47 protein-coding genes (2 of these 47 only partly in view) are annotated in these 57093 nt (G+C 67.1%); 31 read left to right on the plus strand and 16 right to left on the minus strand.

Features of this window, described 5'->3' with window-relative positions:
* The 8 genes from zapE to AC3QL3_RS00565 all read left to right on the plus strand — a co-directional run.
* A protein-coding gene (zapE, locus tag AC3QL3_RS00530) for a cell division protein ZapE (RefSeq protein ID WP_492896259.1) crosses the window boundary here: on the plus strand, window positions 1-980 show its 3' portion. The gene continues 121 nt to the left of window position 1, outside the view; only the last 980 of its 1101 coding nucleotides appear in the window; its start codon lies beyond the left edge, outside the window; the stop codon is at window positions 978-980.
* A 335-nt stretch (window positions 981-1315) separates the two neighbouring features.
* The gene (locus AC3QL3_RS00535) at window positions 1316-2746 is read left to right on the plus strand and encodes an efflux transporter outer membrane subunit (RefSeq protein WP_492896260.1); all 1431 of its coding nucleotides are present in this window, start codon (window positions 1316-1318) and stop codon (window positions 2744-2746) included.
* 131 nt (window positions 2747-2877) lie between these two features.
* Window positions 2878-4104 carry an efflux RND transporter periplasmic adaptor subunit gene (locus AC3QL3_RS00540; RefSeq protein WP_492896261.1) on the plus strand — a complete coding sequence of 409 codons (1227 nt, stop codon included), beginning with the start codon at window positions 2878-2880 and terminating at the stop codon, window positions 4102-4104.
* 154 nt (window positions 4105-4258) lie between these two features.
* Window positions 4259-7318, plus strand: coding sequence for an efflux RND transporter permease subunit (locus AC3QL3_RS00545; RefSeq protein WP_492896262.1), 3060 nt, complete (start codon window positions 4259-4261; stop codon window positions 7316-7318).
* 107 nt (window positions 7319-7425) lie between these two features.
* Window positions 7426-8955: a glycosyltransferase family 39 protein gene (locus tag AC3QL3_RS00550; RefSeq protein WP_492896263.1), complete on the plus strand. Its 1530-nt coding sequence runs from the start codon at window positions 7426-7428 to the stop codon at window positions 8953-8955.
* A gap of 36 nt (window positions 8956-8991) precedes the next feature.
* Window positions 8992-9819 (plus strand): NADPH-dependent 7-cyano-7-deazaguanine reductase QueF, encoded by an 828-nt coding sequence (queF, locus tag AC3QL3_RS00555; protein ID WP_492896264.1) that lies wholly within the window; start codon window positions 8992-8994, stop codon window positions 9817-9819.
* A gap of 138 nt (window positions 9820-9957) precedes the next feature.
* Window positions 9958-10278 carry a LysM peptidoglycan-binding domain-containing protein gene (locus AC3QL3_RS00560; protein WP_492896265.1) on the plus strand — a complete coding sequence of 107 codons (321 nt, stop codon included), beginning with the start codon at window positions 9958-9960 and terminating at the stop codon, window positions 10276-10278.
* A gap of 17 nt (window positions 10279-10295) precedes the next feature.
* A complete protein-coding gene (locus AC3QL3_RS00565) occupies window positions 10296-10790 on the plus strand; it encodes a hypothetical protein (RefSeq protein ID WP_492896266.1) in 495 nt (164 codons plus the stop codon).
* A 99-nt stretch (window positions 10791-10889) separates the two neighbouring features.
* Here the strand turns inward: AC3QL3_RS00565 and AC3QL3_RS00570 are convergent, their stop codons facing one another.
* The gene (locus tag AC3QL3_RS00570) at window positions 10890-11834 is read right to left on the minus strand and encodes a DegV family protein (protein WP_492896268.1); all 945 of its coding nucleotides are present in this window, start codon (window positions 11832-11834) and stop codon (window positions 10890-10892) included.
* 186 nt (window positions 11835-12020) lie between these two features.
* On the opposite strand from AC3QL3_RS00570, the gene icd reads away from it, so the two are divergent.
* The 4 genes from icd (at window position 12021) to aceK (ending at window position 19332) form a co-directional block, all read left to right on the plus strand.
* Window positions 12021-13280 (plus strand): NADP-dependent isocitrate dehydrogenase, encoded by a 1260-nt coding sequence (gene icd / locus AC3QL3_RS00575; RefSeq protein WP_492896269.1) that lies wholly within the window; start codon window positions 12021-12023, stop codon window positions 13278-13280.
* Between the two features lie 251 nt (window positions 13281-13531).
* The gene (locus AC3QL3_RS00580) at window positions 13532-15160 is read left to right on the plus strand and encodes a hypothetical protein (protein WP_492896270.1); all 1629 of its coding nucleotides are present in this window, start codon (window positions 13532-13534) and stop codon (window positions 15158-15160) included.
* An 8-nt stretch (window positions 15161-15168) separates the two neighbouring features.
* A complete protein-coding gene (locus tag AC3QL3_RS00585; RefSeq protein WP_492896271.1) occupies window positions 15169-17469 on the plus strand; it encodes a hypothetical protein in 2301 nt (766 codons plus the stop codon).
* A 120-nt stretch (window positions 17470-17589) separates the two neighbouring features.
* Complete coding sequence (gene aceK, locus AC3QL3_RS00590) at window positions 17590-19332, plus strand: bifunctional isocitrate dehydrogenase kinase/phosphatase (RefSeq protein ID WP_492896272.1); 1743 nt, start codon at window positions 17590-17592, stop codon at window positions 19330-19332.
* A 52-nt stretch (window positions 19333-19384) separates the two neighbouring features.
* On the opposite strand, the gene AC3QL3_RS00595 is transcribed toward aceK, so the two are convergent.
* A complete protein-coding gene (locus tag AC3QL3_RS00595) occupies window positions 19385-19552 on the minus strand; it encodes a DUF1328 domain-containing protein (protein WP_492896273.1) in 168 nt (55 codons plus the stop codon).
* 195 nt (window positions 19553-19747) lie between these two features.
* Here AC3QL3_RS00595 and AC3QL3_RS00600 point away from each other — a divergent pair, with 195 nt between their 5' ends.
* From AC3QL3_RS00600 to AC3QL3_RS00610, 3 genes are read left to right on the plus strand one after another with little or no spacing between them, the layout of a single operon-like run.
* Entirely contained in the window at window positions 19748-20683 is a 936-nt protein-coding gene (locus AC3QL3_RS00600; protein WP_492896274.1) for a class I SAM-dependent methyltransferase, read from the plus strand.
* Window positions 20684-20707: 24 nt separating this feature from the next.
* The gene (locus tag AC3QL3_RS00605) at window positions 20708-21250 is read left to right on the plus strand and encodes a pseudouridine synthase (protein ID WP_492896275.1); all 543 of its coding nucleotides are present in this window, start codon (window positions 20708-20710) and stop codon (window positions 21248-21250) included.
* A gap of 4 nt (window positions 21251-21254) precedes the next feature.
* A complete protein-coding gene (locus AC3QL3_RS00610; protein ID WP_492896276.1) occupies window positions 21255-21998 on the plus strand; it encodes a class I SAM-dependent methyltransferase in 744 nt (247 codons plus the stop codon).
* An 18-nt stretch (window positions 21999-22016) separates the two neighbouring features.
* Here the strand turns inward: AC3QL3_RS00610 and AC3QL3_RS00615 are convergent, their stop codons facing one another.
* On the minus strand, window positions 22017-22724 hold the full coding sequence (locus AC3QL3_RS00615) for an ArsR/SmtB family transcription factor (RefSeq protein ID WP_492896277.1): 708 nt from the start codon (window positions 22722-22724) through the stop codon (window positions 22017-22019).
* Window positions 22725-22806: 82 nt separating this feature from the next.
* Here AC3QL3_RS00615 and AC3QL3_RS00620 point away from each other — a divergent pair, with 82 nt between their 5' ends.
* Both AC3QL3_RS00620 and AC3QL3_RS00625 read left to right on the plus strand, forming a co-directional pair.
* Window positions 22807-23439 (plus strand): flavin reductase family protein, encoded by a 633-nt coding sequence (locus AC3QL3_RS00620; protein WP_492896278.1) that lies wholly within the window; start codon window positions 22807-22809, stop codon window positions 23437-23439.
* A 35-nt stretch (window positions 23440-23474) separates the two neighbouring features.
* On the plus strand, window positions 23475-24377 hold the full coding sequence (locus AC3QL3_RS00625; protein WP_492898822.1) for a DMT family transporter: 903 nt from the start codon (window positions 23475-23477) through the stop codon (window positions 24375-24377).
* A 118-nt stretch (window positions 24378-24495) separates the two neighbouring features.
* Here the strand turns inward: AC3QL3_RS00625 and AC3QL3_RS00630 are convergent, their stop codons facing one another.
* The 6 genes from AC3QL3_RS00630 to AC3QL3_RS00655 all read right to left on the minus strand — a co-directional run bounded on the left by AC3QL3_RS00630 (window position 24496) and on the right by AC3QL3_RS00655 (window position 33242).
* Window positions 24496-25560, minus strand: coding sequence for a peptidoglycan -binding protein (locus tag AC3QL3_RS00630; protein ID WP_492896279.1), 1065 nt, complete (start codon window positions 25558-25560; stop codon window positions 24496-24498).
* On the minus strand, window positions 25557-26663 hold the full coding sequence (locus AC3QL3_RS00635; RefSeq protein WP_492896280.1) for a flagellar motor protein MotA: 1107 nt from the start codon (window positions 26661-26663) through the stop codon (window positions 25557-25559). The genes AC3QL3_RS00630 and AC3QL3_RS00635 overlap by 4 nt, the downstream gene beginning before the upstream one ends.
* A 178-nt stretch (window positions 26664-26841) precedes the next feature.
* The gene (locus AC3QL3_RS00640) at window positions 26842-28014 is read right to left on the minus strand and encodes a dipeptidase (protein ID WP_492896281.1); all 1173 of its coding nucleotides are present in this window, start codon (window positions 28012-28014) and stop codon (window positions 26842-26844) included.
* A 134-nt stretch (window positions 28015-28148) separates the two neighbouring features.
* The gene (gene hrpB / locus AC3QL3_RS00645; protein WP_492896282.1) at window positions 28149-30698 is read right to left on the minus strand and encodes an ATP-dependent helicase HrpB; all 2550 of its coding nucleotides are present in this window, start codon (window positions 30696-30698) and stop codon (window positions 28149-28151) included.
* Window positions 30699-30777: 79 nt separating this feature from the next.
* Window positions 30778-31911: a hypothetical protein gene (locus AC3QL3_RS00650; RefSeq protein WP_492896283.1), complete on the minus strand. Its 1134-nt coding sequence runs from the start codon at window positions 31909-31911 to the stop codon at window positions 30778-30780.
* 140 nt (window positions 31912-32051) lie between these two features.
* Window positions 32052-33242, minus strand: a complete 1191-nt coding sequence (locus AC3QL3_RS00655; RefSeq protein ID WP_492896284.1) for a hypothetical protein — start codon at window positions 33240-33242, stop codon at window positions 32052-32054.
* Window positions 33243-33347: 105 nt separating this feature from the next.
* Here AC3QL3_RS00655 and AC3QL3_RS00660 point away from each other — a divergent pair, with 105 nt between their 5' ends.
* On the plus strand, window positions 33348-34136 hold the full coding sequence (locus AC3QL3_RS00660; protein ID WP_492896285.1) for a TatD family hydrolase: 789 nt from the start codon (window positions 33348-33350) through the stop codon (window positions 34134-34136).
* Here the strand turns inward: AC3QL3_RS00660 and AC3QL3_RS00665 are convergent.
* The 3 genes from AC3QL3_RS00665 to AC3QL3_RS00675 form a co-directional block, all read right to left on the minus strand.
* On the minus strand, window positions 34133-36304 hold the full coding sequence (locus AC3QL3_RS00665; protein ID WP_492896286.1) for a hypothetical protein: 2172 nt from the start codon (window positions 36302-36304) through the stop codon (window positions 34133-34135). The two genes, AC3QL3_RS00660 and AC3QL3_RS00665, sit on opposite strands and share 4 nt — an antisense overlap.
* 186 nt (window positions 36305-36490) lie before the next feature.
* On the minus strand, window positions 36491-37267 hold the full coding sequence (locus AC3QL3_RS00670) for an ABC transporter permease (protein ID WP_492896287.1): 777 nt from the start codon (window positions 37265-37267) through the stop codon (window positions 36491-36493).
* On the minus strand, window positions 37264-38211 hold the full coding sequence (locus AC3QL3_RS00675) for an ABC transporter ATP-binding protein (protein WP_492896288.1): 948 nt from the start codon (window positions 38209-38211) through the stop codon (window positions 37264-37266). The genes AC3QL3_RS00670 and AC3QL3_RS00675 overlap by 4 nt, the downstream gene beginning before the upstream one ends.
* 230 nt (window positions 38212-38441) lie before the next feature.
* Here AC3QL3_RS00675 and AC3QL3_RS00680 point away from each other — a divergent pair, with 230 nt between their 5' ends.
* From AC3QL3_RS00680 to ilvN, 10 genes are all read left to right on the plus strand, one after another.
* Complete coding sequence (locus AC3QL3_RS00680) at window positions 38442-39185, plus strand: FAD-binding oxidoreductase (RefSeq protein WP_492896289.1); 744 nt, start codon at window positions 38442-38444, stop codon at window positions 39183-39185.
* A 517-nt stretch (window positions 39186-39702) separates the two neighbouring features.
* Window positions 39703-41289 (plus strand): 2-isopropylmalate synthase, encoded by a 1587-nt coding sequence (locus AC3QL3_RS00685; RefSeq protein WP_492896290.1) that lies wholly within the window; start codon window positions 39703-39705, stop codon window positions 41287-41289.
* A gap of 20 nt (window positions 41290-41309) precedes the next feature.
* Complete coding sequence (locus tag AC3QL3_RS00690; RefSeq protein ID WP_492896291.1) at window positions 41310-42254, plus strand: branched-chain amino acid transaminase; 945 nt, start codon at window positions 41310-41312, stop codon at window positions 42252-42254.
* A gap of 75 nt (window positions 42255-42329) precedes the next feature.
* Complete coding sequence (gene leuC, locus AC3QL3_RS00695) at window positions 42330-43745, plus strand: 3-isopropylmalate dehydratase large subunit (protein ID WP_492896292.1); 1416 nt, start codon at window positions 42330-42332, stop codon at window positions 43743-43745.
* Between the two features lie 73 nt (window positions 43746-43818).
* A complete protein-coding gene (gene leuD, locus AC3QL3_RS00700; protein WP_492896293.1) occupies window positions 43819-44400 on the plus strand; it encodes a 3-isopropylmalate dehydratase small subunit in 582 nt (193 codons plus the stop codon).
* A 61-nt stretch (window positions 44401-44461) separates the two neighbouring features.
* Window positions 44462-45529, plus strand: a complete 1068-nt coding sequence (gene leuB / locus AC3QL3_RS00705) for a 3-isopropylmalate dehydrogenase (protein WP_492896294.1) — start codon at window positions 44462-44464, stop codon at window positions 45527-45529.
* A gap of 35 nt (window positions 45530-45564) precedes the next feature.
* Entirely contained in the window at window positions 45565-47214 is a 1650-nt protein-coding gene (ilvD, locus tag AC3QL3_RS00710) for a dihydroxy-acid dehydratase (RefSeq protein WP_492898824.1), read from the plus strand.
* 73 nt (window positions 47215-47287) lie between these two features.
* On the plus strand, window positions 47288-48262 hold the full coding sequence (gene ilvC, locus AC3QL3_RS00715; RefSeq protein ID WP_492896295.1) for a ketol-acid reductoisomerase: 975 nt from the start codon (window positions 47288-47290) through the stop codon (window positions 48260-48262).
* Between the two features lie 50 nt (window positions 48263-48312).
* The gene (ilvB, locus tag AC3QL3_RS00720; protein WP_492896297.1) at window positions 48313-50178 is read left to right on the plus strand and encodes a biosynthetic-type acetolactate synthase large subunit; all 1866 of its coding nucleotides are present in this window, start codon (window positions 48313-48315) and stop codon (window positions 50176-50178) included.
* Between the two features lie 139 nt (window positions 50179-50317).
* Window positions 50318-50845 (plus strand): acetolactate synthase small subunit, encoded by a 528-nt coding sequence (gene ilvN / locus AC3QL3_RS00725; protein WP_492896299.1) that lies wholly within the window; start codon window positions 50318-50320, stop codon window positions 50843-50845.
* On the opposite strand, the gene AC3QL3_RS00730 is transcribed toward ilvN, so the two are convergent.
* From AC3QL3_RS00730 to AC3QL3_RS00745, 4 genes are read right to left on the minus strand one after another with little or no spacing between them, the layout of a single operon-like run.
* The gene (locus AC3QL3_RS00730) at window positions 50835-51842 is read right to left on the minus strand and encodes a Csu type fimbrial protein (protein ID WP_492896300.1); all 1008 of its coding nucleotides are present in this window, start codon (window positions 51840-51842) and stop codon (window positions 50835-50837) included. The genes ilvN and AC3QL3_RS00730 overlap by 11 nt on opposite strands.
* Entirely contained in the window at window positions 51839-54208 is a 2370-nt protein-coding gene (locus AC3QL3_RS00735; RefSeq protein WP_492896302.1) for a fimbria/pilus outer membrane usher protein, read from the minus strand. Before AC3QL3_RS00735 ends, AC3QL3_RS00730 begins: the two co-directional genes overlap by 4 nt.
* A complete protein-coding gene (locus tag AC3QL3_RS00740) occupies window positions 54162-54899 on the minus strand; it encodes a fimbrial biogenesis chaperone (RefSeq protein WP_492896304.1) in 738 nt (245 codons plus the stop codon). The genes AC3QL3_RS00735 and AC3QL3_RS00740 overlap by 47 nt, the downstream gene beginning before the upstream one ends.
* Window positions 54900-54908: 9 nt before the next feature.
* Window positions 54909-55418: a Csu type fimbrial protein gene (locus AC3QL3_RS00745; protein ID WP_492896305.1), complete on the minus strand. Its 510-nt coding sequence runs from the start codon at window positions 55416-55418 to the stop codon at window positions 54909-54911.
* Between the two features lie 258 nt (window positions 55419-55676).
* On the opposite strand from AC3QL3_RS00745, the gene AC3QL3_RS00750 reads away from it, so the two are divergent.
* The 3 genes in view from AC3QL3_RS00750 to AC3QL3_RS00760 are tightly spaced (each overlapping or abutting the next) and all read left to right on the plus strand, a layout consistent with a single transcriptional unit that may run on beyond the window.
* Window positions 55677-56075 (plus strand): hypothetical protein, encoded by a 399-nt coding sequence (locus tag AC3QL3_RS00750; RefSeq protein ID WP_492896306.1) that lies wholly within the window; start codon window positions 55677-55679, stop codon window positions 56073-56075.
* The gene (locus tag AC3QL3_RS00755) at window positions 56072-56266 is read left to right on the plus strand and encodes a helix-turn-helix transcriptional regulator (RefSeq protein ID WP_492896308.1); all 195 of its coding nucleotides are present in this window, start codon (window positions 56072-56074) and stop codon (window positions 56264-56266) included. Before AC3QL3_RS00750 ends, AC3QL3_RS00755 begins: the two co-directional genes overlap by 4 nt.
* Window positions 56266-57093: the 5' portion of an alpha/beta hydrolase gene (locus tag AC3QL3_RS00760; RefSeq protein ID WP_492896310.1), read on the plus strand. It continues 738 nt past the right edge of the window; only the first 828 of its 1566 coding nucleotides appear in the window; its start codon is at window positions 56266-56268; its stop codon lies beyond the right edge, outside the window. Before AC3QL3_RS00755 ends, AC3QL3_RS00760 begins: the two co-directional genes overlap by 1 nt.

Raw genomic sequence — 57093 nt, forward strand, 5'->3', positions numbered from 1 at the left:
ACGGCGAGCTCGCTGCGGCACGCACATCTTCGTGGTGGCAACGCTGGCGCGGGAACGCGGCGGCGCCACGCGGCCTCTACCTGTGGGGGCGCGTCGGTCGCGGCAAGACGTTTCTGTGCGATCTCTTTTACGACGCGCTGGCGACGCCGGCGAAGCGCCGCGTGCATTTCCATCGCTTCATGCAGGACGTGCACGCCGAGCTGCGCGCTCTGGACGGACGCAGCGATCCGCTGGTCGAAGTTGCGGCGCGGCTCGCCGCCGAAGTGCGTGTGTTGGTGCTCGACGAGTTCTTCGTCGGCGACATCGGCGACGCGATGATTCTCGGCAATCTGTTGCGCGCGCTGTTCGAGCGCGGCGTCGCGCTGGTCACGACCTCGAACACGCCGCCGTCCGATCTGTACAAGGACGGCCTGCAGCGCGAACGCTTCCTGCCGGCGATTGCGTTGATCGAACAGCATTGCGAGATCGTCGAGCTGACTTCGCCGCACGATTGGCGCTTGCGCGCGTTGAAACAGGCGCCGGTGTACTACACGCCGCCTGGCGCCACGGCCGAACGCGCGCTGCTGGCCGCATTCAACCGCGTCGCGCACGGTGTCGCGCGCGAGGGGTTCACGCTGGTGTTGAACGAACGGCCGGTGCCGGTGCGACGCGAAGCGGACGGCGCGATCTGGTTCGAGTTCGCGGCTTTGTGCGAGGGTCCGCGCGCGGTCGCCGACTACATCGAGATCGCCAAGGCGTATCACACGATCGTGGTTTCCCACGTTCCGCAGTTCACGCCGCAGACCGAAGACGCGGCGCGGCGCTTCATCGAACTGGTCGACGAGGTGTACGACCGCGGCGTCAATCTGGTGCTGTCGGCAGCGGCGCCGATCATCGAGCTGTACGACGGCGAGCGGCTGCGTGCCGAATTCTCGCGCACCGAATCGCGCCTGATCGAGATGCAGAGCGAGGACTATCTCGCGCGCGAGCATCGCGCCTGAACGGGGGTCGCGGCGGGGCTGCCCTTGCAATCGGGTCGTCGCGTCCCCAGTAGGTTGCAAACGGGGGCAATCTGAATAGCGGACAACGTTGCGTCGAGTCAGCGCCGGTCGGTGACTTTCGTCATTGTCTTTCGCGCCGGCGACGGCCTAGGGTTGCGGTTCGTCTAAGCGTCGACGCCATGACGTACGGCACATCTTGATCGGGGCACACTTGCCTCAGTATTATTGAACTCTTGAGTTCAGTTTTTAGGTGTGCCATGACCGCTAGAACGCCTCGCGCACAAAACCGCGCCGTCTCTCACCCCGTCCTGATCGTGCGCTCGCTCGCGCTGGCGATGACCGTAGCCCTCGCCGCCTGTGCGGTCGGCCCCGATTTCCGCGCGCCGGCCGTTCCCGAAGGCAAGGGCTATCGCGCCGATGCGCTGCCGCAATCGACCGTGGCGACCGACGCGCCCACCGGCGATGCCCAACGCTTCCTCGAAGGCGCCGACGTGCCGGAGCGCTGGTGGTCCGCGTTCGCCAACGACGAGCTGGATCGCCGCGTCGACCGCGCGCTCGCGCACAGCCCGACCATCGCTTCGGCACAGGCCGCCTTGCGCCAGGCGCAGGAGAACGCCAACGCCGCACGCGGCTCGTTCTTCCCCAGCGTCGATGCAAAGGTGAACGTGACGCGCGGCAATCAGAACTCGACCGACGGCAGCGCGTTCACCCTGCACAACGTCGGCGTCGACGTCAGCTACACCTTGGATCTCTTCGGCGCAGTGCGCCGCGACGTCGAAGCGCGTAGCGCGCAGACCGACTATCAGGAATTCCAGCTGCAGGGCACCTACCTGAGCTTGGCTGGCAACGTCGCCACCGCGAGTTTCCGCGAGGCGTCGCTGCGCGGTCAGATCCAGGCGACCGAAGAAGTCATCAAGCTCTACGACGAGCAGCTCAAGGTGGTCGAGCGCCAGCATGAGATCGGCGCGAAGTCGCTCGGCGACGTGCTCGCGATCAAAACGCAGGCGGCGACCTCGCGGGCGCTGCTGCCGGGCTTGCGCCAACAGCTGGCGCAGACGCAGAACCAGCTCGCGGTCTATCTCGGCCAGTTCCCTTCGGAAGCGGAATTCGCTGCGCTCGAACTCGATGCGCTGAACCTGCCGCGCGAAGTGCCGGTCAGCCTGCCGTCCGAGCTGGCGCGCCAGCGGCCGGACGTGCGTGCGGCCGAAGCGCAGCTGCATCGCGCCACCGCCGAACTCGGTGTCGCCACCGCGAACCTGTATCCGCAGCTGACCCTGACCGGCAGTCTCGGCTCGCAGGCGCGCGATGCCGACAATCTTTTCTCCAGCGGCAGCAAAGCATGGGGAATCGGCGCGAACTTGCTGCAACCGCTGTTCCACGGCGGCAGCTTGCGCGCGCAGAAGCGCGCGGCCGAAGCCGGACTCGACCAGGTCGCGGCGGATTATCAGCAGACCCTGCTCGGCGCGTTCCAGAACGTTTCCGACTCGTTGCGCGCGCTGGAGCTGGATGCGGAAAACCTCAAGGCGCAGGCCGAAGCGGAGAGCTCCGCTTCGCGCAGCCTCGAACTCGTGCGCGGCCAGTACAAGGAAGGCGCGGCGAGCTATCTGCAGCTGCTCGACGCGACGCGCCAGTACCAGCAGACGCGCATCGGCCTGATCCAGGCGCGTGCCGCGCGCCTGGCCGACACCGCGGCGCTGTACACGGCCTTGGGTGGCAGCTGGACCGAAAGCAAGGCGCGCGTCGCCGCCAACGATCCGCCGAAATAGTTCATCGAGCGGCACGGGCAAACCGCTCGTGCCGACGGGGAGCTCGCCACCGCCGTTCGAACGGGGCGCGAGGTCCGCTTTTTTGACTCTCGCGGGCGGGTATGTCCGCAAAAGAAAAAGGCCGAATCCAAATGGTTACTGCGGAAAAAAAGAAATGGAGCACCACCAAGAAGATGATCGTCATGATCCTTCTGGTGTTGCTGCTGATTGCGGCGATCGCCGGCATCAAGGTGATGCTGGTGATGAAGATGATCGCCGGCATGAAACCGCCGCCGCCGGCGGTGGTCACTACCACCAAGGCCGCCTTCCAGGAATGGCAGCCGCAGTTGCGTGCCGTCGGTAGCGTGCGCGCCGCGCGCGGCGCCGATCTGGCGCTCGACCTGTCGGGCTTGGTGACGAAGGTGAATCTGCGCTCGGGCGCGGAAGTCAAAGAAGGCGACTTGCTGCTGCAATTGCGCGACAGCGAAGACGTGGCGCAGCTGCATCAGCTCGAAGCCGCCGCGGCCTTGGCCCAAGTCACCTTCGGCCGCGCCAAGCAACAGCTCGCTTCGCAAGCGATCAGCAAGGCCGACTACGACCAGGCCTCGGCCGATCTCAAGGCCAAGCAGGCCGCGGTCGCGGAGCAGCAGGTCAACGTGCAGCGCAAGCAGTTGCGCGCGCCGTTCTCCGGCCGCGCCGGCATCATCACGATCACCCCGGGCACCTTCCTCAATCCCGGTACGACCATCGTGACCTTGCAGCAGATCGATCCGGTCTTCGTCGACTTCCATCTGCCGCAAAAGAATCTCGCCGAAGTGAAGCTCGGCCAGAAGGTCATGCTCAAGCTCGACGCGTTCCCGGACAAGACGTTCGAAGGCGAGCTGTCGGCGATCAACCCGAAAGTGGACAGCGACACGCGCAACGTGATGATCGAGGCAAAGGTCGCCAATCCCGACCAGCTGCTGACGCCGGGCATGTTCGCCGACGTCTCGATCGAAGTCGGCAGCAAGACGCGCTATCTGACCTTGCCGCAGACCGCGATCGTCTACAACCCGTATGGCGCGACGGTCTACATCGTCAAGAAGAAGGCCGATGCGGACAAGGCGCAGGCCGAGCAAGCGAAGAAGGACGGCGGCAAGCAGGCCGAAGCGGCGGCGCCGGCCGGTCCGCCGATTGCGCCCGATGCCTTGGTCGTGACGCAGGCTTTCGTCACCACCGACGGCACGCGCGGCGACCAGGTGTCGGTGGCGAAGGGTTTGGAGGAAGGTGCCGAAGTCGTCACCAGCGGCCAGATCAAGCTGAAGAACGGTGCGCCGATCACGGTCGACAACAGCGTGCAGCCGGCGGACAGCGCGGACCCGAAACCTCAAGAGCATTGAGCACGAGCATGGAGCACGAACGCAAAGCGATGGTTCGGCTCGCCATTCCCGCGCGCATTCTGCGCGGAATGCAGCGTCTTCGTTCTGCGCTGCCCAATGAGACAAGCCGCCTCACTCCCGCTTCGGCGGGCCTGAGGCGCAAGCGGAATACGACATGAACTTTACCGACGTCTTCATCAAAAAACCCGTGCTCGCGATCGTCGTCAGCGCGCTGATTCTCGTGCTCGGCGTCAAGGCGGTGTTCGATCTGGTCGTGCGCCAGTATCCGAAGACCGAGAACGCCACGGTCACGGTGACTACCGCGTACTACGGCGCGGACGCGCAGACCATCGCCGGCTTCATCACCCAGCCGCTCGAACAAGCGATCGCACAGGCGCAGGGCATCGACTACCTGACCTCGACCTCGGTCAGCGGCGTGTCGACGATCACCGCGACCCTGCGCCTCAACTACGACGCGAACCGCGCGCTGACCCAGATCCAGACCCAAGTCACCTCGGTGCGCAACCAGCTGCCGCCACAGGCGCAGCAGCCGGTGCTCAACGTCGCGGTCGGCGAATCGATCGACGCGATGTATCTCGGCTTCCGCAGCGACGTGCTGCCGCCCAACAGCATCACCGACTTCCTCGCGCGCGAGGTCAAGCCCAAGCTCGACTCGATCGAAGGCGTGCAGAACGCCGAGATGTTCGGCACGCGCCAATTCGCGCTGCGCGCCTGGCTCGATCCGAAGCGGCTGGCCGCGCACAACGTCACCGCCAGCGACGTCTACAACGCGCTGTCGGCGAACAACTATCTGGCCGCGGTCGGCACGACCAAGGGCCAGATGGTCAGCGTCGAGCTGACCGCCGGCACCGATCTGCACACGGTCGAGGAGTTCAAGCAGCTCGCGGTCAAGCAGAAGGACGGCGCGATCGTGCGGCTCGAGGACGTCGCCAACGTCGTGCTCGGCGCCGAAGACTACGACGCGAACGTCGCCTTCAGCGGCAAGCAGGCGCTGTTCATCGGCATCAAGGTCGCGCCCGAAGCGAACGTGCTGGACGTGGCCAAGCGCGTGCACGAGACGATGCCCAACATCGTCGCCCAGCTTCCGGCCGGGCTGCACGGCGAAGTCGTGTACGACTCGACCGTGTTCATCCGCTCGTCGATCAGCGAGGTGGTGCATACGCTGGTCGAAGCGCTGGTCATCGTCACGCTGGTGATCTTCCTGTTCTTGGGATCGTTCCGCGCGGTGATCATTCCGGTGATCGCGATGCCGCTGTCCTTGGTCGGCACGTTCTTCATCATGCTCGCGCTCGGCTACTCGATGAATCTTCTGACCTTGCTCGCGCTGGTGCTGGCGATCGGTCTGGTCGTCGACGATGCGATCATCGTGGTCGAGAACGTCGACCGCCACATGAAAGAGGAAGGCAAGTCGCCGTTCCAGGCTTCGCTCTTGGCGGCACGCGAACTCGGCGGGCCGATCTTGGCGATGACCGTCGTGCTGGTCGCGGTGTACGTGCCGATCGGTTTTCAGAAGGGTCTCACCGGCGCCTTGTTCAGCGAGTTCGCCTTCACGCTTGCCGGCGCCGTGACGGTGTCGGCGGTGGTCGCGCTGACCTTGTCGCCGATGATGTGCGCGAAGTTTTTCCGCGCCGAAGAAGAGAGCAACCGCTTCGTGCAGGCGATCGATCGCGTGTTCGAGCGCGTGCGCCACGGCTACGAACGTCTCCTGCGCGGTGCGCTCACGTCTTGGAGCGTGATCGTGGTGATGGGCGTGCTGTTGTTCGGCGCGACCATGCTGCTCGGCGTGACCGCGCAGTCCGAGCTGGCGCCCGAGGAAGATCAGGGCTTCCTGTTCTATTCGCTCAACGGCGCACCGAACGCGACCTCGCAGCAGATGCTGCAGTACGCGCAGCAGATGTACGGCATCGGCAGCAAGCTGCCCGAGACCGACATGATGTTCCAGATCACCCAGCCGGGCTCGGGTTTCGGCGGCATCGCCTTCAAGCCGTGGGAAGAGCGCTCGAAGAACGCGCACACGCTGCAGCAGGAACTGCAGGAGATCTGGGCGAAGATCGCCGGCGGTCAGGTGTTCGTGTTCGCACTGCCGGCGCTGCCGGGTGCGCAGGGCGCGCCGATCCAGGTCGTGATCAAGACCACCGAGCCGTTCCAGAACCTCAATGAAGTCGTGCAGTCAGTGCTGAAGAAAGCGCAGGACTCGGGCAAGTTCTGGTTCGTCGACGCCGACCTTAAAATCGACAAACCGCAGTCGACGGTGACGATGGATCGCGACCTGATCACCACGCTCGGCTTGACCCAGCAAGACGTCGGCAGCGCGCTCGGCGCGGCGCTCGGCGGCGGCTACGTCAACTACTTCTCGATCGCCGGACGTTCCTACAAGGTGATCCCGCAGGTGGCGCAGGCGGATCGCCTCAATCCCGACCAGGTGCTCGACTACTACGTGCGCGCGCCGGGCGGTTCGGTGATTCCGGCCTCGACCGTGGCCGACGTGAAGCACGAAGTCGTGCCGCGTTCGATCAACCACTTCCAGCAGCTCAACTCGGCCACGATCCAGGGCGCCAGCAGCATGTCGCAGGGCGAGGTACTGCAATTCCTGCGCGATGCGGTGGCCGAAGCGGCGCCGAGCGGGTACTCGGTCGACTATGCCGGCCCTTCGCGCCAGTTCGTGCAGGAATCGGGCGGCTTCGGCGCGACGCTGGTGTTCGCGATCATCATCGTCTTCCTGGCGCTGGCGGCGCAGTTCAACAGCTTGCGCGATCCGATCGTGATTCTCGTATCGGTGCCGATGGCGCTGTTCGGCGCGTTGATTTTCGTCAATCTGATTTCGAGTTTGAACATCTACACCCAGGTCGGCTTGGTGACCTTGATGGGCCTGGTGTCCAAGCACGGCATCCTGATCGTCGAATTCGCCAACGAATCGCAACGCGCCGGTATGGGCAAGCTCGAAGCGATCCAGCATGCGGCCGGCGTGCGTCTGCGCCCGATCCTGATGACCACCGCGGCGATGGTGCTCGGCGTGCTGCCGCTGGTGATCGCGTCCGGCGCGGGCGCTGCGGGCCGCTTCGCGATGGGCCTAGTGATCTCCACCGGCCTGTCGATCGGCACGCTGTTCACGCTGTTCGTGGTGCCGGCCTTCTACATGCTGCTGGCGGAAGACCATCACGCCGAGAAGGCCAAGGATGTGGCGGCCGGGCTCGACGAGCCTGCGCTGACCTGAGCGTTTCGACGACGGCGCGCGGCCATGGCGAATGCCGTGACCGCGCGCCGTTTTCTTTTGGGCGGGCCAAGGTCTGCTTAAGCTTGCCTCGCTAGACTGCGGCCGCCATGCCGCCCCGATCTCTTTCCCTTCAGCTGAGTACCTCGCGTCGCCGCTGGCTGCTCGTCGTCTGCGTGATCGTGTACGCGTGCGTGCTGCAGGGGATGCGTCCTTTGTATTCGCCGGACGAGGGCCGCTACACGAACGTCGCGCTCGGCATGCTCGACGACGGCGACTGGCTGCGGCCGATGCTGCATCCGGAGGTCGAGCACTGGTCCAAGCCGCCGCTGACCTATTGGAGCATCGCGGCCAGTTTCGCCGTCTTCGGTCGCAGCGAGTTCGCCGCGCGTCTGCCCGGTGCGCTCGCGTTCGCCGCGGCGATCCTCTTGATGCTGCGGCTCGGTCGGCGCTTCGTGCCGGCGCAGCCGTGGTTGCCTGCGCTGGTGTACGCGACGTTCGTGTTTCCGTCGCTGGCGGCGAACCTGGTCACGACCGATTCGCTGCTCGCGTTGTGGGAAATCTTGCAGATCGTCGCGTTCATCGAGCTGTGGCAGGCGCCGACGCCGCGTCACGCGCAGCGCGCGCGTTGGCTGCTCGGCCTCGCCGCCGGTCTCGCCTTCATGACCAAGGGTCCGCCCGGGCTGCTCGCACTGGCGGCTTGTTTGGCGTTCGCGTTCTGGAGCGAGCGCGGGCGCGGCTTGTATCGCGCCTTCGGCTGGGACGCCTTGCTCGTCTTCCTCGTCGTCGGCGGAACCTGGTACGCGGTGATCGCTTGGTCCGAGCCCGGCGTGCTGCGCTATTTCTTGGTCGAAGAGGTGGTCAACCGCGTCGCCAGCGACAAGATGCACCGCAACGCGGAATGGTACGGCGCGTTCAAGGTCTACCTGCCGACCTTGTTGCTGGGCAGCTTGCCGTGGCTGCCGCTGCTCGTCGTCGGCGCCTGGAAACACCGCGCGGGAGCGCTCGCGCATCTGCGCAGGGACGAAGATCTGCGGTTTCTGGCCTGCTGGCTGCTGCTGCCGCTCGCGGTGTTCGTGCTCGCGCGTTCGCGCCTGCCCTTGTATGCGCTGCCGCTGTTCGCGCCGTTGGCGGTGCTGGTCGCACGGGCGCTGGTGCCGCTGGATCTGCGTCCTCGCAATCGTTTGGTCGTCGCGGTCGGCGCCTGGTGCGTCGCTCTGGTGCTCGCGCGCGCGCTGCCGCTGCAACTCGACATCGATGAGGACGATCGGCGCCTCGCCGTCGAGATCGCGGCGCAGATCGCCGCCGCGCCCGATGAGATCGCTTTCGTCGACACCGCGCCGCGCTTCGGCCTGCGCTTCTATCTCGGCAGCACGATCGAGCGCCTCGACTTGCCCGGCGAGGCGCCGACGGCGCAGGCGGAGGAGCTCGCGCTCGAGCTCGGCGAGCCGGAAGGCTGCCGCTTGCTGGCCGTGCGCGAAGACCGCCGCGAAGCGCTCGAGAGCGCGCTGACCGCACGCGGGATCGAATGGTGGCGGCTGCGCGACGCGCGCGGCTATGCGCTGCTCGCCGAGATCGAAAGCGATTGCAGCTGGCACACGCACGCCGCCACCGACAAAGCGCAAAATACGGGGTCGTGAGCGCGCCGGCGCCGATCAGTCAAGAGCATCCACGCAGTGAACACTCCCCATTCGAGTCCGCTCGGTCAGTCGGTCGGCTACGCCAGCCGCTACGACGCGAGCCTGTTGTTTCCGATTCCGCGCGCGCAAGGTCGCGCCGAGCTTGGTCTCGACGGCGCCTTGCCGTTTCACGGCGTGGACATCTGGAATGCGTACGAACTCTCCTGGCTCGACGCCCGCGGCAAGCCGCAGGTCGGCTTGGCCGAGTTTCGCGTCCCGGCCGACTCGCCGGCGATCATCGAATCGAAGTCGTTCAAGCTGTATCTGAACAGCTTCAACCAGGAACGCTTAGGCGATGCGGACGCGTTACGCGTGGCGCTCGTGCGCGATCTGTCGGCCGCTGCCGGCGCCGCGGTCGAGGTGGCGATCGCAAAGCCTGAGCGTTTCGCGGAAGTGCGCCTGGCCGAGCTCGAGGGCGAATCGGTCGACACGCTCGACGTCGCGATCGACGACTACGGCCCGCCGAATGCCGAACACCTGCGCGTGCTTGCCGAGGGCGGCGAGGTCGAGGAAAGCCTGACCTCTGATCTGCTGAAGTCCAATTGTCCGGTGACCGGCCAGCCCGATTGGGCCAGCGTGCAGATCCGCTATGCCGGCCCGCGCATCGATCGCGCCGGTTTGCTGCGTTATCTCGTCTCGTTCCGCGAACATGCGGGCTTTCACGAGCAATGCGTCGAACGCATCTACGTCGACTTGATGCGCCGCTTTGCGCCAACCCGCTTGCAGGTCTACGCGCGCTACACGCGGCGTGGCGGGCTCGACATCAATCCCTGGCGCGCCAGCCATCCCGCTTCGCCGCCCAATCCGCGTGGGGCTAGGCAGTAAGACCTGCCCGGCATTCTTCACGCACCTGTCACATGGCCGGCGTTGCGATTTGTAATTCTTTCCTACGGCCTGTACTCACCCCCCGTTAAGCGGAATGGGGTGTAATGTTCAGGTTCGTAACGGAGAGGAGACCGGACGATGGGCAGCGACCCGAACAAACCGAACTTTTCGAATGTGCAGAGCGGCGCGCAAACCACGGCGCCGGTACCGCCGAAAGCGGATTTCAGCAACGTGCAGTCCAGCGCCAGTTCGACCGCGCCGGTGGTGGAGCCGGCGGCTCCCGCGACCTATACCGTGGTCAAGGGCGACAGCCTGTCGAAGATCGCGAAGAAGGTACTCGGCAACGCGAATCGCTGGCGCGAGATCTTCGACGCCAACCGCGACCAGCTCGACAATCCCGACCTGATCCAGCCGGGCCAGGTCCTGAAACTTCCTGCTGATTCCGCCTCCAAGGCCTGAAACGGAGAATCCAGACGATGAAGATCCAACGCCAACAAGTCACCCTGATCGCTGCGCTGGCCGGTGCGCTGGCGCTCTCCGCCTGCGGCAAGAAGGAAGAGCCGGCGCCGCCTGCGCCGCCGCCGGCCGCGACCACGGCTCCGCCGCCGGTTCCGACCACGCCGCCTCCGCCGGCACCGGCGCCGGTCGCGGTCGCCTCGGTCGATCTCGGCACCGCCATCGGCGACGACAAGAAGGTCTCCGCGCCGACGACGACGTTTGCCGCTTCCGACAAGAAGATCTACGCCGCGGTGTCGACCACCGGCAGCGCGCCGACTGCGGCCTTGGTGGCCAAGTGGACCTATCAGGACGGTCAGCTGGTCAGCGAAACCACCCAGACGATCGCTCCGAACGGCCCCAGCGTGACCGCGTTCGAAATCAGCAAGCCCGACGGTTGGCCGGCCGGCAACTACAAGGTCGAGATCACGCTCGACGGCAAGCCGGCGGCGTCGAAGGACTTCAGCGTCAAGTAAACGCAGGAAGCTCTCCGCCCGTGTGAGCGGTCTACGCCGTCGACACGGGCGCACGGAAAACGGCGCGGAGCGATCCGCGCCGTTTTTCGTGGGCGGCTCTCAGAACGAGGCCTGATATTCCTCGGCGGCGAAACCGATCGTCACCGCGCCCGTACCGACGTTGATCATCCCGGTCAGGCTCATCGGGCTTTCGTACAGCTCGACCGCGTGTTCCGCGCACGTCGCCTGCAATTCCGCGTAGCCGGGCAAGCCGGCGAGTTCGGCCGGATCGCCGCCGTAGCTGACGCACAGCACCGGCGTCAGCAGGCCCGCGCGCACGCGCTCGCCGGCGTGCTTGAACAGAACCTCGGCGCCGTGCTCGAAGCCGCGCAGCTTGGCCACGGCGCCGGTTTCGCCGCGATAGCCGCGCAAGAGCGGTTTGATGTCGAGCGCGGTGCCGAGTGCGACGCTGAACCAGCCGACGCTGTGATCGCCCTTCTTTTGTGCGCGCGCACGCAGGTAGTAGAGGTCGCGCGGCAGCATGTAGCCGTAGGTATTGCGTGCGATGTGCTCCAGCCGCTCGCGAATCTGGCCGGGGTTGTGCCCGGCCGCGCGCAGGCGCACCGCTTCGGCCGCGGTCACGCCCTGCGCCGCGAACAGATTCTCGGTGTCGATCACGCGCAGCAGGAAGGGTCCTGGCACGCCGGCCTCGTGGCGGATCGGACGGTATTCCTTCAGCACCGCGAAACTCGCGCGGCTGGCATTGGCGTGAATCGGACTGCGCGTGGCGGTGATGGTCAGGCAGAACACGCAGTCGTAGTCGAGTACGAGACGGCTGAGGAAGAGGTCGCGGATCTGTTCGACCGAACACGGCTCGGTTTCCGCCGCATGCCCGCGCGCGCCGAGATTTTCGTCGAGAAAGCGCTGCCGTACCTGCGGATCGCGGTCGTCGATCAGGCTGACGCCGTCCAAATGCACGCCGATCGGCAGCACGGTGATCGCGTGCTGTCGCAAAAATTCGGCTGGAAGATCACAGGCCGAATCGACCACGATGCCGATGCGCATGACACCCCCTAGCGCCCGCCGCTGTAGGCAAACCTACCATCGACGAGTGCGCAACGGTTCTTGCGGCGCAGCGCAGATCGGCGTCGCGCCGCTTCATAGATCGGCGCGAACGCGCGACAATGGGCGACTGCATTTCCCGCGCAGCCGCCCATGGCCGCGCTCCCCTGGTCTTTGCCGGAGAATTCCATGACCGATCCATCGTCAACGCCACCCGCCGGCGGCGCCAAGATCACCATTGCAGGCGGCGTGCTGAACGTGCCGCCGAACCCGATCGTGCCGTTCATCGAAGGCGACGGCACCGGTCCCGACATCTGGCGCGCTTCGGTGCGCGTGCTCGACGCCGCGGTGGCCAAGTCCTACGGCGGTCAGCGCAAGATCCACTGGCTGGAAGTGCTGGCCGGCGAGAAGGCGTTCAATCAGGTCGGTAACTGGCTGCCGGACTCGACCGTGACGGCGTGTCGCGACTACCTCGTGTCGATCAAAGGCCCGCTGACGACGCCGGTCGGCGGCGGCATCCGCTCGCTGAACGTCGCCTTGCGGCAGATGCTCGACCTCTACACCTGCCTGCGCCCGGTGCGCTGGTTCAAGGGCGTGCCCTCGCCGGTGAAGGACCCTTCCAAGGTCGACATGACGATCTTCCGCGAGAACACCGAGGACATCTACGCCGGCATCGAATTCCAGGAAGGCAGCGAGGACGCGATCAAGTTCGCCGCCTTGCTGAAGGAGCACTTCCCGGACCGCTACAAGAAGGTTCGCTTCCCGGCCACCTCCGGCTTCGGCATCAAGCCGGTGTCGAAGGAAGGCACCGAGCGCCTGGTGCGCGCCGCGATGCAGTACGCGGTCGACAACGACCGCAGCTCGGTGACCTTGGTGCACAAGGGCAACATCATGAAGTTCACCGAAGGCGCGTTCCGCGACTGGGGCTACGCCCTGGCGCAGCGCGAGTTCGGCGCGGTCGAGCTCGACGGCGGTCCGTGGTGCACGTTCAAGAACCCCAAGACCGGCAAGACCATCACGGTCAAGGACGCGATCGCCGATGCGTTCCTGCAGCAGATCCTGCTGCGCCCGGCCGAGTACGACGTGGTGGCGACGCTGAACCTCAACGGCGACTACCTCAGCGACGCGCTCGCCGCTCAGGTCGGCGGCATCGGCATCGCGCCGGGCGGCAACATCAACTACGTGACCGGCCACGCCGTGTTCGAGGCGACCCACGGCACCGCGCCGAAGTACGCGGGTCTGGACAAGGTCAATCCGGGTTCGGTGATCCTGTCGGGCGAGATGATGCTGCGTTACATGGGATGGACCGAGGCCGCCGACGCGATCATCGCGGCGATGGACAAGGCGATCGGCGCCAAGCACGTGACGTACGACTTCGCGCGCCTGATGGAAGGTGCCACCGAAGTGAAATGTTCGGAGTTCGGCGATCGTCTGATCGCTGCGATGTGATCGCTCGCCGCCCCCGGACGTCGCTTCGGGGGCGGCTTCACGTGTCCGATCGATGACCTCGCCGTACGCGGCGAGCCGGTTTCGTCGCGCCCGCCGCCTCGTCGGCCGGCCTTTTCGGTCGCCGTTTCCAATCCGTTACCGCGCCGTTTACGGCCCGTGCCGACTTGGCGCGTGCCGGTGCCGACACTAGGCCCGGTGTCGCGCGCGCCCGCTCGCGTGCGCTTCTACTTTTCGAACCGTAGGGATTTGCAATGAAAAAGACGCTCCTCGCCGCCGCCGTGGCGGTTCTCCTGGGCCAAGGCCCGATCGCTTCCGCCCAGACCGCTCCCTGGCGTGTCGTCATCGGCGACAACAGCACCGTCACGGTTCCGGGACTGCCGGCCGGCAGCCGCAGCGTGACCGACGAGATCCTGGGCGATGTCGGCAAGGGCTACATCGGCGTGCGCGTGACCAGCCCCGACGCGGCGCAAGGGTATTGGACGCTGCGCCAGGGCACCTGGACGCAGTACACCAAATACGGCGTGACCGGCGCGCAAGGCCCAGGCCGCACCGGCGCCGACGCCACCAACGTGTTCTCCTCGATCAACACGGGCGGCTCGGGTGCCGGCGCCGACGGCCAGCGCGTCTTCATCGCGCGCGCCGGCGTACCCAACGACAACACCACCGCGACCTGGGGCGTGTGGCGCTGGGACACCACCAAGAACGTCGAAATCGCGCGCAGCAGCATCGACAGCGGCGCTCTGAGCCCGAACATCGGCGAGGGCTGGGTCTACCAGAACCAGTCCGACACGTTTTCGAGCGCGCGCGCGTTGAACGGCGGCCAGGTCCTGATCAACGCCTACACGCTCTCGCCCACCGGCGGCTCGAACCTGTACATGGCCAAGGCCGTGCCGGGACAGAACGCGACGCCGTGCGCGATGCTGCGGAACTCCACCAACCGCAACCTGGCGCCCGGCCTCGCCGACGGCGACTACTTCGACACGACTTGGGGCATGGGCGACCTGACCGTGACCACGGACAATCGCGTCTACGGCGCGCTTTCCGCCAGCAGCGGCTCGGGTATCTGGGAGCTGTGCTCCGGCGCGGCCCCGCGCGCGATCGTGCGCAACAACGAGGCCGGCGCGCGCGGACCCGACATCGGCATCGCGACCGCGGTGTTCACCGGCTTCGACCCGGCCTATCCGGGCAATCCCGGTTCGATCTACTTCTTCGCCAGCTTCCGTCCGACGTCGTCGGACAGCTCGCGCACCGGTCTGTTCTGGCACGACGGCACCAGCGCCAAGCCGATGGCGATGAACGACGATGCCGGTCAATACGGGCCGAATTGGCGCGGTTCGACTTGGAATTCGTTCAACACGAGCTCGCTGACCTCGGCCGGCGACTACGCGGCGTTCCAGGCCTCGGTCCGAACCACCGACAGCACGGTTTCGGGCTTGTGGCGCGCCAAGGCGGGCGGTTCGCCGGAACTGGTCGCCTTGACCGGCGGACTGTTGGAGACCGGCCCGGAACCAGGGCGTTCCTGGGACGTCTTCTACGGCAACGCCGTGCTCGCCAACGGCGACATCGTGGCCGAAGCGCGTACTCAGCCGCAATCGGAATACGCCGTGTGGCTGCTGAAGAAGGACGGCACCAAGCTACGCCTGCTCAAGAAGGACCAGGCCGTTTCGGTGCCGACCGCTAGCGGCATCGCGCAAGCGACGGTCAACAGCTATTCGATCGACAACGGCGCAGCGCCCTACAGCCGCGGCGGCGACTACTGGATCGGTTCCGACGGCTCGCTTCTGGTGCACGCCAGCTTGGCGACCTATGGCGAGACCATGATCACCACCGCATTGCCCAATCCGATCGACAAGATCTTCGCCAACGGCTTCGACGGCTGAGCCGATACATGACCTTGAAGATCCCGGCCAGCGGATGCTGGCGGCGATTCGGCTTCGCCGCGCTGGTTCTGCTGGGAGTGGGCTCGACCGCTCCCAGCCGTGCGCAAAATCCAGCGCCCTTGCCCGCACCCAAGCTGCACCTCGCGCTCGGCGGCGACGTGAGTGCGATGGTCCAGTTGGCGGACGGCAGTGTCGTGTTCGGTGGGTTTTTCGACTCGGTCAACGGCGTGCCGCGCGGCAACATCGCCAAGCTCGCTGCGGACGGTTCGCTCGCGGATTGGAGCCCCGAGGTATACGGCACGATCGGCTCGCTCGCAGCCGATGCCGCCGGCAACGTGTACGTAGGCGGCTTCTTCTATACGGTCAATGGCCAGCCGCGCGAGAATCTGGCCAAGATCCGGCCCGACGGCTCGCTCGACGCGGAGTGGGAGCCGAAGCCGGATGGGTCTGTGGACGCCCTCGCGGTGGACGCGCTGGGCAACGTCTACGCCGGTGGGCTCTTCGAGAGCATCGGCGGACAGCCGCGCACCCGTCTGGCCAAGCTGTCGGGCGAGGGGAGCGGCGCGGCCGATCCGGGTTGGAACAAGATGCTCTCCGGTTCGTCGTCCACGCGCGTCCAAGCGCTCGCGGTCGACGGGGATGCGCTCTATGTCGGCGGGCAGTTCTCGCACATCGACGCACATCCGCGCGCGAATGTCGCCAAGTTTTCGCTCGCGTCCGGTGAGATCGATTCGCAATGGACTCCGTCGGCCGATGATGCGGTCGAAGCGCTGGCGCTGGACCGGGCCGGTAATCTTTACGTCGGCGGAGGGTTCTATACGATCGGCGGGCAGGCTCGCCGCGGTCTGGCCAAACTCGCCAGCAGCGGTGCCGGGGCGATCGATCCGGACTGGAAGCCGCTGCCGAACAACACCATTCTGGCGCTCGCCAGCGGTGCCGACGGCAGTGTCTACGCGGGCGGAGAGTTCAATGCGATCGGCGGGCAGCCATACACCGGCCTGGCCAAACTGTCGGGCAGTGGCGCCGGCGTAATCGACCTGACGTGGAATGCCTCGACCGAAGGCCGAGTCAAGGCATTGCTCGCCGGTTCGGCCGGCAAGATTTATGTCGGCGGACAGTTCGGCGCAATTGCAGGCCAATCCCGGCTCGGCTTCGCCGCCGTCTCCACCGAGAACAGCAGTACGGTCGCAGGCGCGGTCGATGTGGAAACGCCGGCGCGCGTCGAGGCGCTGGTGCGCCTGCCGGACGGCGGCATGCTCGTCAGCGGTTGGTTCGAGAAGGCCGACGGCTTGGGGCGCGAGCGCCTGCTGCGACTTCGCGCCGACGGTACGCTCGATGCGGAATGGCAGATGCCCGCCGTGGGCGAGATCAAAGCCTTGGCCGTCGACGCCGCCGGCGACGTCTACGTGGGAGGCGACTTCGAATCGCTCGGAGGGTTGGCGCGCGGCGGGCTCGCCAAGATTTCGCGCGAGTTGGGGTATCAGATCGATCCGCACTGGGACCCACACACCGACTGGGGCGTATCGGCCCTGGCGACTGACGCGAATGGCCACGTGTACGCTGCCGGCACCTTCCGGACGATCGGTGGCGTGGCTCGCGACGGCATAGCGAAGCTGTCGGCCAGCGGTACCGGCGAGGTCGATCTGGACTGGAATCCGGGTTCGGCCGGTGGCGGCGTGGACGCGTTGGTCTGCGACGAGGCAGGCAACGTCTATATCGGCGGCAGCTTCACCAGCACCGGCGGTCAAGCGCGCCTCCGCATCGCGAAGCTTTCCGGCACGGGGTCGGGCACTGCGGATCCGACGTGGAATCCCGCAGCAAGTGGACGCGTACTGGCGTTGAAGATCGACCAGAAAGGTTATCTCTACGCGGCGGGAACCTTCTCGCAAATCGGCGGCCAAGCGCGCTCCAACATCGCCAAGCTGGCGCCTGACGATGTCGGTGCGGCCGACCCGGATTGGAATCCCGCCGCCAATGATCGGGTTCATGCGCTCGAGGTCGATACGGCCGGCAACGTCTACGCGGCGGGCGATTTCCGCATGGTCGGCGGCCAGACGCGCACGGGTTTGGCCAAGCTGTCGGGCGGCGGCACCGGCTCGGCCGATGCGACTTGGAATCCGGCCAGCGAGTACGGAATCGCTGCGCTGGCGATCGGTGCGGCAAACGACCTGTACGTAGGCGGAGAATTCAAGACGATCGGCGGACAGCCGCGCGAAGGCCTCGCCGCGCTGCCCACGGTCTATTCCGATTTCATCTTCGTCGACGGATTCGATCCGCTTTCGAAAGCTGCGCAGGTGCCGCTGCGCTGACTTCGCAGCTCCGAAGAAAAAGTACACATCCCGATTACTCAGGTCCTCTCGCTCTGCCCCGAGCGACAAGGCCGCCGCGAGGCGGCCTTGATTTTTTGGGGATCGGCTAGACTCGGAGCGATGGTGTCGACCCCGCCGCGTTCCGCCGATTCCAGCGCCGCCATGCCGGCGCGCGCCGCCGCGCTGATTCTCGATGCGTTTCTCGACTACAACGAACGCTTCGCCGACATCACGCGGCGTTCCAAGCGGCATTTCGAGCAGCGCGATTGGCGTGCCGCGCAGACCGACGCGGTCGCGCGCATCGATCTGTACGACGTCTGCGTCGCCGAAACACTGGACCGGCTCGAACTCCTGCTCGATGACCGTGTGCGCTCGCGCGCGCTGTGGGCATCGATGCGGCGCGACTACGAAGCGCAGGTGCAGGCGCTGATCGATCGCGAGCTGACCAAGACTTTCTTCAATACGCTCTCGCGCCGCTTCTTCCACACGCTCGGTGTCGATGCGGAGATCGAATTCGTCGCGCTCGATATCGAGCCGACCGTCGGCATCGCCGAGCCGGTGGCGCTCAACCGCTACGAGCTCGAGCACGATCTGATCGCCGCCTGCGTGCGCATCCTCGGCGACTATTCGTTCGCGACCGGCTACGTCGACCCCGCGCGTGCCGCCGCCACCATCGCGCAGGAGATCGCCGAGCGCACGGTCGAGGACGGCGTGCCGCTGCGGGCGATCGAACTCTTGCGGCCGGTGTTCTATCGCGAACGCCGTGCCTACCTGGTCGGCCGCATCGACGACGGCGACGGCGGCACGCCGCTGGTGATCGCACTGACCAGCACACCGAGTGGCGTGCACGCTGACGCTGTGCTGACCAATCTCAACCAGATCTCGCTCTTGTTCGGCTACGCGCGCAGCGCGTTTCACGCCGACCTGCCGACGATCGGCGACACCGTCGTGTTCCTCGAAGCGCTGATGCCGCACAAACCGGTCGGCGAGATCTACAGCGTGCTCGGCCGACTCAAGCAGGGCAAGACCGAACGCTATCGGCATCTGTTCCGCCATCTCTCCGCGCACCCCGACGAGCGCCTCGTGCGCGCCGACGGTGAGCGCGGCATGGTCATGGCGGTGTTTACGCCGCGCGACTATCCGGTGGTGATCAAGCTGATCCGCGACCGCTTCGCCTATCCGAAGGACATCGCGCGGCGCCAAGTCGAAGAGAAATATCGCCTAGTGTTCGGCTACGACCGCGTCGGCCGCTTGGTCGACGCGCAGGAATTCCGCAACCTGCGTTTTCCGCGCCGCCAATTCGATACGGACATGCTGGCCGAGTTACTCGAAGGATGCGCCGAAACGGTCGAGCTCGACGGCGAGGAAGTGGTGGTGCGGCATTGCTACATCGAACGCCGCCTGCGGCCGCTCAACTTGTATGCGCGCGAAGCGTCGCCCGAAGCGGCCGAACGCGCGGTGCTCGACTACGGCCAGGCGATCAAGGACCTCGCGCGCAGCAATATCTTCCCGGGCGATTTGCTGCTGAAGAACTTCGGCGTCTCGCGCATCGGCCGCGCGATCTTCTACGACTACGACGAACTCTGCCTGGTCGAACAATGCCGCTTCCGCCGCCTGCCGCAGGCGCGCGAGGGCGACGAAACGCGCCCGTTCGAAGACTGGCTCAGCGTGCGCGACAACGACGTCTTCCCCGAACAGTTTCCACGCTTTCTCGGCTTGCCCGAAGCACTGCGCAACGCGCTGCTGCGCGCACATCCGGAAATCTTCGACGCGACCTGGTGGCAGGCGCTGCAGCAGCGGTTTCGCGCCGGAGAACACGTCGACGTCGCACCGTATCCGCCGTCCGCACGTCTGCCCGATTGAACTTGTCTGATAGAACGCGGCCGGGGCGCTCACGCCCCGGCCGCGCAGGCACCTAGGCGCGCGGGCCGCGTCGGCCCATGACCAGCGAGGCGACGAACAACACCAGGAAGATCAGGAACAGGATCTTCGCGATGCCGGCGGCCGCGCCGGCGATGCCGCCGAAACCGAGCACGCCGGCGATCAGCGCAATGACCAGAAACACGATGGCGTAGTGCAGCATGAAACCTCCTTGCTTTACGCGTGGCGGGACAATCACTCCCGTGCGAAAGGACGATGAATGGTCGTCCTCGCAGGAACCATGCACGCCGCAGGATGAATCGCTGGTGAGCTGCTCCGGCATGAACGCATAGGGCCCTGTGCTACCCTGCTCGGCCCGGCGCGCCACGCGCCGAACTGCATTCTGAGGGGTCACCGCATGAACAAGCTCGTCTGTCTGCTGCCGCTGGTAGCGGCGCTCGCCGCCTGCGGCGCCGACCAATCGGCGGCACCGACCGCCGCCGCGCCGAAGACCGCTCCGGCCGATCAGCCGGCGCAGCCGGCCGCACCACGCAGCGCCAGCGATCTGTCCGCCGTCACCCTCGATCAGGTGCTCGCGGGCGACTGGCGCGCGCCGGAAAACAAGGCCCGCGACCCGTATCGTCATCCGAAGCAGACGCTGGAATTTTTCGGAGTGAAGTCGAGCGACGCGCTGATCGAGATCACGCCCGGCGGCGGTGGCTGGTACACCGAAGTACTGGCGCCGCTGCTCAAGGGCGCGGGCACGTACTCCGCCGCGATCGCGCAGGATTCCGCTTCCGACTACACGCGCAAGAACAACGAGAAGTATCGCGCCAAGCTGCAGGAGAAGCCGGCGCAATACGATGCGGTGAAGCTGGTCGAGTTCGATCCGAAAGCCCCTTCGTTCGGCGCGCCGGCATCGGCCGATGTCGTGCTGACCTTCCGCAACGTACACAACTGGACCGAGGACGGCACCGCCGCGCCGATGTTCAAGGGCTTCTTCGAGGTGCTCAAGCCCGGCGGCACGCTCGGCGTGGTCGACCATCGCGCCGCAGCCGGCGCCGATTTCGAGAAGATCAAGGAATCGGGTTACCTGCCGCAGGACTACGTCATCAAGCTCGCCACCGACGCCGGCTTCAAGCTGGTCGAGCAAAGCGAGATCAACGCCAATCCGAAGGACACCAAGGACTACGAGAAGGGCGTCTGGACCCTGCCGCCGACCTTGGCGCTGAAGGACAAGGATCGCGAGAAGTACCTCGCCATCGGCGAATCGGATCGCATGACCTTGAAGTTCGTCAAGCCGAAGGGCGATCAGATCTTCGATGGCGGCGACAAGGGCGCGGCCAAGCAGTAAGCCAAGGGCGATGCGTCGCCGTGCATGCTGATCCTGCTGAACAAGCCCTACGGCGTGCTGTGCCAGTTCACCGACCGCAGCACGCCGCCGCGCCGCACGCTATCGGAGTTCGTCCGCGATAGGGACGTCTATGCGGCTGGACGGCTGGATTACGACAGCGAGGGCTTGTTGGTGCTGACCGACGACGGCACGCTCGCACATCGGCTCACCGACCCGCGCCACAAGCTGGCCAAGACCTATCTGGTGCAGGTCGAAGGCACGCCGAGCGCAGCGGCGCTGGCGGCGCTGCGCAATGGTGTCGATCTCAACGACGGCCGCACGCGGCCGGCCGAAGCCGAGGCCTTGTCCGTGCCGCCGTTGGATCTATGGCCGCGTGATCCGCCGATCCGCTTGCGCAAAACCGTACCCGATGCCTGGCTCCGCCTCACCATTCGCGAAGGCCGCAACCGTCAGGTGCGTCGCATGACCGCCGCGGTCGGCTTGCCGACGCTGCGCCTGATTCGCGAGCGCCTCGGCGATTACGAACTCGGCGAACTGCTTCCCGGCCAATCGCGACGACTCGCGTAGACCCATGACCTTCAAAGATCTCTTCTCCGCTCACGCCGACATCTACCATGCCGCGCGTCCGACTTATCCGGATGCCTTGTTCGACTGGCTCGCCGCACAAGCGCCGGCACGCGATTTGGTCTGGGACGCAGGCTGCGGCAACGGCCAGGCCAGCGTCGCGCTGGCGCAGCGCTTCGCGCGTGTCTACGCCAGCGACCCGAGCGAAAAGCAGATCGGCAACGCCGAAGCACGCGCGAACATCGACTACCGCGTCGAGCCGGCTGAGCGCTGTGGGCTCGATGGCGCCAGCGCCGATCTCGTCACCGTCGCGCAAGCACTGCATTGGTTCGAGCTGCCGCGCTTCTACGCCGAAGTGCATCGCGTCGCCAAGCCGGGCGGTCTGTTCGCAGCCTGGACCTATGCCGATTGCCGCATCGACGCGACCATCGACGCGATCAAGCGGCGGCTCTACGTCGATCTGACCGGTCCGTATTGGGCACCCGAGCGCGTGCACGTCGAGAACGGCTATCGCGACCTGCCGTTTCCGTTCGAAGAACTCGCAGCGCCGGCCTTCGCGATGCGCTCGCAGTGGGATGCCGCGCAGTTCCTCATCTATCTGCGCTCGTGGTCCGGCACGCAGGGTTACATCCGGGCGCACGGCGTCGATCCGGTCGCGTTGGTCGAAGCCGAGTTGCTCGACGCCTGGGGCGATGCGGCACGCGTGCGCGAGGTGCATTGGGATTTCCATCTGCGCTGCGGACGCGTTTGAGAGCCGACTCCGCCGCGCTCAAGCACCGTGCGCGCGGCCCTCGATGCCGAGCACGCGCAGTCCGGCGCGCCCGGCTGCGCTGAGAGCGAGCGTGCGCGAACCTTCGACGCGGCGCAGCCAGCGCCGGTCGAACAGGCGCTGAGTCAATTCGCGGCCGAGCGCGCCGGCCAAATGGAAGCGCCGTTCGGTCCAATCGAGGCAGCTGCGTCCGCGCAGCCGTCCCAGATCTTCGTCGGCATCGAGCAGGCCGGCCTCGCGCAGTCGTTCCGATCCTTGCGGCGCCAGCTGCAGCGAATCGGCCGTGAGCAGCAAGTCGTGACGAGCACGTAGAGTGTCGAATAAGGCGACGCCGAGCTGGCCGGCGAGATGCCCATAGCAGGTGCGCGCATACGCCAACGCCGGTTGCGCCTGCGCGACGCGTGCGGCCTGCCGCGGCGCCGAGCGCAGCACGACCAAGGTTTCGAGCAGATGCGCGACTTCGTCATCGGCCAGACGGTAGTAGCGGTGACGTCCCTGCACCAGCACCGCCAGCAGACCGCCGGCACCGAGCTTGCGCAGATGTTCGCTCGCGGTCGAGGCGGACACGCCGGCCAGCGCGGCGAGTTCGGTCGCCGGTCGCGCACTGCCGTCCATCAGCGCGAGCAGGATCGCCACGCGCGCCGGATCGGCGAGCAGGCTGCCGATCTCGGCGAGTTGGAAGCGAGTGACGGGACTGGCGAGGGACACGCGGTGAGAGTAGCGCGAGCGCGGCGCGCTCGCTTCGTCGCGAGGCGAAGCGAGCGGCGCCGTGCGACCGCACACTTGCCGGATGAAATCGGTCCCCGACTCTATTCCTATCCAACCGAGCATTCTGTACTTCGGCACACCGGTGCTGCTGATCACCAGCCGCAATCCGGACGGCAGCGCCAACATCACGCCGATGTCCTCGGCCTGGGCCTTGGCCGATCGCGTCGTGCTCGGCCTCTCCGGCGGCGGCCAGGGGCTGGCGAATCTGGAACGCGAGCGCGAAGCGGTGCTGAACGTCGCCGCGCCGGCGCTGTGGTCGTCGATCGAGGCGATCGCGCGCACGACCGGCTGCGCACGCGTGCCGGCGTGGAAACACGAGGCCGGCTATCGCCACCAGCCCGACAAATTCGCCGCCGCCGGTCTGACTGCGTGCACGTCGACCGCGGTGCGGCCGCCGCGGATCGCCGAGTGTCCGCTGCAGTTGGAAGCACGTCTGGTCGAGGTGCGCCGGCGCGACTTGCCCGCCTGGCGCGAGGACGCCGGCTACTTCGCCATCGCCGAGGTCGAGATCGTCGCGGTGCATGCGCACGCCGACATCGTGGTGCCCGACAGCCAGCACGTCGACCCGATGCGTTTCGACCCTTTGCTTTATGTATTCCGGCACTATGTCGCAGCGGGCGCTCGACTCGGCCGGACTTTCAAGGCCGAAGTTTGAACGCGACCGTCCCCGACCTGCCGAGCGAAGATCCGATGGCCGATTCGACCCCTGGCGCCGCCGCGGCGCAGTCCGCCGACTGGCGCACGCCGCTCGAACTGACCTTGCTCGGCGCGATCTGGGGCGGCTCGTTCCTCTTCATGCGTGTCGCCGCGAAGGACTTCGGCGCCTTCGCCCTGGTCGAAGTGCGCATCGTGCTCGGCGCCTTGGTACTGATGCCGTTTCTGTGGCGCGCGCGCCGTCTGCTGACCTTCGCGCATTGGCGTCGTTTCGCCGTGATCGGGGCCTTGAACTCGGCGATCCCGTTCTCGCTGTTCGCCTGGGGCGCAGCGCGCGCGCCGGCCGGCATCGGCGCGATCGCCAACAGCACGACCGTTTTGTTCACCGCGCTGGTCGCGTTCTTCGTCTACGGCGACCGCATCGGCACGCGCCGCGCGATCGCCTTGGTCACGGGCTTCATCGGCGTGGTCGTCTTGGCGAGCGGCAAGATCGAAGGCGAGAGCATCGGCGCGGCCGCGTTGGCCGGCACATTGGCCTCGGTCTGTTACGGCTTCGCGGTCAACTTCACCAAGCACTGGCTGGCCGGCATCCCGCCATCCGCGGCGGTCGCCGGTACGCTGAGCTGCTCGGCGGTGATGCTGGCGCCGCTGGCGTTCTACGCTTGGCCGGTGACCTCGCCGCCACTGAAGTCCTGGCTCGCTGCCGGCACGCTCGGCGTGCTCTGCACCGGCATCGCCTACGCGCTGTTCTTCCAGCTGATCCAACGCATCAGCGCTTCGCGCGCCTCGACCAATACGTACTTGGTGCCGCTGTTCGGCGTCGGCTGGGCTTGGTTGCTGCTCGGCGAGCAACCGACGTTGACCATGCTGGTCGCGGGCGCGCTGATTCTCGGCAGTGTGGTGGTCAGTCAGCGTGAGGCGGCGCCGCCGCGTTCGTAAGCGCGCGTTCGAAGTGCTCTATCGGATTACGCAGGTTGTCGCGAATCCATTCATTCAAGCCGAAGCCGCTTCGCGCTCCACTGAATTGAAGCACTGACGAGTTTCCTGCATCGGTCTGTCACCGATTGGTCAACTGAATCTCGATACGCCGATTCTTCGCATACGCCTCCGGCGTATCGGCGCCGTCGAGCGGCTGGAACGAACCGAAGCCGTTGGCCGAGACGCGGTGCGCCGGAATGCCCTGTACGACCAGATACTTCACGATCGCCACCGCGCGCGCGCTCGACAGTTCCCAGTTCGACGGGAAGCGCGGCGTGTTGATCGGGCGCTTGTCGGTATGGCCGTCGATGCGCAGCACCCAGTCGATGCCGGACGGAATCTCGGCCGCCACTTCTTTGACCGTCTCGGCCAGCATTGCCAGCCGCTGCTGTGCCGCCTCGCCCAAGTCGGCCGAGCCGGAGTCGAACAGGATGTCGGTCGGCAGCACGAAGCGGTCGCCGACGACGCGCACGTCGCTGCGATCGCCGAGCGCCTGGCGCAGCTTGCCGAAGAATTCCGAGCGGTAGCGTTCGAGTTCGCCGACGCGGTTGGCGAGCGCGATGTTGAGCTGCTTGCCGAGGTCGGCGATCTTGGCGTCCTTCGTCTTCACGTCCTTGTTCGCGATGTCGAGCGCGGCCTGGATCTTGCCGAGCTGCTCGTTCAAGGCAGCGAGCTGGCGATTGAGCAGTTCCACCTGCGCGCTCGCGGCCGAGGTCAGGTCGGTCTGCTTGACCAGGTCCTGCTTGGACGAGTCGAGCTGGGCCGCCATGCTCGCAACCTGCGCTTCGAGCTGCTGCTTGAGTGCGGTCAGAGCGGCGATGTCGGCGTTGAGCTTGGCCGCTTCGCTGGTGGCCGCGTCGCGTTCGCCGCTGAGCGTGCCGAGCGAAGCGGCCAGTTCCTTCGCGCGCGCGTCGAGCGCGAGCTTCTGTTCTTCCGACAGCGACAGTGTCTTGGCCAGCTCGGCGACCTTCGCGTTGAGCGCATCGAGCGCGCGGTTCTTGCCCGCCAGCGTGTCGCTGAGCACGAACTGCCCGATCGCGAAGATCAAGAGCACGAAGATCATCACCATGACCAGCGAGGTCAGCGCATCGACGAAACCGGGCCAGATGTCGAACGCGCGGCGCCGGCGCAAAAGACCACTCATCGACGCGGCTCGCGCTCGGCGACCATGCGCTCGTTGGTGGCCGCTGCCGGCGCGCGCGTGCGCTGGCCGTCGAGCGCAGCGGCGATCGTGCGCGAGAGCAGGCGCAGCTCGCTGCGCAGCTCGTCGGACAAGCTCGCCGGTGCTTGGTTCTGCGCGGCGAGCTGGCGCAGCACGCTCTTCAGTTCGTCCTGCGTCTCGGCGGCAGCGTGGCGTTCGCGTACGTCGCGGCCGAGCAGGTCGGCGAGGCGGCCGAGTTGGGCGCCGAGTTCGCCCAGCTGCTGGTTGGTGCCGTGGCGCTCGCGCTCCGATTCGACGACCGCGCGTTGCATGCGATCGAGGCCGTCGGCGGTCTGCTCGAGCAGCGCCTGCACGTAAGCCGGCACCGAAGCGTCGGCTTCGAAGCTCGAACCCGACGACAGCCGCGTCATGCCCGACAGCCATTCCTCCAGTTCGTTGTAGAAGCGGTTCTGCGCGTGCCCGGCTTGCAGGTCGAGGAAACCGATCACCAACGAGCTGGCCAGGCCGAACAGCGACGTCGAGAAACTGGTCGACATGCCGCCGAGCGGTTCCTTCAGATTTTCTTTCAGCGCGCCGAACATCGTCACCGCGTCGTTGCCGACGTTGAGCGTGCCGATGATGTCGGACACCGAGCGGATCGTGACGAGCAGACCCCAGAACGTACCGAGCAGGCCGAGGAAGATCGAAAGGCCGATCAGATAGCGCGACAGGTCGCGCGACTCCTCCAGCCGCAGCTGCACGCTGTCGAGGATGGTACGCATCGACTGCGCCGACAGCGCCGCGCGGCTGCGCTCGCGGCCGTCGAGCATGCGCGCCATCGGCGCCAGCAAACGCGGCTTGCCCGGTGCGCGCTGATCGGGATTGGTGCGGCGGAACGCTTCGATCCAGGCGACTTCGCGCGAGAGCACGAAGATCTGACGCAGATTGACGATGACGCCGGCGGCGAGCACGGCCAGGATCACGCCGTTGAAGAACGGGTTGGCGGCGAAGATCGCGCCGAGCCGAGTCGCCAACAGCGCGGCGAGCACGGCGACCGCGCACAGAAAAGCGAGCATCCAGGGCAGGACGCGGGTGGGTGAGCTCATGGCGATTCGCTTCCGGCTTTGGACATCGTGTTTGCGACAGGAGCTGTCGCGATTGGTTCCGATGCGGCGGCGGCATTGTCCGGCCGCGTCGCGCGAGCGGGCAACCGTGCGCGGGCGTTTCGCGCACGCGCGGTCGGCAGCGGTTAAGCGTAGCGGCGCGCCGCCGCGTCCCGGCGGTTCAGACGCAGACTTCGGCGAATACGCGTGCGAAGTTCGCGCCGAGGATCTTCTCGATGCGTGCGTCGGAATGGCCGCGCCGCGACAACGCGAGCGCGAGCAGGTCGAAGCGATCGGGGCGGTTGAGGTCGGGTAGCAGGTTCATCACGTCGGCGCTCTCGCCGGGCGCGGCGATGCCGAGCTTGACGCGCTGCTCGACGAACTCGCGAAACATCTTGCGGTACGCCGGCGTGAGTTCGACCGTGGAAATGTAGCCGTCGCTGCCGAGACACACATGATCTTCGCCGCAAACCTCGACCGCGTGTTCGAGGTGGCGGATCAGGTCTTCCATCATCGGCTGGCCTTCGCGGCGCAGGAACGGCATCAGATAGATGCCGACCACGCCGCCGCGTTCGGCCAGCCGGCGCAATTCCTCGTCGGTCTTGTTGCGCGGACGATCGACCAGCGCGGCGCAGCCGGTGTGCGAGATCACCACCGGATGCTTGGACGCGGCGATCGCGTCGAGCGCGGTGCGGCGGCCGCTGTGGGAGAGGTCGATCAGCGCGTGGCCGGCGTCCAGGCGTTCGATCAAGTTGCGGCCGAGTTTGCTGAGGCCGGCGTCGGCCGACTCCAAGCAGCCGTCGCCGATCAGGTTGCGGCGGTTGTAGGTGAGCTGGAATACGCGCACGCCGAGGCCGTGAAAGGTGTCGAAGCGATCGAGATCCTCGCCGAACGGGGTCGAGTCCTGGAAGCCGTAGATCAGGCCGAGGCGGCCGCTGCGCTTGGCTTCGACCAGATCGGTGCCGCGCCGGATCAGGCACAAAGCGTCGCCGTGCGCGTCCAGCTCGCGTGTCCAGTAGGCGATGTTGCGGATCGTCCCTTCGTAGTCCTTGGCGTAGCTGCCGACGCCGCTGACGGTGACGTGACAAGCGGTGAGGCCGGAGGCGCGCGCGTCGGCGAGCACACGCGCCGTCAACGGCGGCAGATCGGCTTCGGAGGCAGGGTCAGCCGGCCCGGAGCTGAGCGCATCGATCACGGTGGCGCGGCGATAGCCCTGCCATTGCGGACCGGCAGCGGTCTCGGCGGCCAGCGCGGGCACCAACACGGCGGCGCCGGCCGTCGCGGCGCAGCAGCCGAGGAAGTGTCGGCGCGATGCGCTTTCGAGCGGCGTTCGTAGCGGTGGATTCGTACTCATGACGTTACCTCGTTGCGCGCGCGGATGCCGAGTGCCGTTCGATCGCGGCCGGGCGAAGCATCTTGCCATCGGAAGGTTTGCGGAGGTTGCGCATACCGGCAAGTTCGTTGCCGCATCGTAGGAAGAGCGAAGATTCAGCGTCGCGGCTTGGCGCGATGCGTCGGCGTCGCCGTCCACGGATCGTCGGGCCAGGGGTGTTTCGGATAGCGCCCTTTCAATTCCTTTCTGACTTCCGGATAGGTGCGTTCCCAGAAACTGCGCAGATCCTGAGTGACTTGTACCGGCTTGCCGCCCGGCGACAGCAGATGCAGGGTCAGCGGCACGCGGCCGCCGGCGATGCGCGGTGTATCGGCGAGGCCGAACAACTCCTGCAGCTTCACGCTGAGCACGGGCGATGCGTCGGCGGCGTAGGCGATGCGGCGTTCGAGTCCGCTCGGTACCGCGATCGCGACCGGCGCCTGCGCGTCGAGCGCGCGCCGTTGTTCGTAGTCGAGCTGGGCGGCCAGCGCTTCGGAGAGTTCCGCCGCCTGCAAGGCGTCGAGCCGGCGTTTGCCGGCCAGGTAGGGCGCGAGCCAGCGTTCCAAATCGTGCAGCAAGGCCGCGTCGGAAAAGTCCGGCAGGCCGAGTTCCGGCGACCACGCGCGCAGCGACTGCACGCGCAAGCGCAACTCGCGCGCGTGCTCGCTCCAAGGCAAGGCCTCGAGGCCGAGTTCGCGAATCGCCGCGAGCAGGGCCGGAACGGCGTCTTCGGGGGTGGCCGGCACGCTGCGGCGGTCGAGCACGATCGCATCGAAGCGGCGTTCCTCGAACGCCTCCACCGCGCGCGTCTCGCGATTCCAGCGCACGCGCCGCTCGCGCCGGTAGCGGCCGGGGAAATCGCGCTCGCAGCGCTCCGGATCGAGCGGCGCGGCCGCGTAGATCAGGCTGTCGCGCGCTTCCAGGCGCAGGTCCACCACCACCAGCCAGGGCTCGCCGTACAAGGCGCTGTTGTCGCCCAAGCGTGCGCCGCGGCCGTTGGCGAGCTGATAGCGGCGCGGATCGTTTGCGTCTTGGCGCGCGATGCAATCCGGAAACGCATGCATCAGCACGTCTCCGGCCGCCGTGCCGGCCAGCGAAACATCGCCGGCCGCGGGCCGTTGCGCGCGCGTTGCGGTCGCTGCGGCGCGTTGGCGCCAGGCCGTAGCGGCCTGTGCGATCGCAGCGAGCGCGGCCGGATCGGCATCGAGCTCGCGTGCGCCGCCGGCGCGTCGCTCGCGCCAGGCACGCAGCGCGTTCGCGCGCAGGCGGAAGTCGTCGTTGCGCATGGCCTCGCCGCGCAGCGGATTGCGCGCCTCGATCAGCGCGACCAGGTCGCAGGCCAGTTCGCGTTCGTCCTCGTTCGCCGCGCGCAGCACGGCGGCGCCGAGGCGCGGCTGCGCGCCGAGCGCGCGCAGGCGCTGGCCGAACGGGTTGATGCGGCCGTCGCCGTCGAGCGCGCCGAGCGCACGCAAGAGATCGCGTGCCTGTGCCAGCGCGCCGGGCGGCGGCGGATCGAGCCAGGGCAGGGCGTCGGTGCCCCAGGCCGCCAGTTCGAGCGCCAGCTGCGACAGTTCCACTTGGGCGATTTCCGGCGTGCGCGCGGCTTCCAGCCGGCGGCTCTGCGGCCACAATCGGTAGCCGCTGCCGGGACCGAGGCGACCGGCGCGGCCGGCGCGCTGGTCGGCGGACGCCTGCGAGATCGTGACGGTATCGAGCCGCGTGAAGCCGGAATTCGGATCGAAGCGCGGTTCGCGCGCGAGACCGAGATCGACCACGGCGCGCACACCGGGCAAGGTCAGGCTCGACTCGGCCACATTGGTCGCCAGCACCACCCGCCGCGCACCGGCTGTGGCCGGCGCCAGCGCTGCGTGCTGCTCGGCCAGGGCGAGTTCGCCGTGCAGGGCGAGCAGATCGATCCGATCGGCGATGCCGTCGAAGGCGGCCGACGCGAGTACGGCACGTGCTTGCTCGATCTCGCGCCGGCCGGGCAGGAACACGAGTACGTCGCCGTCGTTCTCGGCCAGCGCTTGCTGCAGCGCGCGGCGCAGATGGAACGGCCAAGCGCGTTCCGGAAATGCCTCGCCGGCGCGTGCGGGCGGATAGGCGAGGCGCACCGGAAAACTGCGTCCTTCGCTGGCCAGTTGCGGCGATTCGAACCAGCGCGCGACGCGCTCGCCTTCGAGCGTCGCCGACATCACCACCAAGCGCAGATCCGGGCGCAGATTGGCCTGCACGTCGAGCGCGAGCGCGGCGCCGAAGTCGCCGTGCAGGTGGCGTTCGTGGAATTCGTCGAACAGGATCGCGCCGATGCCGGCGAGCTCGGGATCGTCCTGGATCATCCGCGTCAGGATGCCTTCGGTGACCACTTCGATCCGGGTCGCCGCCGAAGTCTTCGATTCGAAGCGGATGCGGTAGCCGACCGTCGCACCAACCGCCTCGCCGCGCTGTGAGGCCATGAACTCGGCCGCCGCGCGCGCCGCGATGCGGCGTGGCTCGAGCATCAGCACCTTGCGCGCGCCGAGCCAGTCTTGACCGAGCAAGGCCGGTGGAACGCGCGTCGTCTTGCCGGCTCCGGGCGGCGCCTCGAGCACCAGGCGCGGATGGTCGCGCAGGCTCGCCAGAATCTGCGGCAGCAGAGGATCGATCGGGAACGCGGGCGAACTCATCGGATCATCGTAGCGGGCGCCGCAAAGAAAAAGGCGCAGCCGGTTGCCCGGCCGCGCCTTCGTCGTCAGCCGACTGCGCTTATTCGCAGAGCATGCCGTTCGCGCTGAACAGGCGGCTGTAGGTGACCAGGCCGTTGAAGCTCGGCACCGGTGCGGGCAGGTTCGCGTTCGGCGTGTAGGTCACTTCCAGCTTGTTGCAGTCCTTCATCTGGAACACCGCCGTGCCCCAGGGCTGGGTGACCAGATTGGCGTCGAGGTAGCCCGCCGGAATGGTGGCGCTGGTCGCGCCGATCGGGAAGAACGCACTGCCGACCAGCCAGAACGGATTGCCTTCGAGATCTTTCAGCAGCACGTCGTAGACCAACTGGCGCGCCATCGAGCCGTCGGGGTTGTACTGCTCGCTGACCTGCACGATCAGACCCTGGTCCGGGCCGATCCACTGTGCCGCGGCATAGCCGTCGAGCGCCATCGGCGCCGGAGCGGCGGGTGCCGCGTAGGTGGGAATGTCGAGATCGATCACCTGGCCGTTCGCGCCGATCTGCGGTCTGGAATCCACGCGCAGCTTGAAGGCGTTGTTGAACAGGAAATAGCCGCTGACGGCGAGCGGTATGTTCTCCAGCACGAAGGTGGTGCTGACGTTGTAGGTCGTGCCGGGCAGTACTTCGGAGCTGCGGGTGTTCGGTTCGGTGACCAGACGGGGGTAGCTTTCCGGTTTACCGAACTCGATCGTGCCCTGCGCCAGGCTGATCACAGGCACGTAGTAGAACTGGTCGGCGAGCTCGGCGCTGCGCTCGATGCGCACCAGGGTCATGCCGTTGGCCGTGCCGTTCGGGCTGTAACGCGTCTTCAAGCCGCTGCTGCTGCAGGGGACGCGCCAAATGATGAGCTTGACGGTTTCGACGACATAGCCGCTCGCCTTGACCGCGAGGACCTTGAGATCGGTGCTGACGATCGCACCGCTCGGCTTGTCCGGCAAGGTTCCGGACGCACAGCTGGGCGGGTAGGCGCGCACGGGGTTCGCTTGCGGCGTGCCGCCGCGTTCGTTGTTGCCCGCGACTTTCTCGCCGGAAGATTGCGAAGCCTGCCATGGGGCCGACTCGGACGAAAAGGGATTGATCGGTGCCGCCGGCAAGGTGCGGGCGTCGAGCGGAATCGCGGGCGCAGCGCCGACGCTGCACGAGAAGACCAGGGCCAAGCCCAAGAGTTTTTTCATTGTGTAACCCCATCCAAAATGATGAACGCACGGACTCTGCGCGGACTCGAGCCGAACGCGCAAGTCGCGAACTCAGACGTGGTGCGGCAAGAAGTCGTCGCAGACGGCGCCCCCGCTGGCGCGGGGGCGCTGTGACGGCGTCACTCGCAAAGCATGCCGTTCGCGCTGAACAAGCGCGAGTACACGCGCATGCCGTTGAAGCTCGGGATCGGCGCCGGCAGGTTGGCGTTCGGCGTGTAGGTCACTTCGAGGCGGTTGCAGTTGCGCAGGCTGAACTTCGCCTTGCCCCAGGGGCTCTGGGAGAGATTGTTGCCGAGGTAGGCCGCATCCACGGTCACTTCCCGCGCGTCGTTGGCGAACACGGCGCTGCCGATCAACCAGAGCGGATTGCCGTTCAAATCCTTGATCAGCAGATCGTAGACGAGCTGCCGCGTCATCGACGCACCGGCGTATTGTTCGGTGATCTGCACCAAGAGTCCGTCCCCATCGCCGCCCACCCACTGCGCCGCGGCGTAGCCGTTGAGGAACAGCGCCGCGCCCGCATCCGGATAGCTGTCTTGCGTCGGCGCGTAGGCCGGCACGGTGAACTCGGCGGTCGGGTAGTTCGGCACGTCGGTGTCGCGCGGATCGACCAGCAGCTTGAACGCCTGGTTGTACTGGTGGTTGTAGTCGTCGCCGAAGGGGAAGTTGTCGAGCGCGTAGGTCGTGCTGTAGATGATCGGGCTGTCGAACGGCGCTTCTGAAACGACCGTGTTCGGTTCCGCCGCCACGCGCACCAGGCTGGCCGCATCGTCGTAGCCGACCGCGCCCTGCTGAATCTGGATCAGCGGCATCGTCGGAATGCGGTCGGTGCGGCCCTCGTTGGCGGCGTCGCGGTCGATGCGCAGCAGGGTCATCGAGTTCGACGCCTGACCGTTTGCGTTGTAAGGGGTTTGCGAATTGCCGCTGCTGCAAGCGATGCGCCAGAGCGTGACCTTGACGGTTTCGGGCGAGGTGCGGCCGTTGGCGTCCTTGGTGTACAGCGGCAGGTTTTGCGACAGGATCACGCCGTTGCTGCCGCTGGAATCGGGCAGCGGGTCGGACGCGCAGCTCGGCGGATAGGCGCGATAGGTATTCGCCTGCGGCGTACCGGGATAGCGCGAATTGCCCATCGCCTTCGGCTGCGCCGTTTGTGCGTGCGCTTGACGCGCCTGTGTCGCGGCGGTCAGGGCGAACCGTTGCGCGGAAGTCGCGCCGGGCGCCTGCTGCAGGGTGACGCCGCCATCGGCGAAGGCCGAACCGGCAAGGCCGCCGGCGGCGAGCGTGAGCGTCAAGCGAATCAATGAATTCATCGGTAGCTCCTTCCGTGAAACGGATGTGCGATCGGATTGCGCCGCATAGGCGCCACGGCGCCAGCGTCGCATAATCTCGCGTTTGGACGGTGGAGTGAAGTGCGCATGCGATTGATCGACATCGGCGCGAACCTGACCCACGAATCGTTTCGTGCCGACTTCGACGCGGTGCTCGAACGTGCGCGCGCGCACGGCGTCGAGCAACTCGTCGTCACCGGCGCCAGCGCCGGCGGCAGTCGCGCGGCGCACGAACTGGCGCGCACGCATCCGGGCTTTCTGCACGCGACCGCCGGCGTGCATCCGCATCACGCGCACGAGTACGACGACGCCACCGACGCGCTGCTGCGCGATTTGGCCGCGACGCCCGAGGTCAAAGCCGTCGGCGAAACCGGACTCGACTACTACCGCAACTACTCGCCACATGCAGCGCAGATCGCCGCGTTCGAACGCCAGCTGGCGATCGCCGTCGACAACGGCAAGCCGCTGTTCCTGCACCAGCGCGACGCGCACGCCGACTTTCTCGCCTGCATGGACAACGTGGCGGGGCGCGTCGGCCGCGTCGTCGTGCACTGTTTCACCGGCGAAGACGACGAACTCTCCGCCTATCTCGAGCGCGGCTGGTACGTCGGCATCACCGGCTGGATCTGCGACGAACGCCGCGGCCTGCATTTGCGCGAGCTGGTCAAGCGCATCCCGTCCGACCGCTTGCTGATCGAAACCGACGCGCCGTACCTGTTGCCGCGCGACCTGCACCCCAAACCTTCGCATCGCCGCAACGAACCGATGTATCTCGCGCACATCTGCGCCGCGGTCGCGGCGGCGCGCGGCGAGGAGGCGGCGCAGACGGCCGCGCTGACGACGGCGAACGCGCGCGCGTTCTTCGGGCTCGACTAGCGTTCGATCGCCCGCCCGGGTGGGGAAACAATCGCTTGGGCGCGCCGCGGCGGATTTCCGATGATCGGCGGCAACCGGCGCGGGGAATGCGTCCACGGGCGCGGCAGCTGCGTGCGCATCGGCAAAGCGGCAATGCCGATACGCGCTTGGCTTCCGACGTTGTTGAAGCGGCCGCCCAGAAGCAACGTCGCATCCGCTCGCGTGAGCAACGCAGCGACGCTGCCGTCGACGGCGGGCATGTCCAACCCGGTGCCTGAGATACCGGAAAATCCCGCGAAAAACGCACGCGGCTGTCCGCCGGCCTGTGCGAACACGCCGCCGACGTAGACGGTCCCGTCCGGTCCGACCGCCAACGCCGCGACCTCGTCGTCCACGTTCGCGATCCATCGCGCGTCGACGATTCCGCTCTCGGAGATCTTCGCCAGATAACGGCCGTGACAGAAATCGCCGCCTGCGTAGACGCCGCCGGCCGGTGCGAGCGCCAAGGCGCCGCTCCAGCATTCCAGCGGCGGATTCCAGTCTTGGTCCAAGGAGCCCGACTCGGCCGACACTCGGATGATGGCGCGGTAGCGATCGTCGGTGCGAATGTCCGACCCGCCGATGTAGACCGCGCCGCGCGCATCGGGAAGGATCGCGAATACGGGCCCGCCGACATAGTTCTCGTTCACCCTGGCGTCCCACCCCGCATCGACGCTGCCGTCGAGCGTAGACAGCTTGGCGATGTTTCGCCGCGGCACACCGTTCACTTCCGAAAAGTAGCCGCCGGCGTAGAGATCGCCGCCGGGGTCCAGCGCGAGCGCCTGCACGTCGCTGTTCACCGACACGTTCCAGGCCGAATCGACAGCGCCGGTTCCGCTGCCCGCCAGCTTGACCAGGCGGCGGTCGGGGTCGGGCGCTTGCGTAGTAGACGTGCTGCCGCCCACGTAGACGTCGTCGCGCGCGTCCACGGCGAGCGCGAGCGGGAACAGGTCGAGAGGCGGATTCCAGCTTGTATCCAGCTTTCCGTCCGGGCCCAGCCGCAGGATGTTCCTGCGCGGCTCCGCGCCGACGCGAACGAACCTTCCCGCAGCGATCACGCCGCCGTTCGACTGACGCGCCATCGCGGTGATCGCGCCGGCGTCCTCGATGGCGACACCGGGGACGGCTAATCCGCTCGCGACCGTCAAGCGGCCCAGATTCAAGGCGGGCTGCCCGCGCACCGTCATGAACGCACCGGCGAAGGCGATCGAACCGTCGCTGCCCGGTTCGAACATGCCGATGCCGCCGTCGGTCAATTCGCGCCACTCGGCTTGGATCGCGCCTTCGTTCGGAGACAGCGCAAAAATGCCGTTACGGTCGGCCGCGTAGATGGCGCCGTCGCGTGCGAGCGCGAGCGCGATCGGGTCGCTGACGGCAGGCCTCCAGGTCGTATCCGCCGTGCCGTTGGCGGCTGCCGGAAAGCGGGCCAGCCGATCGGTGGGCGTTCCCAAAACGTCGCCGGATTCGACGAAGCGGCCACCGGCGTAGAGCGTGCCGGCCGCATCGACCGCCAATGCGAAAGGCTCTCCCAGCAGCGAAGAGTGCCAGTTCGGATCGGCAAGCCCCGTACCAGTCAATTTGAGGATGCCGCCCGTCTGCTGGCCGACGAAGACGGCGCCGTTCGCATCCACCGCGAGCGCCGTAACGGTTTCGATCGACGCATTCCAGTTCGGATCGACGGCGCCCCGATCTTTCGCCGACACTTTCGCGAGCCGATGGCGCGGCAATCCGCCGACCGAGCTGAATTCGCCGGCCAGATAGACGGCGCGGTTTCCATCTACCGCGAGCTGGTTGACCAGATAGAACCCAGAATCGTCGTCGATGCGCACGCCGGGGTTCCAGTTCGCGTCGACCGCGCCAGAACCGCTACCGGAAATCTTCGCGACGAGCGCGCGCGCTTGTCCGCCGATCTCGCTGAAGTAACCGCCGGCATAGACGTCGCCGTTCGAGTCCGCCGCCAATACCAACACGGTATCGTTGGCAGGCGGGTTCCATTCCAGGTCCAGCGTGCCGTCCGCTTGCAAGCGAGCGAGATTGCGCCGCGGCACCCCGTCGATCATCGCGAACGAGCCCCCGAGAATGAGGCCGCCGTCCGGCTGGCGCGCGATGGCATTGACCGTGCCGGCCAGTCCGAGTGGAAGGTCGGGCATTGCCAGCGGCGCTTGCGCCGCTGCGGCGGAAGCGAGCAATGCGAAAACCCAGCCGATGCAGCCGTGAAACCGCAGCAACCCCGAGCGCTTCATATCGTCCCCTACCGGATCGTGCTCCTTGGAAGCGCGATCATACGGCGGAAGCGATCAGCCGCAGTAAGCAACCGCGCGCCGGCGGCGGATCGGTCAGCTGCGCAAGCCGATCCCGCGCTTGAGCAGAAACATGCCGAGCGCGCCGAGTCCGACGGCGAAGCCGAGCATGACCGCGAAGGAAACGCCGAGCGGCACGTCGCTGATCCCGAGCAGGCCGTAGCGGAACGCGTTGACCATGTACAGGATCGGATTGGCGTGCGAGATCTCTTTCCATGGGGAGCCGAGCGCGTCGACCGAGTAGAACACGCCACCGAGATAAGTCAGCGGCGCCAGCACGAAGGTCGGCACCAGCGCGATGTCGTCGAACTTCTTCGCCCACACCGCATTGGCGAAACCGGCGAGCGAGAACACGATCGAGGTCAACAGGATCGTCGACAGCGTGATCCACGGGTGATAGAGGTGGATGCGCGTGAAGAACAGCGAGATCGCCAGCACGATCGCCGCGACCAACAGGCCGCGCAGCACCGCGCCGGCGACGTAGCCGGCGAGGATCACCCACGCCGGCATCGGCGAGGCCAGCATCTCCTCGACGTGGCGCCCGAACTTCGCGCCGAAGAACGAGGAAGAAATGTTGCCGTAGCTGTTGGTGATCACCGCCATCATGATCAAACCCGGCACGATGTAGTCGATGTACTGCACGCCCGGCACCACTTCGCCGATGCGGCTGCCGACCATGCGGCCGAAGATCACGAAGTACAGCGTCATCGTGATCGCCGAAGGCAACAGGGTCTGCATCCAGATGCGCAGGATGCGTACGACCTCGCGCCGCGCGATGGTATGGAAGGCGATCAGGTTTGCGTTCGAGCTCATGCGGCCTCCTTGCCGTCGGCGGCTTTGCCGTTTTCGACCAGGCGGACGAACAATTCCTCCAGCCGGTTCGCCTTGTTGCGCATCGAGCGCACGGTCACGCCGTGCGCGGAGAGCGTCGCAAAGAGCGAATTGAGATCGTGCTCGCGCGACATCTCCGCTTCGATCGTCGCCTCATCGATGCGGCTCAGAGTGACGCCGGCGACGGCGGGCAGCTCGGCCACGGGCGCGGCGAGATCGAGCACGAAAGTCTCGACGTCGAGCTTGGACAAGAGCTGCTTCATCGAGGTGTTCTCGATGATGCGGCCGTGATCGATGATCGCGATGTTGCGGCAGAGCTGCTCGGCTTCTTCGAGATAGTGCGTGGTTAGGATCACCGTGGTGCCGGCGGCGTTGATGCCGCTGATGAATTTCCACATCGAGCGGCGGATCTCGATGTCGACGCCGGCGGTCGGCTCATCGAGGATCAAGAGCTTGGGCTCGCTCATCATCGCGCGAGCGATCATCAGGCGCCGCTTCATGCCGCCGGACATCGCGCGCGCCGGCTCGAACGCCTTGTCCCACAGCACCAGTTGCTTGAGATACTTCTCGGCGCGCTCGGCCGCGAGCGCACGCGGGATGCCGTAGAAGCCGGCCGAGTTCACGCAGATGTCGAACGGCTTCTCGAACATGTTGAAGTTGAGCTCCTGCGGCACCAGGCCGATCAGGCGCATCGCCGCGCTGCGCTGTTCGCGCACTGAGACGCCGAACACGCGCGCGTCGCCGCCGGTCGCGTTGACCAGCGAGGACAGAATGCCGATCAGGGTCGACTTGCCTGCGCCGTTCGGGCCGAGCAGGGCGAAGAAGTCGCCCGGCTGCACCGTCAGCGAAATGCCTTTCAGGGCTTCGACGCCGTTGGCGTAGGTCTTCTTCAGCTCGATTACGTCGAGCGCGGGGAGTTGGCTCATGCAAACCTCTGAATACCGCCGTCCCGATCGCCGGGGCAGCGAACACATCAGGACTCGGCGGCGCCGATCAAGCGTCCGCGCGATCGCTCGAGGAACAGCGGCTTTGCGCGCCGGAAGCCCGACCATCGGCGAGCTTCCTTCATGACCCAGTCGGGGCGCGCGAGCCGGGCCGCGACAGCCTGCTAGTATATCGGGCTCGCCCGCCGCCAGACCGGTTTTTCGACGCCTCGATGGAACAATTTCCACTTCGCCTCGCCGCAAGCCACATGCTCGCCCCGGCCGTCCGCCATCTCGCGTTCGAACGCGCCGACGGCCAGCCATTCGCGTTCGTGCCGGGGCAGTTCATCCAGGTGCATTTCCACTACGCCGACGGCAAGGCGACCAAGCGCAGCTATTCGGTGGGGACGGTCGGCGCCGGCAGCGGCGCGGTCGAGCGCATCGAGATCGCGGTGTCCTACGTCGAGGGCGGTGCCGCCACCGCTTTGCTGTCGCAGCTGGACGAAGGCGGCACGATCCAGGTCAGCGGCCCGTACGGGCGCTTCTGCCTGATGGACGCCGACACCAATCGGCGCTACCTGCTCGTCGCCACCGGCACCGGCGTCACCCCGTATCGCGCGATGCTGCCGCAGATTCGAACGCTGACCGCTACGCGCGGCTGCACCTTCGCCCTGGTCTACGGCGCACGCACCGAGCAGGAGCTGCTCTACGGCGAGGAATTCGAAGCGTTCGCGCGCGAAGTGCCCGGCTTCAGTTTCCATCCCTGCTTCAGCCGCACCCCGCGCGCCGTGCCGCGTGCGCACGATCGCAACGGCCGTACCCAGGTCGCGCTCGGCGAGCTCGGCCCCAATGCCGAGCACGACATCGCATATTTGTGCGGCAACCCGAACATGGTCGACGAGACCTTCGCCATGCTGAAAGAAGCCGGCCTGCCGGTACCGCACATCCGTCGCGAGAAGTACGTCTCATCTCGATGAAGCCGGGATTTGGGATTAGGGATTGGGGATTGGTGAGAGCCGAACCTCCAAAATGCGTTGCGTTTCCCAATCCCGAATCTCCAATCCCCAATCCCCGCTCCACGCCTTGACATACCCTTCGCGACTCGTTTAGGGTCGGGTCATGTCGCATCGCAACAGCCACCGTTCGCTCGCCACCCGCCTCGTTTTCGCGGCGGTCGATCGCACGTTGGTGCAGCGCGGCGCACTCGTTCTTGTACTCGTACTCCTTATTACCAGCGGAGGTGCGGGTTAGGGTACGCGTCGAAAGCGAAACAGGCTGAAGACCCCCAAAAACCCCGCACCCGGCACCGGATGCGGGGTTTTTTTTTGGTTTGTTTTTTGCGGTTCGCGGGTGTGGGTCGGCTGGTGCGATCCGTCCAGGGTCGCCGCGATCTGAGCGACTGCGACACGCGTAAAAGTTTTGGGCTTCGGAATATTTAGCAGCGGCCATCCTCGGCCGCACTTCTCAAATCGAAAAATCAGTTCAGGAATGGCGATGAACTCCGACAGTGCCAGCAGCGACAGCGAAGCCGACGTAGCCGAACGGCGCGTCCTGATCTTCGACACCACCCTGCGCGACGGCGAGCAGTCGCCGGGCTTCTCGATGAGCCGCGCGCAGAAGCTGCGCATGGCGCACGCGCTGGCCGAACTTGGGGTCGACATCATCGAAGCCGGCTTCCCGGTCGCTTCCGAGGGCGACTTCGAATCGGTGCGCGCGATCGCCGCCGAAGTGCGCGAGGCGCGCATCTGCGGCTTGGCGCGCGCACAGATCAAGGACATCGAAACCGCCGCGCGCGCGTTGCAGCCGGCCGCGCACTCGCGCATCCACGTGTTCCTGGCGACCAGCCCCCTGCATCGCGAGCACAAGCTCGGCATGAGCAAGCAGCAGGTCGTCGACACCGCGACCGCCGCGATCCGGCGCGCGTGCGAACTCTGCGACGACGTCGAGTTCTCGGCCGAGGACGCGATCCGCACCGAGCCGGACTATCTGGCCGAGGTGTTCAGCGCCGCGATCGAGGCCGGCGCGCGCACGCTCAACACGCCCGACACGGTCGGCTACACCACGCCGGCCGAGATGCACGAGCGCATCACCTATCTGCGCCAGCATGTGCGCGGCGTCGAAAAAGTCGTCCTGTCGGTGCATTGCCACGACGACCTCGGCCTGTCGGTCGCCAACAGCCTGGCCGCGATCGCGGCCGGCGCCGGTCAGGCCGAATGCACCTTGCTCGGCATCGGCGAGCGCGCCGGCAATGCCTCGCTCGAAGAAATCGTGATGGCGCTGCACACGCGGCGCGATCTCTTCCGCGCGCGCACCGGCATCCGCACCGAACGGCTGCAGCCGAGCGCGCGCCTGCTGGCGAATCTGGTCGGCGCGACCATCCCGCGCAACAAGGCGATCGTCGGCGAGAACGCGTTCGCGCACGAATCGGGCATCCATCAGCACGGCGTGCTCAAGCATCGCGCGACCTACGAAATCATGCGTCCCGAAGACGTCGGCTGTGCGCGCTCCTCGCTGGTGCTGGGCAAGCATTCGGGCCGGCACGCCTTGCGCGATCGCCTGAACGCGCTCGGCTACACGCTCGACGAGGCCACACTCGAAGACGTGTTCGTGCGCTTCAAAGCACTGTGCGACCGCAAGAAGGAAGTGCACGACGGCGATCTCGAAGCGCTCGCGGTCGGGCGCGATCCGGAAGCGGCCGGCCCGTGGTCGCTCGAACACCTGCATGCAGCCAGCCATCTCGGCGGCAGCGCCTCGGCTTCGGTGCGTCTGCGCCACGAGGACGGTCGCCGCGTCAGCGAAGCGGCGATCGGCGACGGGCCGGTCGATGCGGTGCTGCGCGCGGTGGCGCGCGCGGTCGGGCACGAGCTGGCGCTGCACGAATTCAGCATCCGCGCGCTCGGCGAGGGCGGCGATGCGCAAGGCCAGGCCACGCTGAGCGCGCACTACGAAGAGCGCGATCTCTCCGGCCGCGGCGTTTCCACCGACATCGTCGAGGCGGCCGCGCTGGCCGTGCTCGAAATCGTCAACCGAATCGAACACTCGATCCAACGCCGCGAACCGGCGCTGGCCGCCAACCACTGAACGCAGCAGGGGTATTCGTCATGAACCACGCACCGCTCATCTGGCACAACGGAAAACTCAAACCCTGGGCGGAGGCGACCGTGCACGTCAGCGCGCACGCGCTGCACTACGGCTCGTCGGTGTTCGAGGGTGAGCGCGTCTATTCGACGCCGCGCGGCGCCTGCTACTTCCGCCTCGAAGACCACACGCGGCGCCTGTTCGAGTCGGCGCGCATGTACGAAATCGACATCGGTTACGACGAAGACGAAATCAACGCGGCCTGTCTGGAACTGATTCGCGCCAACGGCATGCAGAGTGCCTACGTGCGCCCGATCGTGTTCCGCGGCGCCGGCGCGCTCGGCGTGCTGCCGGCGGACGGCTCGCCGGTCGACGTGTCGATCCTCGCGCTGAACTGGGGCGCCTACCACGGCGAGGCGCGCGAACACGGCGCCGACGTCTGCGTGTCGTCGTGGAACCGGCCGGCGCCGAACACGTTGCCGAGCTGGGCCAAGGCCGGCGGCAACTATCTGTCGAGCCAGCTGGTCGCGTTCGAGGCGCGCCGCGGCGGTTACGCCGAGGGCATCGCGCTCGGTTGCAACGGCCTGCTCAGCGAGGGCGCCGGCGAAAACCTGTTCGTGTTCAAGAAAGGCAAGCTGCTGACGCCGCCGACCAGCGCCGGCATCCTCGCCGGCATCACACGCGACAGCGTGATCGCACTGGCCGGCGATCTCGGTGTCGCGGTGGAAGAACGCGACCTGCCGCGCGAAGCCTTGTACGCGGCCGACGAAGTGTTCATGACCGGCACCGCCGCCGAGATCACGCCGATCCGCTCGGTCGACCGCAAGCCGGTCGCCGACGGCAAGCCCGGTCCGATCACGCGCGCGCTGCAGGATGCTTTCTTTGGTCTGTTCGAGGGCCGCACGCCCGACCGGCGCGGCTGGCTGACGCCGGTCCAAGACGAGGCCTTGGCCAAAGTCGCCGCCTGATTCCGTTGGCCCGGTTGCGCCGCGGCAGCGGCGAATCGGGCTCCGCTTCGATCCGCTCCACGCCTGCGCACAACCATGACCACAGCCCGCACTCTGTTCGAAAAAATCTGGGACTCCCATCTCGTCGCGCCCGAATCGGCCGCCGCGCCGGCGATCCTCTACATCGATCTGCATCTGGTGCACGAAGTCACCTCGCCGCAAGCCTTCGACGAGCTGCGCGCGCGCGGCCTGCAGCTGCGGCGGCCGGATCGGGTCGTCGCCACGTTCGATCATTCGACTCCGACCTTGCCGGCCGACGCCGACGGACGCCGCCCGTACACGAGCGCGGAAGCGGAACGCCAAGTCGCCGCGCTCGAACACAACACGCGCGAATTCGGCGTCGAGCTGCACGGCTGGGACAGCGCGCATCGCGGCATCGTGCACGTGATCGGGCCGGAACTCGGTCTGACTCAACCCGGCATGACCATCGTCTGCGGCGACAGCCACACCTCCACCCACGGCGCGTTCGGCGCGCTCGCGTTCGGCATCGGCACCACCGAGGTCGGCCACGTGCTGGCGACGCAATGCCTGCTGCAACGCAAGCCGAAGACGCTGGCGATCCACGTCGAGGGCGAACTCGCTCGCGGCGTCGGCGCGAAGGACCTGATCCTGCACATCATCGGCCGCATCGGCGTCAACGGCGGCACCGGCAGCGTGATCGAATACCGCGGCAGCACCATCGAAGCTTTGTCGATGGAAGAGCGCATGACGGTGTGCAACATGTCGATCGAAGCCGGCGCACGGGCTGGCTTGATCGCACCGGATGAAACCACCTTCGCCTGGCTGAAAGAACGCCCGCGCGCGCCGCAGGGTGCGGCCTGGGATACGGCCGTGGAGCGTTGGCGCGGTTTGCGCAGCGACGAGGGCGCGCGCTACGACGCCGAAGTGCACATCGACGCGAGCCAAATCGAGCCGTCCATCACCTACGGCACGCATCCGGGCATGGTCGCCGAGCTGCGTGCGAACGTGCCGGCAGCAACGAACGCGCAAGAGCGCCGCGCGCTCGACTACATGCAGTTCGCAGCCGGCCAAGCGCTGGCCGGCACGCCGGTCGATCTGGTCTTCGTCGGCAGCTGCACCAACTCGCGCCTGCCGGACTTGCGCGCCGCCGCGGACTTGCTGCGCGGACGCCACATCGCGCAAAACCTGCGCATGCTGGTGGTGCCGGGTTCCGAGCAGATCAAGCTCGAAGCCGAACGCGAAGGCCTGCACGAAGTGTTCCGCGCCGCGGGTGCTGAATGGCGCGAAGCGGGCTGCTCGATGTGCCTGGGCATGAACGGCGACATCGGGAAGCCGGGCCAGCTGATCGTCAGCACCAGCAACCGCAATTTCGAAGGGCGCCAGGGACCGGGCGTGCGCACGGTGCTGGCCAGTCCGCTGGTCGCCGCCGCGACGGCCTTGGCCGGCTGCATCGCCGATCCGCGCGACTACTTGGCGCAGGAGGCCGCATGAAAACGCGTCTTCCTTCGGCGTCCGTTCCGTTCCCCATTCCGTCGTGCGCGCTGCGTTCGATCTGGGAGGCAAGGTGAAACCACTGCTCAAGCTGCATTCGCGCACCGTCACGCTGCCGTTCGAGAACATCGATACGGACCGCATCATCCCGGCGCGCTTCCTCACCACCACTCAGCGCGAAGGTCTCGGCCGCGCGCTGTTCAACGACTGGCGCTATCGCGAGGACGGTAGCGAAAACCCCGACTTCGCACTGAACAAGCCGGAGGCGCGCGGCGCGCAGATTCTCGTCGCCGGACGCAATTTCGGCTGCGGCTCCTCGCGTGAACACGCGCCGTGGGCCTTGGCCGACTACGGCATCCGCGCCGTGCTGTCCTCGGAGATCGCCGACATCTTCCGCAGCAATGCGCTGAAGAACGGCGTGCTCGCGGTAGTGCTGGCCGAAGCCGAGCATCGTTACCTGCTCGATCATCCCGGCATCGAACTCGTCATCGACGTCGCCGCCGGCACGATCGAACTGCCCGACGGCGGACGCTTCGGCTTCGAGCTCGACGCGTTCGCGCGGCACTGCCTGGTCGAAGGCGTCGACCAGCTCGGTTTCCTGCTCAAGCATGCGGACGCGATCGCCGCGTTCGAGCGTGCGCGGGAAGCCGCCTAGCTTTCCTCACGCCCGCTCGCGCGAGAGGCGAACTCGACATCTACCGGAACCAGCAAACAATATGAAAGCCAACATCGCAATCCTTCCCGGCGACGGCATCGGCCCCGAAGTCACCGCCGCCGCCGTCGACGTCCTGCGCGACACCGCACGCCGCCACGGTCACGATTTCACCTTCGCCGAACACGCGATCGGCGGCTGCGCGATCGACGCCAGCGGTGAGCCGTTGCCGGCGGCGACGCTGGCGGCGTGCAAAGCGGCCGACGCCGTTCTGCTCGGCGCGGTGGGCGGACCGAAATGGTCCGATCCGAAAGCGCCGGTGCGACCCGAGCAGGGCCTGCTCGCGCTGCGCTCGGCGCTCGGCGTGTACGCCAACCTGCGACCGGTCAGCGTGCATCCGCGCCTGGCCGGACTGTCGCCGCTGAAGAACGAGCGGCTCGCCGGCGTCGACGTGCTGTTCGTGCGCGAGCTGACCGGCGGCGCCTACTTCGGCGCGAAGACGCGCAGCGCCGACGCCGCTACCGACGAGACCAAATACACCGTGGCCGAGATCGAGCGCGTCGCGCGTCGCGCCTTCGAGCTCGCGCGCGGCCGGCGCAAGCACGTGACCTCGGTCGACAAGGCGAACGTGATGGAAACCTCGCGCCTGTGGCGCGAAACCCTCGCGCGCGTCGGCGCCGACTACGCCGACGTGCGGCTCGAACATCAGCTGGTCGACTCGATGGCGATGCTGCTCCTGACCAAGCCGGCCGCCTACGACGTGGTGGTGACCGAGAATTTGTTCGGCGACATCCTCACCGACGAAGCGGCCGCGCTGGCCGGCTCGCTCGGCCTGCTGCCATCGGCCTCGCTCGGCGCCGGCCGCGTCGGCTTGTACGAACCGATCCACGGTTCGGCGCCGGACATCGCCGGTCAAGGCCTCGCCAATCCGCTCGGCGCGATCCTCAGCGCGGCCTTGCTGCTGCGCCATTCGCTTGGTTTGGAAGCCGAAGCGGCGGCGATCGAAGCGGCGGTCGAGAGCGTGCTGGCGAGCAGCGAGTTGACGCGTGACCTCGGCGGCAAGGCCGGCACGCGCGAGCTGACCGACGCCGTGCTGGCGGCACTCGCCGCGCAACGCAAGGCGGCCGCATGAGCGAGCCGAAGTCCGCGCCGACGAGCGCCGCGCCGATGCGCAGCGACGTCATGAAATCCGGCCCCGATCGCGCGCCGGCGCGCGCGATGCTGTACGCGACCGGCCTCGACGAGGCGGCGATCAAGAAACCGCTGGTCGCGATCGTGCACACCTGGTCGAACGTCTCGCCGTGCAACTTGAACTTGCGCGATCTCGCCGTCGCAGCCGCCGCGGGCGTGCGCGCGGCCGGCGGCACGCCGATCGAGTTCAACACGATCGCGGTCACCGACGGCATCGCGATGGGCACGCCCGGCATGCGCGCGTCCCTGGTCAGCCGCGAAGTCATCACCGATTCGATCGAGCTGGCGGTCGAGGGCCATTCGCTCGACGCGATGGTCGTGTTGTGCGGTTGCGACAAGACCATTCCGGCCGCGGCGATGGCGCTGGCGCGGCTGAACCTGCCGGGCGTCGCGCTGTACGGCGGCAGCATTGCGCACGGACGTCTGGACGGCCGTTCCATCACGATCCAGCAGGTGTTCGAAGCGGTCGGCGCACACGGCGCCGGTCGCATCGACGACGCGCGCCTGCACGAGGTCGAAAGCCGCGCCTGCCCCGGTGCCGGCGCTTGCGGCGGCCAGTTCACCGCCAACACCATGGCGATGGTGTTGACTGCGCTCGGCTTGTCGCCGCTCGGTCTCAACGACGTCGCCGCGACCGACGCGGCCAAGCGCGAGGCGGCGCACCGCTGCGGCGAACTCGCGCTCGAAGCGTTGCGCGCCGACCGCCGCCCGCGCGAAGTGCTGACGGCGACCGCGTTCCGCAACGCCGCGCGCGTCGCCGCGGCGACCGCTGGCTCCACTAATGCCGTGCTGCACCTGCTGGCGATCGCGAACGAGGCCGGTGTGCCGCTGTCGCTGGAAGACTTCGAACAAGCGTCGGTGGCGACGCCGGTGATCGCCGACCTGATGCCGGGCGGACGCTACACCGCGATCGAGATGAGTGCCGCCGGCGGTCTCGCCCAAGTGCTGCGCGAACTGCGCAGCGCCGGTTTGGTCGACGACGCGCCGACGATGACCGGCCGCAGCTTGTTCGCTGAACTCGACGCGGCGGCGCCGGCGCCGGCGGATCAAGAGATCGTCGTGCCGGTCGAGCGTGCGTTCAAACCGCGCGGCGGCTATTCGATCCTGTACGGCAACCTCGCTCCGGAAGGCTGCGTGCTGAAGCTGGCCGGCAAGGGCCGCCTGCATTTCGAAGGCGTCGCGCGCGTGTTCGAGAGCGAGGAGGAAACCTTCCGCGCGGTGCAGGCCGGTGCGATCCGCGCCGGCGACGTCATCGTGATCCGCAACGAAGGTCCGGTCGGCGGTCCCGGCATGCGCGAAATGCTGGCCGTGACCGCGGCCTTGGTCGGGCGCGGCCTCGGCGACGACGTCGCCTTGATGACCGACGGCCGTTTCAGCGGCGCCACCCACGGTTTCATGGTCGGCCATGTCGCACCCGAAGCCGCGCGCGGCGGGGCGATTGCACTGCTGCGCGACGGCGACCGCATCGTCATCGACGCCGCGCGCCGCGTGATCGAGACCGACGCCGATCTGGAGGCGCGCCGCAAGGATTGGCGGCCACCGGCACCGAAGGTGCTGCACGGCGTGCTGGCGAAGTACGCGAAGCTGGTCGGTTCGGCGGCGAAAGGCGCCGTGACGTCGGCCTGAGAACCAAGAACACCGTATTTCCTTCCCCGCAAGCGGGCGAAGGGAACGAATCCATTCACGCTCGGAGATCGCAATGACCGTCACCACCCAAGCCCTGCAAACCTCGCGCATCGCCATCCTCGGCTACGGCAGCCAAGGACGCGCACACGCACTCAACCTGCGCGACTCTGGACTCGACGTCGTCGTCGGTCTGCGTCCGGGCGGGCCGACCACGGCGAAGGCGACCGCCGACGGCTTCGCCGTGGCGACGCCGGAAGAGGCGGTGAAGAGTGCCGACCTGGTCGCCGTGCTGACGCCGGACATGGTGCAGCCGAAACTGTACGAGGAGGTCATCGCGCCTCATCTCAAAGCCGGCGCCGCGCTGCTGTTCGCGCACGGCTTCAACGTGCACTTCAAGACGATCGCGCCGCGCGCGGACATCGACGTGATCCTGGTCGCACCGAAGGGGCCGGGTTATCTGGTGCGCACCGAATACGAGATCGGCCGCGGCGTGCCGTGTTTGTATGCGGTCTACCAGGACGTCAGCGGCGCGGCCAAGGAGCGCGCGATGGCCTACGCGGCCGGTCTGGGCGGTGCGCGCGCGCTCTTGATCGAAACCGACTTCAAGGAAGAAACCGAAACGGATCTGTTCGGCGAGCAGGCGGTGCTCTGCGGCGGCGCCAGCGAGCTGGTGCAGAAAGGATTTGAAACTCTGGTCGAAGCCGGCTATCGGCCGGAGATCGCCTACTACGAAGTGCTGCACGAGCTGAAGCTGATCGTCGATCTGCTCTATCAGGGCGGCATCACCAAGATGCTGAGCTTCGTTTCGGAGACTGCGCAGTATGGCGACTACGTCAGCGGCCCGCGCATCGTCGACGCGGCGACCAAGGAGCGCATGAAGGCGATCCTCAAGGACATCCAGGACGGCACCTTCGCCAAGAACTGGACCGAGGAATACAAGGCCGGCCTGCCCAACTACAAGCGCATGAAGCAGGCCGATCTCGATCATCCGATCGAGCAGGTCGGCGCTGCGCTGCGCGCGAAGATGGTGTGGCTCAACGAAGCGTGATGGCCTTTCCCTACTTCCTCGGGGAGTAGGGATTGCAAGGGGAGCAAACGATGAACGCAGTCCTGCAAACCGAAACGCTCGAAGACGGCCATCCGCTCGCCGGCACGCCGATGAGCGGCGCCGACGCCGTCGTGCAGGTGCTCGCCGACGAGGGCGTCGGCGTCGTGTTCGGTTACTCGGGCGGCGCGATCCTGCCGGTCTACGACGCGGTATTCCGCTACAACCGCGAGCATCTGTGCGGCGACGGCAGCGAACCCTTGCCGCTGATCGTGCCGGCCAACGAGCAGGGCGCCGGCTTCATGGCGCAAGGCTACGCGCGCGCCTCGGGCAAGGTCGGCGTCGCCCTGGTCACCTCCGGTCCGGGCGCGACCAACACGGTCACGCCGGTGCGCGACGCGATGGCCGATTCGATTCCGATCGTGGTGATCTGCGGCCAGGTGCCGACCTCGGCGATCGGTTCGGACGCGTTCCAGGAAGCGCCGGTCAGCAGCATCATGGGTTCCTGCGCCAAGCACGTGTTCCTGGTCACCGACGCGGCCAAACTCGAGGCCACCCTGCGCAGCGCGTTCGAGATCGCGCGCACCGGGCGCCCGGGTCCGGTCGTGGTCGACATCCCCAAGGACGTGCAGAACGCGAACCTCCTCTTCGCCGGTCACGGCACGCTGCCGCTGCCGGGTTATCGCGCACGGCTGCGTGCGGTCGACGCGGCCGCGCTCGCCGACGCCGATTGCGCGCGTCTGCTCGATGCGCTGGTCCGCGCGGAGCGTCCGCTGATCTACGCAGGCGGCGGCGTCGTCGCCGCCGAGGCGGCGGCCGCTCTGCGCGCGTTCGCGCACGAATTCGGCGTTCCGGTCACCACCACTTTGATGGGGATCGGCGCCTACGACACCACCGAGCCGCTGTCGCTGCACATGCTCGGCATGCACGGCACCGCCTTCGCGAACTACGCGATCGAGGACTGCGACTTCCTGCTCGCGGTCGGCGCGCGCTTCGACGATCGCGTCGCCGGCGTGCCGTCGAAGTTCGCGCCGCGCGCGAAGTTCATCGCGCATCTGGACGTCGACGCGGCCGAGATCAACAAGGTCAAACGCGTCGACTGGCATCACCTGGGCGATCTGTCGCGCGCGCTCGAACGCTTGCGTGCATATGCGCTTGCGCGCGGCTTCCGCCCGCGCGAAAGCGGCCGCTACGCGGCGTGGCATACGCACATCGGCGAACTCAAGCGCACGCACGCGATGAACTATGACCGTGCGGCGGCGCTGATCCAGCCCTATGCGGTGATCGAAGAAATCAATCGCCACACCGAAGGCCGCGCGATCATCGCCACCGGCGTCGGCCAGCATCAGATGTGGGCGGCGCAGTACTTCGATTTCCGCGCACCGCGGCTATGGCTGACGTCCGGCTCGATGGGCACGATGGGTTTCGGTCTGCCGGCCGCGATCGGCGCGCAATTCGCGCGGCGCGACCTCGTCGTGGTCGACATCGACGGCGACGCCAGCATCCGCATGAATCTCGGCGAGCTGGAAACCGTGACCACCTACAAGCTGCCGGTCAAGGTGGTCGTGTTGAACAACTACGGCGACGGCATGGTGCGGCAATGGCAGCGCCTGTTCTTCAAGGGCCGCTTCTCGGGCAGCGACAAGAGTCTGCATCGCAAGGACTTCGTCAAAGCCGCACAAGCCGACGGCTTCGAATGGGCGCGGCGCTTGGATCGGCGTGAAGACATCGCCGCCGTCGTCGCCGACTTCATCGCGTTTCCGGGACCGGCCTTCCTCGAAGTCATCATCGACCCCGAGGCCGGCGTCTATCCGATGGTCGGCCCCGGCATGGCGTACTCGGAAATGATCACCGGCGACTTCATTGCGTCGCGGCAACCGCCGAGCGCGGCCGAGGTCGGGCCGGCGGAGATGTTCTGAGTGCCGGGATTGGGGATTGGGGATTCGGGATTGGGTAACGCGTCTCGAATCACTTGCGTCCCCATACCGGCAGTGCCGTTGCGCGGAGCAGTGGTCTTTTCCGAATCCCCAATCCCCAATCTCCAATCCCGGCCCCTCCATGCGACGACTCATTTCGATCCTGCTGCAAAACGAAGCCGGCGCGCTCGCGCGTGCGGCCGGCATGTTTTCCGCGCGCGGCTACAACATCGATTCGCTCACCGTCGCCGCCACACACGATCCGAGCGTGTCGCGCCTGACCCTGGTCACGGCCGGCGACGATGCAGTGATCGACCAGATCATCAAGCAGTCGCGCAAGCTGATCGACGTGATCGAAATCGCCGACCTGACCGGACGCGAGCACCTGGAATCGGAGTTGCTCCTGGTCAAGCTCGAACTTCCGCCCGACGTGCCGGCGGCGCTGGCCGCCTTGGTCACCTTCCTGCGCCGGCATCCGCGCGCGCAAGTGCTCGACATCAGTGCCGGCGTGCGCACGATCGAATACACCGGCACGGGTCTGGAAGTGAACGCGTTTCTCGACGAGCTGGCGCCGATCGGCCGCGTGCTCGAACTCGCGCGCAGCGGCACGGCCGCGCTCGAACGCGGCGCGGCCGTGCTGGCGCTTCCCGAAGCCGCGCTCAGTACGTGACGGTGACCAGGATCGTGTCCTTGTAGGCACCGGCCGCCGGCATCGGCGTCTGCGTCGGCACGCGGCCGTAGACGGTCAAGCTCTGCGCGCTGCCGTTGCCGGTGCCGCTCGCGGTGTCGGTGTTGAGCGCGCTGCCCCAACGTTGCGTGCGCGTGTTGTTGCGATACAGCTCGTAGTTGACGTAATTCGCGGTCGCGCCGAGCCGCATGCGGCGCTGCGTGCCGAGCGCGTTGCCGCCGTTGTCGAGTCCTACCTGCCATGTCGCGCCGTTGGTGCAGGTCAGGCTTATGCTCGAGGTCTGATCGATGTTGGTCGTTAAGAGATTCACCGGCGCTGCGAAGTTCAGGTTGCTCGTGGTGTTGATCGTGCACACCGCCGGAATGGTCGCGCGCGCGGTGAAAGGAAACGACACGCCGGTGCTGCCGCCGCCGCCGCCGTTCTGGCAATCGGTCGGCGCGCTGCCGGCCCCTTCGCGATAGCGATAGACCAGGCTGGTGTGGCCGCCGCTGAACGTGTTCGAGTAGACGCCCGGCGTCGCCGCGGTCTGGTTCGGCTGGATGCGCGCGTACACCGGCAAGCTGCCGGTCGAGGTGCCGTTGCCGCTGCGCGTGATGGAGATCTGCGGCGGCGGATAGGCCGCCTGCCAGAAAGTGCCCCAGATCGCGGTCGCGGCGGGATTGGTGTAGAGGTTGAAGGAGAGCGGATCGCCGTCGCCGTCTTCCATGCGGCGCGGATTGATCGTCAGCATGTCGCCGGCGCTGCCATCGCCGATGCTGAAGCAGGCGCGGATGCTGACGTTGCCACCGAGAATCAGTCCGCTGGTCGTGCACGAATAGTTCAGTGTCGCGGTCGCCGACGCGCCGGCGATTGGATCGACGTTGGTGCCGAAGTCGACGTCGGTCATCGTCGCCGAACAAGTCGTCGCCGCGCGTACCTCGCGGTTGGCGAACACGCAGGCGAACAGCAGCACGAGCAGAGCCAGCGAGCGACGCGTCATCGAGATTCCTTGCGGCAGGTCAGCGGACCGAGCAACGGAATGCCCGTGCTCGTCGGCGGCAGATCGAACTCGACCGTGCACGCGCCGTCGGCGAGTTCGACGCGCAGGCGATTGTGGTCGCCGAGTCCTTCGAGGTAGGTCTCGCCGTCGTAGCCGACGATCGTGCCGGCACCGCTCTGCAGCTGCGCAGCACTGCCAGCCGCGAGCGGCGTGCCGGCGGCGTCGACCAGGCGCAGGCTCGCCGCGCGCAGCGGCGTGATGCCGAAGCGCACCACGGTGCCGGCGCCGCGCGGCGGCGAGGCGATCGCGTTGACGCGGTCGATGCGGCGATCGGCCGGCAGATCCATCGGATCGATCGCGAGCTGGTTGTCCTGCCACGCGTTGAGCGGCGTGACCAGCAAGGCGCCGGAGCCGTCGGTGACGCCGATCGTGCGGTTCTCGAGCTTGACCGGTACGCCGGCGACGCCGTCGGTGGTGACTACGGCGAACGCATCGTCGATGCGCCGCGCCGCGAACGCGTGACCGCCGAGCAGGACCAGGGCGCCGTCGAGGCTGGCGTAGCCGAGCGTGTTGCCGTCGTAGCTGCTGGCGCCGGCCAGCAGCTGCCCCCAGCTCGCGCGATAGCCGGCCTCGGCATAACCGGCGTGCACGCCTTCGCCTTGCTGAGTCTGCGCGCGCCAGCCGAAACCGCCGTCGCCGGGAATCGGTTGTGCGACGTCGACGGTGGCGTAGCTGCGTTGGCGGTCGCGCGTCGCCGTGGCGGCGACGGTGGTGCGCTCGAACTGGTAGGTGAAGCCGACGAACAGGTTGCGGTCCTCGCTGCGGTCGAGATTCTGGTTCAGACCGAGATTGAGCGACAGTGCGCCGAAGCCGTGCGAGTAGTTGAGGCCGGCGTAGCGCGTGGCTTCTTCGCCGGGGTAGCGCAGATGGATCAGGCTGGCGCTGAGGCTGGCCTTGCCGAAACTGTAGCCGGCGCTCGCGCGTGCGCTGATGCGCGGCGGCGCGCGGCCGTAGCGCGCGGCGACGTCGGTGTAGTCGTCGAATGTGCGCGTGGCGTCGACCGCGAAACTGAAGGGATAGCCGCGCCAGCTATAGCCCAAGCGCACGAGGTGGCCGCTGCCTTGCGCACCGTCGCTGGCCGCGACGGCAGCGGCGAGCAGGCCGGCGTCGCCGAGCAAGAGGTTGGCGCCGGCGCCGCCATTGCGCGTGCGACTGTCCGCTTCGGCGTGGCCTTCGACGGTGAGGCGGTCGCTCACGCCGTAGCGCAGCGTGCCGCTGGCCATCGGTGCCGCGGCGTAGTCGAACGAGCGCTGGCCGTAGCCGCGGCGCACGAAGCCGAGTTCGAGCGAATAGTCCGACAACCCGCGCTGTAGCAGCTGGTCGGTCGAGTAGAACGGAAAGTCGATGGTGGTGGCGCGGCCGAAGGCGTCGGTCAGCACGACCTGCGCCTGGCCGACGCCGCTGACCACCGGCAGTGCGTTGATCTGGAAACGGCCGGGCGTGACCTGGCCGCTGTATTGCTTCATGCCGTTGACGTAGAGATCGACCGCCGACGGTGCCACCGCTTCGCCGACGAAGGCCGGCAGCGGCATGGTCAGCCGGTAAGGCTGTTGCGAGAAATCGCGCGCCAAACGCAGGCCGCCGATGTAAGCGCTGCGCGACCAGGCGAGGTTGCCGCTTTGGAAGTCGCCGAAGCTCAGATTCAGCATGTGCTCGGGAAAGGCGAACGTCCAATCCGAGCCGAGCCGCACCGTGCGCGTGCGCCAATCGCCGGTGCCGTCTTGCGCGAGCTGCGATTGCACGCCGGTGCTGGCGATGCCGGCGAAGCCGAACAGGCGCAGTTCGGCCGCGGCGTTGAGACCGCTGCTGCCGTCGGCGTGGGTGCCGTAGAGATCGTAGTTGAGCAGGGCGCCGGCGGATGCGGCCGAGGCGACGCTGCTGCGCGAGTTCCCGTTGAGCTGGGCGATGTCGCCCTCGAGCATCGCCACCGGCGCGACGATGGCGACGCGCTGGCGTTCGCCGTCGAACTCCGCGCGCACGCCGGCGAGGCCGTCGATGCGCACCGGTGTCGCGCTGTCGGAGGTCGCCAAGCGCAGGCCGAGGCGTTCCAACGTGGTCGGCGTCGCGTAGAGGCCGTCGGCGCGACGATCGAAGTGCGCGATCTTGCCGCTGTCGACGCCGTTCAAGCTGACTTCCAGATAGAGACTGTCGCCGTTGGTCCAGTCGCTGCCGCCGTCGTCGCTGTCGGCGACGAACACCGGGCCGCCGTCGTCGGCCGCGACTGCGCGCGCGGCCGCGAGCGACAACGCCAGGGCGAGGTTACGGACGCGGAGCGGCGAGAGCGACCGGTTGCGCAAGCGCTTCACCGTTGATTCTTGCGGTCAGCCGGCCGCCGTCGCGCCACGTTGCGGCAGTGTCCTTCAGCGGCCAGCGCATGCTCGCGCCGGGCAGCACGTAGCCGAGCAGGCCGTCGCTGATCGACACCGTCTTCTGGTCCGCACCGATGAAAGCGAGCGTACTGAGTTGCGCGTGTTGGCTACCGGAATTGGCGACTTCGAGGCTCGGCGCGCCGGCTTCGCCGCGCAGCGACCAGACCAGTTGCGGCGCGAGGGTTGTCGTACCGACAGGCGCGACGAACACCGGCACCGAGTAGCGCAACACGAAGTTGAGTCCGGTTCGTTGTGCCGCCTCGTCGGGAATTTCGTCGACGAGCAGGCGGAAGGCGTCTTCGTTGGCTTGTGGCGCAGCGCCGGTACGGATCACGCGTACGAGTTGGCGCGCACCCGGTGCGAGCTGCAGCATCGGCGGGCTGACCACCAGGCCGCGCGAAGGGGCCAGCTGATCTTCGCCGTTCGCCTGCGTCCAATGGAACACACGCACTTGCGCGTGCAACGGCGCATCACCCGTATTGCTGAGCCAGATTCCGTCGGCGCTGCGCTTGCTGTCGAGGGTCAGCGAGATCGGCGCAACCTGCAATCCGGCGGCCCAAAGGCCGACGGATTGCAGCGCACCGCACGCTGCGACGAGCACGAGCCCGAGCTTGCGTAGGTTCGACATTGCGAGGAATCAGTAGGTGACGGTGACGGTGACGGTGTCTTTGTAGTTCTGCGCGATCGGCGCCGGATTGAGGCTCGCCACCGGCACGCGGCCGTACACGGTGATCGGCTGATTGGTGCCGTTGCCGTTGCCCGACACGGTGTCGGTGCCGACCGTGTTGCCCCAGTTGGTGGTGCGGCCCGAATCGGAGTAGAGGTTGTAGCCGACCGTTGCGGTGGTGGTGGTCAGGCCGGTCATCTTGCGTGCGGCAACGGTGGCGCCGACGCCGCTGCCGGCGTTCAGTCCGACGTTGTAAGGCGAGCCGCTCGTGCAGCGCACCGTGATCGTCGAGGTCTGGTCGATCGCCGCGGTGAGCGAGGTCGGTGTGGCGAACGCCATGTTGGTCGGCGCGGTCGTGCTGACGTCGCACAGGTGCGGAATGGTGATGGTGACGTCGAAGTTGGCGCTGGTGGTGGCGGCATTCGCGAGGCCGCACGCTCCCAGCGCGCTGCCGAGCAGCAGCGCGAGTTTCGTTTTCATCTCTGGATTCCCTCGAACAGTTCGGTCGGTAATGACCGGATGCGCCCGATGCACCCTCTGTGCCAACCTAATTCGGAGCTCGCGCAAGCGCAGTCGAAACTCGAATTCGTTCGATTTCGTCACAAATATACAAGTGAGACAATTTACGTCTGTCCTCGACGCGGGCGGCACGGAAGTCACGCGTGTGTAAAGCATGCTTGACAGGCGCGTCGCCTCGACGCTAGCCTGTGTGTCAAGGACACTTGACAGATTCGAACCATGTTCAAGGAACTCTGGTGTGCCGGAGCGACGCGCCGATACTGGTGGGCGCTGGTTTTGCTGATGGCCACCTACATTCCGACTTTCGTCTTCGCCATGACGAAGCTGAAGTCGATCGAGTCGCCGCTGCTGCGTGCGCTGGCCGCGTTGTCGCCGATTCCGTTCGTGCTCCTGGCGGTCTATCTGGAATACACGCGCATCCGCCGCACCGACGAATTGCGCCAGCGCATGGAGCTCGAAGCCGGGCTGATCGGTCTGGTGGCGTCGATCCTGATCGTGATGGCGCTCGGCCTGCTCGACAGCGCGGGCCTGCTCAAGCTGCCGCTGATCGTCGCGCCGCCGGTGATGTGCGTGGTCTACATCGCCGCGCAAGTCTGGGCGCACCGGCACTACCAATGAACAACCGCTTGCGCGAACTGCGCGAGGCGCGCGGCTGGTCGCAGGGCGATCTCGGCGAGCAGCTGGGTGTGTCGCGGCAGACGGTCAATGCGATCGAGACCGGCAAGTACGACCCGAGCCTGCCGCTGGCGTTTCGTATCGCGAAGCTTTTCAGGAAATCGATCGAGTCGATCTTCGACCCGGGGGAATGATGGCAATCAACAAACGCAGTGCCTTGAAACTCGCGCTGGCGGCGGCCTTCGTCGCCGTGGTCGGCGTGCACGAATGGAGCAAGACGCGCAGTCCGGGCGCAACGGCGCCGGCGCCGCAAGGCGCGGCGATCGTGCAGAAGAACGGCGAGCGCGGCTTCACTCTAGGAACGCTCGCATTCGCTCCCTGCGAACTCGCGCAGCGCAATTCGGCCGCCACCACCGACGCGTTCTGTGCGCCGTTTCAGGTGCCCGAGGATTGGGAGCGGCCCGGCGGCCGCAAGATCGATCTGCATCTCGCGCTGATCCGCAGCAAGGCGGCCGCGCCCGAGCGCGATCCGGTCGTGCTGCTCGCCGGCGGTCCTGGTCAAGCCGCGACCGAGGCGTATCCGCGCGTCGCCGGTGCGTTCGCGCCGCTCTTGCGCCAGCGCAATCTGATCCTGATGGACCAGCGCGGCACCGGCAAATCGAATGCGCTGGAATGCAAGCAGGATCTGGAAGACGAGAGCGCCGCGTCGGCCGAGGCGATCGACTACGCCAAGATCCGCAGCAACACGCAAGCCTGCCTCGATGCGGTGTCCAAGCACGCCGATGCCGCGCAGTACACCACCACCGCCGCGGTGCGCGATCTCGAAGCGCTGCGGCAGGCGCTCGGCGCGCCGCAGTTCGACCTGATCGGCGTCTCCTACGGCACGCGCGTCGCGCAGCAGTACCTGATGCGGCATGCCGACGGCGTGCGCAGCGTGGTGCTCGACAGCCCGGTGCCGAACGAGCAGATCTTGGGTTCGGAGTTCTCGCTCAATCTGGACGCGTCGCTGAAGGCGCAATTC

This window comes from Dokdonella sp. GW821-FHT11D02 (assembly GCF_058808595.1).

What these genes read in the sequence shown, in the direction of transcription:
- AC3QL3_RS00665 (WP_492896286.1), bottom strand. Translation starts at nt 36,304, where the DNA reads ATGCCCGACCTTCCACTCGGACTGGCCGGCACGGTCAATGCCATCGCG.
- AC3QL3_RS00585 (WP_492896271.1), top strand. Translation starts at nt 15,169, where the DNA reads ATGACCTTGAAGATCCCGGCCAGCGGATGCTGGCGGCGATTCGGCTTC.
- icd (WP_492896269.1), top strand. Translation starts at nt 12,021, where the DNA reads ATGACCGATCCATCGTCAACGCCACCCGCCGGCGGCGCCAAGATCACC.
- AC3QL3_RS00605 (WP_492896275.1), top strand. Translation starts at nt 20,708, where the DNA reads ATGCTGATCCTGCTGAACAAGCCCTACGGCGTGCTGTGCCAGTTCACC.
- AC3QL3_RS00745 (WP_492896305.1), bottom strand. Translation starts at nt 55,418, where the DNA reads ATGAAAACGAAACTCGCGCTGCTGCTCGGCAGCGCGCTGGGAGCGTGC.
- hrpB (WP_492896282.1), bottom strand. Translation starts at nt 30,698, where the DNA reads ATGAGTTCGCCCGCGTTCCCGATCGATCCTCTGCTGCCGCAGATTCTG.
- leuB (WP_492896294.1), top strand. Translation starts at nt 44,462, where the DNA reads ATGAAAGCCAACATCGCAATCCTTCCCGGCGACGGCATCGGCCCCGAA.
- AC3QL3_RS00570 (WP_492896268.1), bottom strand. Translation starts at nt 11,834, where the DNA reads ATGCGCATCGGCATCGTGGTCGATTCGGCCTGTGATCTTCCAGCCGAA.
- AC3QL3_RS00690 (WP_492896291.1), top strand. Translation starts at nt 41,310, where the DNA reads ATGAACCACGCACCGCTCATCTGGCACAACGGAAAACTCAAACCCTGG.
- AC3QL3_RS00670 (WP_492896287.1), bottom strand. Translation starts at nt 37,267, where the DNA reads ATGAGCTCGAACGCAAACCTGATCGCCTTCCATACCATCGCGCGGCGC.
- AC3QL3_RS00600 (WP_492896274.1), top strand. Translation starts at nt 19,748, where the DNA reads ATGAACAAGCTCGTCTGTCTGCTGCCGCTGGTAGCGGCGCTCGCCGCC.
- AC3QL3_RS00685 (WP_492896290.1), top strand. Translation starts at nt 39,703, where the DNA reads ATGAACTCCGACAGTGCCAGCAGCGACAGCGAAGCCGACGTAGCCGAA.
- AC3QL3_RS00580 (WP_492896270.1), top strand. Translation starts at nt 13,532, where the DNA reads ATGAAAAAGACGCTCCTCGCCGCCGCCGTGGCGGTTCTCCTGGGCCAA.
- aceK (WP_492896272.1), top strand. Translation starts at nt 17,590, where the DNA reads ATGGTGTCGACCCCGCCGCGTTCCGCCGATTCCAGCGCCGCCATGCCG.
- AC3QL3_RS00610 (WP_492896276.1), top strand. Translation starts at nt 21,255, where the DNA reads ATGACCTTCAAAGATCTCTTCTCCGCTCACGCCGACATCTACCATGCC.
- AC3QL3_RS00650 (WP_492896283.1), bottom strand. Translation starts at nt 31,911, where the DNA reads ATGAAAAAACTCTTGGGCTTGGCCCTGGTCTTCTCGTGCAGCGTCGGC.
- AC3QL3_RS00535 (WP_492896260.1), top strand. Translation starts at nt 1,316, where the DNA reads ATGACCGTAGCCCTCGCCGCCTGTGCGGTCGGCCCCGATTTCCGCGCG.
- AC3QL3_RS00740 (WP_492896304.1), bottom strand. Translation starts at nt 54,899, where the DNA reads ATGTCGAACCTACGCAAGCTCGGGCTCGTGCTCGTCGCAGCGTGCGGT.
- AC3QL3_RS00595 (WP_492896273.1), bottom strand. Translation starts at nt 19,552, where the DNA reads ATGCTGCACTACGCCATCGTGTTTCTGGTCATTGCGCTGATCGCCGGC.
- AC3QL3_RS00620 (WP_492896278.1), top strand. Translation starts at nt 22,807, where the DNA reads ATGAAATCGGTCCCCGACTCTATTCCTATCCAACCGAGCATTCTGTAC.
- ilvN (WP_492896299.1), top strand. Translation starts at nt 50,318, where the DNA reads ATGCGACGACTCATTTCGATCCTGCTGCAAAACGAAGCCGGCGCGCTC.
- AC3QL3_RS00550 (WP_492896263.1), top strand. Translation starts at nt 7,426, where the DNA reads ATGCCGCCCCGATCTCTTTCCCTTCAGCTGAGTACCTCGCGTCGCCGC.
- AC3QL3_RS00655 (WP_492896284.1), bottom strand. Translation starts at nt 33,242, where the DNA reads ATGAATTCATTGATTCGCTTGACGCTCACGCTCGCCGCCGGCGGCCTT.
- AC3QL3_RS00640 (WP_492896281.1), bottom strand. Translation starts at nt 28,014, where the DNA reads ATGAGTACGAATCCACCGCTACGAACGCCGCTCGAAAGCGCATCGCGC.
- AC3QL3_RS00630 (WP_492896279.1), bottom strand. Translation starts at nt 25,560, where the DNA reads ATGAGTGGTCTTTTGCGCCGGCGCCGCGCGTTCGACATCTGGCCCGGT.
- AC3QL3_RS00625 (WP_492898822.1), top strand. Translation starts at nt 23,475, where the DNA reads ATGGCCGATTCGACCCCTGGCGCCGCCGCGGCGCAGTCCGCCGACTGG.
- ilvB (WP_492896297.1), top strand. Translation starts at nt 48,313, where the DNA reads ATGAACGCAGTCCTGCAAACCGAAACGCTCGAAGACGGCCATCCGCTC.
- AC3QL3_RS00680 (WP_492896289.1), top strand. Translation starts at nt 38,442, where the DNA reads ATGGAACAATTTCCACTTCGCCTCGCCGCAAGCCACATGCTCGCCCCG.
- ilvD (WP_492898824.1), top strand. Translation starts at nt 45,565, where the DNA reads ATGCGCAGCGACGTCATGAAATCCGGCCCCGATCGCGCGCCGGCGCGC.
- AC3QL3_RS00660 (WP_492896285.1), top strand. Translation starts at nt 33,348, where the DNA reads ATGCGATTGATCGACATCGGCGCGAACCTGACCCACGAATCGTTTCGT.
- AC3QL3_RS00750 (WP_492896306.1), top strand. Translation starts at nt 55,677, where the DNA reads ATGTTCAAGGAACTCTGGTGTGCCGGAGCGACGCGCCGATACTGGTGG.
- leuC (WP_492896292.1), top strand. Translation starts at nt 42,330, where the DNA reads ATGACCACAGCCCGCACTCTGTTCGAAAAAATCTGGGACTCCCATCTC.
- AC3QL3_RS00755 (WP_492896308.1), top strand. Translation starts at nt 56,072, where the DNA reads ATGAACAACCGCTTGCGCGAACTGCGCGAGGCGCGCGGCTGGTCGCAG.
- ilvC (WP_492896295.1), top strand. Translation starts at nt 47,288, where the DNA reads ATGACCGTCACCACCCAAGCCCTGCAAACCTCGCGCATCGCCATCCTC.
- AC3QL3_RS00560 (WP_492896265.1), top strand. Translation starts at nt 9,958, where the DNA reads ATGGGCAGCGACCCGAACAAACCGAACTTTTCGAATGTGCAGAGCGGC.
- AC3QL3_RS00675 (WP_492896288.1), bottom strand. Translation starts at nt 38,211, where the DNA reads ATGAGCCAACTCCCCGCGCTCGACGTAATCGAGCTGAAGAAGACCTAC.
- AC3QL3_RS00540 (WP_492896261.1), top strand. Translation starts at nt 2,878, where the DNA reads ATGGTTACTGCGGAAAAAAAGAAATGGAGCACCACCAAGAAGATGATC.
- AC3QL3_RS00565 (WP_492896266.1), top strand. Translation starts at nt 10,296, where the DNA reads ATGAAGATCCAACGCCAACAAGTCACCCTGATCGCTGCGCTGGCCGGT.
- AC3QL3_RS00635 (WP_492896280.1), bottom strand. Translation starts at nt 26,663, where the DNA reads ATGAGCTCACCCACCCGCGTCCTGCCCTGGATGCTCGCTTTTCTGTGC.
- AC3QL3_RS00545 (WP_492896262.1), top strand. Translation starts at nt 4,259, where the DNA reads ATGAACTTTACCGACGTCTTCATCAAAAAACCCGTGCTCGCGATCGTC.
- AC3QL3_RS00730 (WP_492896300.1), bottom strand. Translation starts at nt 51,842, where the DNA reads ATGACGCGTCGCTCGCTGGCTCTGCTCGTGCTGCTGTTCGCCTGCGTG.